The organism is Sorangium sp. So ce1153, from assembly GCF_051521595.1.
Classification (GTDB): Bacteria; Myxococcota_A; Polyangia; order Polyangiales; family Polyangiaceae; genus Sorangium.
Genome location: NZ_CP150361.1, coordinates 6,558,927 through 6,616,435, shown reverse-complemented (window position 1 = coordinate 6,616,435; position 57,509 = coordinate 6,558,927). Strand labels below are relative to the sequence as shown.

Genomic DNA, 57,509 nt, shown 5'->3' with positions numbered 1-57,509 from the left:
GTCGCCGGCTTCTTCGCCGCGACGCTCCACGCCGAGGGCGCCGCGCCGGATCCGCTCGCCCCGCCGAACGCGATCGTCCGCCACGACGCCGCGGACGGCCGCTCGTTCGCGCGGTCTTCCGTGACCGTCCTCGCGCCGGAGCTGCCCTGGGAGGGCGGCGTCGTCGCAGCGCCGTCGGCGCTCCTCGTGCGCGGCGAGATCTGGCTGTACTACGCGGCCGAAGGCGGCATCGGCCTCGCGCGCAGCGCCGACGGCGCCGCCTTCGAGCGCGAGCCGGCGCCGGTGCTCGCGCCGCTCGCCTCCGACGAGGAGGGCTGGGAGCGCGGCGCGATCCCGGGGAGCCCCGGCGTCGTCCGCCTGCCCGACGGCTCGTTCCGGATGTTCTACGCCGTCGCCAGCGACGGCGACGCGTCCTCCGTGGGGGAAGCGCGCAGCGACGACGGCCTGGTCTGGGAGCGCGTCGGCGGCGGCCCCGCGCTCGCGCCGGCGTCGCGGCCCGGCGCGGGCGCGCTCGCCGGCGAGGGCGAGCCCTTCGACAGCGTCGCCGTCCTCGACCCCGCCCCGGTGCTGGCCGTGTCCACCACCGGCCGCGCGAGCCTGCGCGTCTACTACGCCGCCCGCGACAGCGCCGGGCGCTCGGCGATCGGCCTGGCTGCCCGCTGGGGTCACGACGGGCCGCTCCAGCGCGCCGTGGCGCCGGTGTTCGGCGCCTCGTCCGCCCTCGCGCCGCGCGCGCCCTGGGTGGCCGTCTATCCGGGGTTCTCGCTGCTGTTCGTCACGCAGGCGGCCGGGACGCGCGAGGGCCAGGGCTACCCCGCGGTCGCCGCCGGCGTCGCGCCGGCGGACGCCGCGCTCCCGCCGCGCACGCCGTGAGCCGCGGGAGCGCGCCGGGAACACGCCGGGAACGGCCCGCGCAGCTCACCGCGGCGGCGCGCCGCCGAGCGATCCGGCCGGACGTGCGGCCAGCGCTGGCCCGGCGCGGCGCGCCAGGTCGAGGACCACCCGGCGCTCGATCCAGAGCAGCAGCGGGCAGAAGGCGAGCGCGAAGGCGATGGCGAGCGCGGCGACGCCGTCCATGCCGTCGAGCTGCCCGTCCGGGAGCTCGCGGAGCATCCGGGCAGACAGGAAGGCGGCGAGCGCGGAGGAGAGGTGCTGCACCGCCGACTGGATCGACGCGAAGCGCGCCCGCTCCGCGGGGAGCGGCACCTTCGAGGCGAGGGTGCTGTACGAGATGTTGCAGATCGTCGTGCTCGTCATGAAGCCGACGAAGACGCCGATCACCGGCAGCCCCGGCACGTACGCGTGGAACCCGGCGTAGAGGACGCCCACGAGCAGCGCCGCGCCGGCCAGGCTCGTGCGGAACGCGCCGAGCCGATCGAGCAGCGGACCCGCCGTGCGCATCACCACGAAGCTGAGCGCGCCGCCCGCGAGGTAGAGCAGGCCGAGCCGGTCGCGCGGGTAGCCGAGGTTGTGCTGCACGTAGGCCGAGATGTTCGGGATGATCAGGAACGACGCCATCATCACGGCCGCCGTCGCCAGGTACGAGAGCACCACCAGCGGGCGGCTGACCAGGGCGCGGAGCTCGCGCAGGGCGCTCCCCGGCGCCGCCGCGCCGCCGAGGTGGCCGCGCATCGAGGGCAAGAGCGCGATCCCGAGCCCCGCGACGAGGACCCCGAGCCCCGCGACGGCGAAGAAGGGCACGTGGAACCCGCCGCGGCGCGCGAGCTCGAGCCCGGCGGGCACGCCGAGCACCGCGGCGAACGAGTAGGCCCCCATCACGACGCCCATGGCCTTGCCGCGCCGCTCGGGCGGGATGACGTCGGCGACGATGGACAGGGAGAGCGACGTCGCGGGCCCCGCGAAGGCGCCGGCGATCACGCGCGCCGCGAGCAGGCTCGGCAGCCCGGTCGCGAGGCCGCCCGCCGCGGTGCCGAGCACGAGGCCGAGCATCGCGACGGCGAGCGCGCGGCGCCGGTCGAACCGGTCGAGGAAGAACGCGCCCGCGACGCCCGAGAGCGCCGCCGCGGCGGTGTAGCTGCCGCCGACGAGGCCGAGCTCGGACACCGGGATGCCGAGGGCGCTCGCGAGATCCGGCCCGAGCGGCATGACCATCATGACGTCGAGGAGGTTGACGAACTGGACCGCCGCGACGAGGAGCAGGATCGTCCGCTCGGAGCGAGCGCTAGCCATGGTCGCCTCGCTCCCGGCCCGCGGCGCCGCGCCCGGTCGCCCCGGCGATCTGGCCCTCATCGTGTCCCCTGGCCGCGCTCATGACGCCAGCGCTGGGATCGCGAGCGGATCGCAGCCTGCGTCCAGCGCCGCCACGAACGCCTGCTGGTGCGCCTCGAGGGTGGCCAGATCGTAGAGCGAGGGGTGCCCGTCGAGCGTGAACTGAAGGGTGTCTCCCCAGCTGGAGAAGGCGAAGGAGAGATCTTCCACCGGGCCAGACGCGACGTTGGTCACGGTCGCCGTGAGCTCGGGGCCGAAGTCGAGCGGCGCGTTGAAGGGGATGACGTTGACCTCGGGGCCGAACAGCCGCTTGTAGTTCATGTCGCGCCAGAGGCGCATGTAGTGATAGCGCTGGTGGGCGCGCAGGCCGTCGAACGCGCTCCTCGCGCGCTCCGCGAGCTCCGGAAGGGTGGAGTCCGGATCGACGCGGACCCTGACGGGGATCATGTTCATGGCCATGCAGGGGACCCTGAGGGCCGCGGTGCCCATCCGCTGCATCACCGGGATGCCGAGGAGCACGTCGCGCTCGCCGGTCAGGCGCGCGTGGAAGGCCGCCACCATGCCGAAGAGCAGGTTGGGCCAGCTCACCTTGAGCTCGGTCGCCCTCTTCCTGAGCTTCGCGCCGAGCCGCGCGGGCAGCTCCATGCTCGCGCGGTTCCCCCGCAAGAGACCCAGCTCCTCGAAGAGCACCGGCGGCAGATCGAGCCCGCCGTAGACGCGCACGAGCGCCTCCCGATCCCGGGCTTCCTGCGCGGAGCCCTGGTAGGCGAGATCCTCGTCGATCACCGGGGCGAAGCTCGCGAAGGCCGGCGGCAGGGCGCGGCCGTCGCGCAGCGCGCGGTAGCGCTCGGCGACACGGCTCTTGCAGAGCTGGAAGCCGTAGCCGTCGAGGGTGATGTGGTGCGCGCGGAAGACCCAGAGGTGATGATCGGGGGCCAGCCGGTAGATGGTCTGATCACAGAGCCGCCCGTCCTCCAGCGAGAACGCCTGATCGAGCTGCTGCAGGATCTGTCTGTCGGCCGCGCGCTGCGGGTCGTCCGCGCCGGTGAGATCGCGCAGCGCGATGAAGGGCTCTGCTGCCTCCCCGAGGCGCTGGCGCGGCTCGCCGTCCTGCTCGAAGAACCGGATGCGCAGGGCCTCCGCCTCGCGCTGCATGGCGAGGATCGCCTGCCTGAGCCGATCGAGGTCGAGCGGCCCGCGCAGCGCGATCCGCTCCGCCGTGTTGTTGACGGTGCTCTGCGGCTCTCGCGTGTGCTCGAGCCACATGGCCGCTTGCGCTTGGGTGAGGGGTCGACTGGCGCTCATGGATTCAGGACCTCAGGACGCGGCTTCCACGAAGCACGCTTGGCTCGTCGTTGTTGTCTGTCGCTCGCCGCTCGCCGCTCGCCGCTCGCCGCAACACTGGGCCTCGCGGGCGCAGCGCAGCGAGCGCGGCGCGACGGCCGCGCCGCCGGGCTGCCTGACGCCGGTCGACCCGGGGGCCGGCACCGGCGCGCTCGCACCGTGCGCTGAGCCGGCGCCGGCTTCATATGAAAATGAAAACTGATTTCAATTAGCTAAAGGATCGGGTAGAACCCGTCAAGCGGATTCGCTCGGAGCGTCGCGCCGGCCGGTCTCCCGGAGATCTGCGCGCACCTGCTGCGCGCGTCTCTTTCGCGCGCACAAGGCCTCCCGGATCACCGGATTCCCCGAGAGCTCACGTGCGAGGAGATCTACTTGACAGCCTGGACATTGGCGTGCTAGAGCCCCGATTCGAAATTGAAAGTAGTTTTCATTATCGTTTCTGACGTCCAGGGCAGAGGCGGTGGCAGAAAGAGGGCCAGGGATGAACGACCTGACGCTGAAACAGGAGGCTTCGCCCGGCGGCCGGTGCGGGCACTGCGGTGTTGCCGGCCACGCGGAGAGCGAGGCGCTTCGCTGCGACTGCGGCAGCATGCTCGCGCGTCACGTGGCCGGCGGCATCGAGCTGAAGTGCCGGCGGTGCAAGCGTGTCGTCATCGTTCCGCTCTCGCCGGCAGGGGACGACGACGGATGAGGCAAGGGTCGAGCGCTGACATGAACGCTCGCGGCAGCGTGCCTGTGCGAGCGCCTCGCTCGGCCTCGCGGAGCAGACATGGATCGACCCGGAGGCGAGCCGCCCTGGGGTGCGCGGCTGCGCAGGCCTGTCCGGCGCGCCGGCTCATGACGTGTCGGCGGGCTGGACTGGAGATGCGATGAACCGCGGGCGGCGTCCCCGTCGCGCGGGGCTGGTCTGGATACTGGCCCTCCTGCCCTGCGGCGCGCGTCCGGCCTTCGCGCAGGAGGCGCGGGCGAGCCGCGAGGCGCCCGTCGCGCCGACTGTCGAGCAGCGCGAGGAGCGCGGGACGAAAGAGGCCGAGTCGGGGCAGGGGGCGCGCGCGCCGGGGGGCGGCGCCGCGATCGAGGTGCGCGCGCCCGAGCTCGTCGAGCGCGCCGAGGCCGTCTATCCGGAAGCCGCGCGCGCGGCCGGCATGGAGGGGAGCGTCGTCCTGACGCTGACGATCGACGCCGAGGGGCGCGTCACCCAGGCGGACGTCGCGACACCCGCCGGCCACGGCTTCGACGAGGCCGCGCAGGAGGCCGCGCTGCGCTTCCGCTTCACGCCGGCCCGGCGGGGGGACCGGAGCGTCGCGGCGCGGATCCTCTACCGCCACGACTTCCGGCTGCCCGAGGCGCCCGCGGCGGCGACGCCCGCGGCGGCGACCCCCGCTGCCGAGGCGCCCGCGGCGGCGACGCCGGCCACCGCGGCCGTCGCCGGGCGGGTCCTCTGGTCGGGCCCTGGTGGCGAGCCCGTGGCAGGGGTCGAGATCGCGGTGGCGTCCCCGGACGGCGGCTCGCGCCGGGTCGCCCGCACCGACGAGCAGGGGCGCTTCCGCGTCGAGGCGCTCTCGCCCGGCCCGTACGACGTCGCCGCCGCGCCCGCGTTCGCGCGGCAGCTCACGGTGCGGGTGGCGGCGGCCTCGGGGCGAGAGGCCGAGACGACGCTGCGCCTCGTGCCCCTCGCCGCCCCGCCGTCGCTCGAGGTCAGCGTCCGCGGCGCCTCCGAGGCCGAGCGGCTCCGCCGATCCGCGGAGGCCGTGAAGGTCGTCGAGACCGCCGCGGCGCGGCGGCAGTCCGCGGATCTCGGCGAGGTGCTCGCCCGCTCCGAGGGCGTGGGCGTGCGCCGCGGGGGCGGGCTCGGCTCCGCCACGCGCTTCTCGCTCAACGGCCTCACCGGCGAGCAGATCCGCTTCTTCCTCGACGGCGTGCCGCTCGCGCTCTCGGGCTACTCGTCCGGGATCGCCGCCGTCCCGGTCAACCTCGTCGAGCGGGTCGAGATCTACCGCGGCGTCGTGCCCGTGCGCTTCGGCGCGGACGCGCTCGGCGGCGCCGTGAACCTGGTGAGCGATCGGGACACCCGCGGCACGCGCGCCTCGGCGTCGTACCAGGTCGGCTCCTTCGGCACGTACCGGCTGACCCTGGGCGCGCGCCACGCGCACGAGCCCAGCGGGCTCTTCGCGCGCGCGAGCGGCTTCGTCGACCACGCGCGGAACGACTACCCGATGCAGGACGTCGAGGTGCTGGACGACAGCGGGCGCGTGAAGCGCGACGAGGTCCGCCGGTTCCACGACCGCTACCGCGCGGCCGGCGGCTCGGTCGAGGCGGGGTGGCTCCGGCGGCCCTGGGCAGAGCGGCTCCTCCTGCGGGCCTTCTACGCCGCGCACGACAGGGACGTGCAGCACAACCTGTTCATGACGGTGCCTTATGGCGAGGTCACCTATGGCAGGCAGTCCGGCGGCGGCCACGTGCGGTACGAGCAGCCGCTCCACGGCAGGAGGCTCCGGCTCGACGCCGTGGCGGGCTACGCGCTCGCGCGCACCGCCTTCCGCGACATGGCGACCTGCCGCTACGACTGGCGAGGGCGCTGCGTCGCGACGCTCCCGCAGCCGGGGGAGATGGGCGATGCGGCCGATCAGGCCGTCCTCCAGCACACCGCGTACGCCAGCGTGAACCTGGCCTTCCGCGTCGCGCCCGAGCACCTCGTGCGCCTCGGGGTGTCGCCCACGTACGCGAGCCGCACCGGGAGGAACCGCGCGATCCGCGACGGGTACGATCCGCTCACCGCGCAGCGGGGGCTGCTCGGCGGCGTGGCCGGCGTCGAGTACGAGGCGAGGCTGCTCGACGGCCGGCTCGCGAACATCGCCTTGCTCAAGGGCTACGCGCAGGTGATCGGGACGAAGGAGGTGCTCCCGAGCGGGGCCCTCCGCGATCTCGATCTGACGCGCCACCGGCTCGGGATCGGCGACAGCCTGCGGCTCCGCTTCACGGAGGCGCTCTACGCGAAGGCCTCGTACGAGCTGGCCACGCGGCTGCCGAGCGCGGAGGAGCTGTTCGGCGACGGCGGCGTCATCACCGACAGCCTGCACCTCCGGCCGGAGGTGAGCCACAACGTCAACGCCGGCGTCACGCTGGAGCGCGCGGAGACCGGCTTCGGTCACGTTCGCTTCGACGTGAACGGCTTCGGTCGCCTCGTCGAGGACCTCATCCGGCTGGGCGGGCAGGCCAGCTACGCCAAGTACGAGAACTTCCCTTCGGCCCGGTCCCTGGGCCTCGAGTCGTCGGTCGGGTGGACGTCGCCGGGCGACTGGCTGGCGCTCGACGGTCAGCTCACGTGGCAGGACTTCCGGAACACGACGAGCGCCGGGCCGCTCTCCCGCTTCGAGGGCGACCGCATGCTCAACCAGCCGTTCCTGTTCGCCGACGCCGCCGCGCGCCTGCAGTGGCCTGAGCCCTTCCACCGGCGCGACGCGCTGACGCTGACCTGGAGCACGCGTTACGTCGGCGAGTTCTTCCTCGGCTGGGAGAGCGCCGGAGACGCCAAGCACACCGTCGAGCCGCAGCTGCTGCACGCGCTCGCGCTCGCCTACGCGGTGCAGAGCGGCGGACGCTCGGTGAGCGGCAGCCTCGAGTTCCACAACCTCACCGACCAAAAAGCTTTTGATTTCTATGGAGTACAGCGCCCGGGACGAGCGGCCTACGCCAAGCTCGTCCTCGAGCTGTGACCACGTATCCGATCGAAAGGAGATGAATCGATGTCGCGTTCTCTTCGCCCCATGAAGGCGTTCTTGTTCACCCTCGTCGTCCCCTGCCTGGTCGCCTGCGGCGACAGCGGGAGCGGCGGCGAAGGCGGTAGCGCCGGCGAAGGCGGCGCCGGGGGCGGGGTGAGCGCGTCCGGTGACCTGTTCGCGCTCACCACGCAGGTGTTCGGCGTCGAGGCGGCCGACACGCTGAGCTACATCCTGCTGACCGACACGCTCGAGAGCGACGCGCCGCTGTCGCTGGACAGCGGTATCGAGATCCTCGGGCGCGGCATCGGCGCGGCGCCCGACGGGGCCGGCGCGCTGTTCGTGGCGAGCGACGCCGGGCCGACCGTGACCCGTTATGACCTCGGCGCCAACGGCGGCCTGAAGAAGGGCGCCACGGTCAGCTTCCAGGGCCAGGGGCTCGCGAAGCTCGACGAGTACGGCGGGCAGTTCCAGTTCGTGTCGGAGACCAAGGCGTACTTCTTCGACGGGTACACCGCCCAGGTCGTGATCTGGAATCCGAAGGACATGACGGTCACCGGCGCCATCGAGCTCGACGACCTCGTGATCCCCGACGCCACGCTCACCTTCACCGCGGCGCCCCTGCGCGTGGGCGACGCGGTGATCTCCTTCGCCGGGTGGAGGAACGGGCCCGAGGTGCCGAGCCAGGCCGGCATCGTCGTCGTGGACACCGCGACGGACAAGGCGACCGTCGTCACCGACGATCGCTGCGGCTACGTGCGCGACGGCGCCGAGGGGCCCGACGGCAAGATCTACATGGCCACCGAGGCGTACGGCGCCGCGGTGCACCGGCTCAACGCGGAGAGCGCGGCGGCGCCCTGCATGCTGCGCTTCGACCTCGAGGCCGGCGCGTTCGACCCCGACTTCCACGTCGAGCTCGGCTCGCTGTTCGACGGCGGCGCCGCCGGCTCGCTCATCCGCGGCTCGGGCGGCGAGGCGTACCTGCGCGTGCTCGACGAGGACGCCTTCGAGATCAAGGAGGACACCCACCCGCGGGTGCTCGCGAGCGCCGCGGCGTGGCGGTGGGCCAGCGTCACCCTGGGCGACGAGCCGGCGGCCACGGTGCTCGACGACGAGCCCACGAGCGGCAGCGTCGTGAGCGTGTCGCTCGGCGGCAAGAGCTTCGTGCTCCAGTTCCAGGGCCAGGACACGACCACCTTCCGCGAGCTCGGCGGCAATGGCCCCGGCGAGGTGAGCCTTACCGCGCCAGGCGTCGTGTTCTCGGCCGCGAAGCTGCGATGATGCTGGCGCCCGATCGGGAAGGTGCGATGAGGGACGACCCCGCGCGAGAGCCCCGCTCCGCGCCGGGACGCCGCCCGCGGCAGCGGTACGGCGCCGCGATGAAGGTCGTGCGGCGCGCGCACATGTACCTCGGCCTGCTCGTGTTCCCCTGGATCCTGCTGTTCGGGATCAGCGGCGTGCTGTTCAACCATCCGCAGATCGGGCGCGACTTCGAGCGGCGGGAGATCTCCGCCGAGCAGATCGCGGCGCTCACCGCGTTCAGGCCCTGGGATCCCGACGCCCTGGCGCGCCAGGTCGTCGAGCAGCTCAACGCCGGATCGCCCGCGCGCTACACGCTCGACGAGGGGACGCCCGGCTCGTTCTCTGGCTGGCCCGAGCTCACCGGATCGACCCGTGACGGGGGGCGCACCATGCTGCTCATCAGCCTGGACGACGGCGACGCGACGCTCTCGACGTTCCCGCCCGGCCCCGGGAAGCCGCCTGATCCTCCCTTCGCTGGCGCGAAGATCGATCTGCCCGAGCACAGGATGGCGGCGGTGGAAGAGCAGGTGAAGGAGCTCCTGCCCGGGCTGGGTGTCGAGGGCGCGGGCCCGCTGCGCGCCCACCCGGAGGTCAGCCCCGAGCTGCGCTTCCGCGTGCGCGACGCGGACGCCCGCGCGTGGAACGTCACGTACGACCTCGGGTCAGGCCGCCTCGACGGGCGGCCCGACGACGCGCCCGCGCAGCTGCGCTTCGTGGAGCTGCTCGGGAACCTGCACAAGACCCACCATTTCCCTGTTCACGGCGGGATGACCTGGGTCTGGGCGCTGTTCGCGGACATCACCGGCATCACCCTGGTCCTCTGGGCGCTCAGCGGCCTCGCGATGTGGTGGCAGATGAAGCCCTCGCGGGTCATCGGCGCCGTGGCGATCGCGGTCGCCGTCGCCGTGGCCGCGGTGGTGATGAGCGGCACGGCGTCGGACATCCTGTTCGGCAAGGTCGAGAAGGGCGGCGCCTGAGCGCGAGGCCCGGCGGCCGCCGCGGTCGCCGGGCCCCGCCTGCGGGCCGGATCAGGCCCCGAGCGTGGCGCCGCCGTCGACGCAGAGGTCGTGCATCGTGATGTGCCGCGCCTGATCCGAGAGCAGGAACAGCACCGCCGCGGCGACGTCCTCGGTGGCGGCGATCCGGTTCAGCGGGATCCCCAGCTTGAACGCCTCGAGGTTGCCGGCGATGACCGCGCGCGCCCCGCGCTCGTCCGCCCACAGCGAGCGCTGCATCGGCGTGTCCGTCGAGCCCGGGGACACCACGTTGCACCGGACGTTGTGCTTCGCGAGCTCCAGGCCGAGGCACTTCGTGAACATGGTCGTCGCCGCCTTCGAGGCGGCGTAAGCGGCCATGTGGACCCGGGGCGTCCGCGCCGCGTTGGACCCGACCGTCACGATCGCCCCTGAAGAGCGCGCCGTCATCCGCCGCGCCACGGCCCGGCTCACGTTGAACACCCCCCGCGTGTTCACCGCGAAGGTCCGCTCCCAGTCCTCGTCGCTCAGCGAGAGGGCCGGGCCCACGCGCAGCACGCCGGCCACGTTGACGAGGAACTCGAGGGGACCGAGCTCCCGCTCTATCCAGTCCACGGCATGCTCGACGGCCCCGGCGTCGGCCACGTCCACCGGGAACGCCGCCGCGCGGTGGCCGCTCGCCCTCAGATCCGCGACCACCGTGCCCAGGCGCTCCCCGTTCGCGTCGAGCGCGGCCACCGCCGCGCCGCGCGCCGCGAGCGCGCGCGCGACCGCCTCACCGATCCCCTGGGCCGCGCCCGTGACGAGCGCGACCCTGTCCTTGAACTCCATCGCTTGTTCCTCTCAGGTGTTGTCGCTGAGGAATCCCCTCGTTTTGCAGCACTTTTCAGCGGAGAAATTGAACAGGGAGGCGGGGAGACGGGGAGTGGTTTGAAAATTTCCCCTCTCGTCTCCCCGCCTCCCCGCCTCCCTGTTCAATTTCTCCGAGATTTCGAGGGGATGCCTCAGGTGTTCTCGAGCTCGTCCATGAATCGATGTCGCTCCTCGTGATACACCTCCTCGGAGCGGCTGGCCCTCCAGTAGGGGACGGCGTACATCGCGTCGCGTCCGAGTCCGCGCTCGCTGCGCAGGTGATCGCGGATCGCGCGCACAGAGGCGGACTCGCCGGCCACCCAGGCGAAGACCCGGCCCAGGGGCCATATCAGGGTGCGGACGGCCTCCTCCAGCTCGGGGCTGGGCGCGTGCTTGCCGCCGAGGAGCAGCCACGTCAGCGCGACCTGCGGCGGGCGCTCGAGCCGCTGCACGTCCGCCTCGTCGGGGACCGCCACGACGGCGTGGCCGCGCGCCGTGGCGGGCAGGGCCTCGAGCAGCGCGCCGATGGCCGGCAGCGCCGCGAGATCGCCGGCCAGGAGGTACCAGTCGGCGGGCCCGAGCATCGGATCGGGGCCGCTCGGCCCGGCGACGCCGATCCGGCCGCCCGGCGCGGCGCGGCGGGCCCAGCGCGACGCGGGGCCGTCGTCCCCGTGCAGCACGAAGTCCACGTCGAGCTCTCCGGCCCGCGCGTCGTACCGCCGCACCGAGTACGTCCGCGTGATCGGCCGCCGCGGCGCCGGCGGCCAGATCGGGCCGTCCGGGCCGAGCGCGGGCAGCTCCGGCGACCCCTGGTCTTCGCGCGGCAGGAACACCTTGATGTGCGCGCCAGAAGCGCCCGCAGGGAACCCGGCGAGCGCCTCGCCGCCCAGCGTGATCCGCCGCAGATGAGGGGAGATCTGGGTCGCGCGCAGCACCTCGAGGAGGCGCGGGGGCGTGCGCGCCGCCGCCGCGGGCGGGGGAGTCGCGGTCTCGCTCATGAAAGGGCTCCTCGTCGCCGCTGACGCGGCGATCAGCCGGCCGCCTCCTGGACGAGCGCCTCGGCGCTGTGCCGCGGCGCTGGCCTTGTCTCGCGCGGCAGCCGCGTGGCCAGGAGCTCCCACCACTCTGCGAGCGTCCGCAGCTCGGCGAGCTCGACGAACGTGATCTCGATCCCCGCGCCGCGCCACCGCTCGACGAGCGTCATGAGGCGGATCGAGTCGAGCCCCAGGTCGAGGACGTGATCGCGATCGGAGATCGCCGACGCGGGCTGCTCCAGGATCTCGGCCACGTCGCCGCGCAGGCGCTCGAGGCCTGGCGCCCGGTCGAGCGTCCACGCAAATGACGACGGAGGCGACGGCGGCGGCGCGTCGCGGAGCGGGAGGCTCGCCTCGCCGCGCGGGGCGAGCGCGGCCGCCACCGCGCGGGTCGGCAGGGGGACGCCGCACCGCTGCGCCACGTAGGAGATCGCCATCTCGTGCTGCTCCCGGGAGAAGTCGGCGGTCGCGTCGGTCACGAAGAACGGCTGGATGTCGTTCATGAACGCCTCACACGCGGTCAGCAGGCACCCGATGTGCGCGTAAACCCCGCACACGATCAGCTGATCACGGCCCCACCGGCGCATGAGATCCAGCAGCTCGGTGCGCTGGAAGGCGCTGTATCGCCACTTGGTGAGGACCGTATCGGCGTCTCCCGGGGCGAGCTCGGTCGCGATCCCGTGCTTGTCCGGCTGCTGCGTCAGCCCGGGTCCCCAGAGGTCCAGCAGGAGGCCGCGCTGCGCGTCCGTCTGCTCGGCGGGCTGCTTCGTGTAGACGACCGGGATCCCGCTCGCCGCGCACCGCTCCCGGAGCAGCCGGGTGTTGGCCAGGAGCTCGACCACCGGCGACGCCTGGACGTCGTAGTAGCCGAGGAAGTACTGCTGCATATCGTGGATCAGGAGGACCGCGCGCCTCGGATCCGGACGCCACGACACCCGGCTCTGCGGGGTCTCGTCGGCGCGTGGCATGGAATAGGCCTGGATTCTGGGGATTCCCATGATGCTTCCTCTCTCACGTGATCGAAACGAACGTTCCCTGTCGACGGGCCAGACAGCGGAGCTCGCCGCGCCGCCTCCGCCCGCGCCGCTCCTTCAGCCCCGCGCGCCCTGCGCGAGCCGGCCGGCGATCCACTGGCGGAGCGCCTTCTTGTCCACCTTGCCGACGCTCGTCGTGGGCAGCGCGTCGAGCCACTCGATGCGATCGGGCACCTTGTACTGGGCGACGCCGCGCTCGCGCAGGAAGGCGTTGATCTCCCGCGCCGCCGGCGGCTGCCCGCGGGGCACGAGGAACGCGCACGACCGCTCGCCGAGCCGCTCGTCCGGCATGGCGACGAGCGCCGCGTCGCGCACCGCCGGGTGGGCGAGGACGTGGTTCTCGACCTCCTCGGCGGCGATCTTCTCGCCGCCGCGGTTGATCTGGTCCTTGGCGCGCCCCTCGACGATCAGGTCGCCGGCCGGCGTCCGCCGCACGAGATCTCCCGTGCGGTAGAAGCCGTCGCGCGTGAACGCCTTCGCGTTGTGCGCGTCGGCCCGGTAATAGCCGCGGATCGTGTAAGGCCCGCGCGTGAGCAGGTGACCGACCTGCCCGGGCTCGACGTCGCGATCCTCGTCGTCCACGACCCGGATCTCGTCGAGGGGGGAGATGGGCCGGCCCTGCGTCTCGAGCACGGTGTCGTCCGGGTCGTCGAGGCGGGTGTAGTTGACCAGCCCTTCCGCCATCCCGAACACCTGCTGAAGCGCGCAGCCCAGCGCGGGTCGCACCCGGCGCGCGACCTCGGCGGAGAGCTTGGCGCCGCCCACCTGGAGCACCTTCAGGCTCGACAGATCGTGCCGTGTCGCCCGCGCCGACTCCAGCCACACCGAGGCGAGCGGCGGCACGAGCGAGGTGATCGTGACCTTCTCCCGCTCGATCAAGGGAAACGCCTCGTCCGGGCTGGGACGGCGGCTGAGCACCACGCGGCCGCCGGCGCACAGCGCGCCCAGGCTCCCGGGGGAGCTGAGCGTGAAGTTGTGCGCGACGGGGAGGACGGCCAGGTACACGCTGCCGGCGTCGAGCGCGCAGATCTCCGCGCTGGCACGCACGCTGTACAGATAATCGTCGTGCGTCCGCGGGATCAGCTTGGGCACCCCGGTGCTCCCGCCCGAGAGCTGGAAGAAGGCGACGTCTCCGGGGTCGGGCCTCGGGAGCTCGACGGGCTCGTCGTGAAGGCTCGACAGCGCGGTGAACTCGCCTGGCTCGCCGGCCACGAGCACGTGCTTCACCGTCCCTGCCTCGCGCCGGACCTGCCTCGCCAGCTCCCGGTAATCGAACCCGCCGTCCCTGTCCGCGACGACGTAGGCGACCGCCTCCGTGTGCTCGCAGAAATACGTGATCTCGGCGCGGCGGTGCGCGGGCAGGGCGAGCACGGGGAGCGCGCCGAGCCGGAACAGCGCGAAGCACACCTCGAAGAACTCCGCGATGTTCGGGAGCTGGACCACCACGCGGTCCCTCGGCCGGATCCCGAGGCGCAAGAGGCCCGCGGCGAGGCGATCGGCGCGCCGATCGAGCTCGAGGTAGCTCAGCCGGCGATCGCCGCCGACGAGCGCGGTGCGGCGCGGGTGCTGCGCGGCCCGCTCGCGCAGCAGGTCGCCGAAGGTCTCGCCGCGCCAGAAGCCGGCGCGGCGGTAGCGATCGGCCACCTCGGACGGCCACGGAGTCCAGCCGTCCAGCGCCGGTCGGCCCTCCTCCGCGGCCATCACGAGAGCTCCGGCGCCTGGTCGAGGCCGAGCGCGTTCAGCATGGTCCCGAGCTTGGCGGAGGTCTCGGCGAGCTCGCGGTCGCCGTCGGAGCCGAGGACGATCCCGGCCCCGGCGTAGAGGCGGAGCGACCGGCCGGCGATGTCGGCGCAGCGGATCGCGACCGCCCACTCGCCGTCTCCGGAGGCGTCGCACCAGCCCACGAGCCCCGTGAAGAACCCGCGATCGAACGGCTCGATCGCCCCGATCGCCGCGCGGGCGGACTCGGTGGGGTATCCGCACACGGCGGGGGTCGGGTGCAGCGCGGTGGCGAGCTTCATCGAGGAGATCGAGAGATCGCGCAGCTCCCCCGTGATCCGGCTCGACAGGTGCCAGAGGGTCGCTGTCTGCGTGAGGGAAGGCTCCTCGGGGACGCTCAGGCGCCGGCAGAACGGCCGGAGCGCGGCGGCGACGGCCTCGACGACGATCGCGTGCTCGTGCCGGTCCTTCTCGGAAGCGAGCAGGGCGACCGCCCGCCGCCGGTCCTCTTCGGGGTCCGGGCTGCGCACCGCGGAGCCGGCGAGGGGATTGGCGATGATCCTGAGTCCGGAGCGGGAGAGGAGCAGCTCCGGACTGGCGCCGATCAGGGTGCGCTGCCGCCAGAGCGGGGCGCTGCGCTCCGGGCCGTACACCCCCGGGGCAGGATCGGAGAGGTTGGCGGCGAAGGTGTAGCCGCTCCGGTTCTGCTGCGAGAGGCGCTGCAGCACGAGGCGGAGATCGACCGGCTCTCGCAGCGTCATCTCCAGCATCCTGGAGAGCACCACCTTGCGCAGCGCCTCGGATCGCATCAGGCCCACGGCCAGCTCGACGCCGCGCACGTAATCGCGGGGCTCGGGGAACATGCGCAGCTCCTGGATGGCCGCCGGCGGCTCCCGCCGGAGCGCTTCCGCCGCGGCGTTGAGCGGGCCGGCGCTCTGGATCGTCCTCGGCACGATGAGGTGCGCGGGCGACGTGCTGTTGAAGGGCACAGCGCCGACGACGATGGGGAGTCCATGGCCGTGCCTCCCCTGCGCCGCGAGCAGCCTGGTGACGCGGTCCGCCAGGCGATCGCCGCCGTCGGCGCCGTTCGGCTCGAGGATGACGTCGTGCACGCCCTGCGCGAGGAGCGTGCGCGTCGGCGACGAGAAGAAGAACGCCGATTCGGGGGTGTATTGCCTGAGGAGCTGCCCGGCGTTCACCACGGGCAGCGCGAGAGAGTCCGGCATCGAAATGGAATTCATCGACTACTCCTTGCAAGCTGTGGAATCGGGTGGCGCTCGCGGCGCGGCGCTCGGGCCAGAGCGCCGCTCGGCCGCCGCGCGACAGCGGGGGTCGCCCGGAGCTAGCGCCGGATCGCGCCGCGCGCGCCGCGACCCGCGCTCCCGGCCTCAGCGCGCCGCCGCGCGCCTCGCGGGCGCGGCCGCGAGGGCTGCGCTGCGGCGCACAGGCGCCCCGCCGCCGACCAGCACGCGCGCTCCGCCAGCGAGGGCGTCGAGGCACGGAGTCGGCTCGAACGTCGAAATGGGCACGTCGTCACATCCAGCTCCGATGGGCTTCGAGAGCCGCGTGGGCTCGGTTCATCGGGCTCTGGACGTGAAGTCGCGGGCCGCTGTGTCCTGATTTCTGATAAAGAAAATCAGTTTCAACTAACCTATTGCACGTTCGCATGGATACGTCAAGGAATTCCAGGCGCAGGCTCCGGGAGCGGCTGCACCGGGGCGCTGCGGCGGGCCGGCGGCGGCTGGTGGCGACGTCCGCAGCGACGGGCCACAAACGGGCGTATGCAGCTCAGCGAAACGCTCGCCGGCGCCACCCTCGACGACCTCATCGCGCTGCTGCGCGGCAAGCGGTTCGTGGCGCTGACGGGCGCGGGGTGCAGCACCGAGTCCGGCATCCCGGACTACCGCGGTCCCGAGACGCGGCGCCGCGCGCGCAACCCGATCCAGGGGCGGGAGTTCTCGCGCTCGGCCGAGATCCGGCAGCGCTACTGGGCGCGCGCGGTGATCGGCTGGGAGCGGTTCTCCCGGGCCCAGCCCAACCCGGCGCACCGCGCCCTCGCGCGGCTGGAGCACGGCGGGCTGATCGAGGGCCTGATCACCCAGAACGTCGACGGGCTCCACCAGGCCGCCGGCAGCCGCCGCGTCATCGAGCTGCACGGGACGCTCGCCGAGGTCGCCTGCCTCGAGTGCGGCGCGATGGAGCCGCGCGCCGCCCTGCAGGAGCGGCTCCTCGCGCAGAACCCTGGCTGGCTGCGCCTCGCGGCCGACGTCGCGCCCGACGGCGACGCCGACCTGCCCGCGGAGCACGTGGCCGGCTTCCGGGCGCCTCCCTGCCTGCGCTGCGACGGGCCGCTCAAGCCGCGCGTCGTCTTCTTCGGCGAGAACGTGGCGCGGCCGATCGTCGACGCGGCGTTCGCGATGGTCGACGCGGCGGAGGCGCTCCTCGTCGTGGGCTCGTCGCTGGCGGTCTTCTCGGGCTACCGCTTCGTGCTGCGCGCCGCGCAGCGGGGCATCCCGATCGCGATGGTGAACCTCGGGTCCGCGCGGGGCGAGGAGCTCGGCGCCGTGAAGGTCGACGCCCGGGCGGGCGACGTGCTGCCGCGCCTCGCCGACGCGCTGGCGCGCTGACCGGCGCGCCCTGGCGCGGGCAGGGACGCCGCGCTGACGGGGCGCGGCGCGCGGCCGCCCGCGCCGGAGATCAGCCGCGGCGGTACATGACGTCGCTGCGGAGCACATACTTGCGCCCGCGCGTCACCGCGGCGCCGCGGTGGAGCCGCCGGTGCTCGAAGACGAGCGCCATCCCGCGCTGCGGGGTGATGCTGCGGCCGCCCCAGAAGTCGGTCGTGCCGCCCTCGAAGTCGTCGTTCAGGTAGATCATCGCGGTGAACAGGCTCCGCTCGCCGTCCGGTCGCACGAACGACCCGTCGCCGTGCCAGTTGAAGTACTCGCCCTCGGCGTACCGGTAGTAGCGGAAGCGCTCGTTCAGCCCGACGGCGCGGTGGAGGCCCCAGAACGGCGGCGTCCACGGCGCGAGCCGCTCCCAGAGCTGCGTGGCGAGGGTCGGGTCGTCGAGGATGACGCGGCCGTTGTTGCGGACCTCGAGGTTCACCACCTCGGTGCCGCCGATGGGCGCCTGCTCGAAGCCCTGCGACTCGGCGAGGCGGATGAACCCGGCGCACTCGTCGGGGGACAGCAGGTTCGTCACCGTGAAGACGCGGAGGTCGTCGGCGTGGTCGGTTCGCTGGGCGAGTCGTTCGGCGTGCGTCGTCGTGCTCATGCGTGGACCATGCGTCCGGGCGGACCGGATCCGGAAGGGCCGGGGCCGGGCAGGACCGGGCAGGACCGGGCAGCGCGGGTGGACAGGAGGGCGCTGCATCGCCGAACATCGAGCGCTCGCAGCGATGGCACAGGTCCCCAGGGCGGGCCGCGGCGCGGGGCCCGCGGTCCACTTCAACCACACGCTCCTCCAGCGGGCGCGGCTCGAGCTCGACCTCACGCAGGAGCAGGTCGCCGCGTCGATCGGCGTCGATGTGCGGACCTACCGGCGCTACGAGTCGGGCGCGGTCAACGATCCGCGGCTCGGCTTCTCGGTCCGGAGCCCGTCCCGGCGGCGCATCCTCGAGCGGCTCAGCGCCGAGCTCGGGATCGCCGAGGCGGAGCTGCTCGCCGGCGAGGCCGGGGGCGCGCCGGCGGAGGAGCCCGCGGCAGCACAAGTAGAAGCCGCGGCGCCGCAGGCAGGCGCCCCCGCGTGGCGCCCGCTGCACGCGCACACGCTCCAGCGCGCGCGGCACTTCGTCGGGCGCGGCGACGTCCTCGAGCGGCTCGCCGCGTGGGCCGACGCCTCGCCGCCGGAGCCGCGGGTCGTCGCGCTCCTCGGCGTGGGCGGGGCGGGCAAGACCGCGATCGCCGAGCGCTTCCTCCAGGGGCTCGGCGACGCGCCGCGGCCGGGCGGCGTGCTCGTCTGGAGCTTCTACGACGACCCGAGGACCGAGGCGTTCCTGGACCAGGCGGCGGCCTACTTCGCGCAGGGCGAGGGCGCCGCGCCGAGCGCGCCCGCGGCGCCCGGCGAGCAGCTCGCGCGGCTCCGGGGAGCGCTGGGGCAGGGGCCGCCGCACCTGCTCGTGCTCGACGGGCTCGAGGCGGTGCAGGCCGAGGGGGGCGCCGGGCGCGCGCACGGCGAGCTCCACGACGCGCTCCTCCGGCGGCTGCTCTGCGCGATCGCGGCCGGGCTCGGCGGCGCGCGGGCGCTCGTCACGTCGCGCTTCGAGCTCGCGGATCTCGCGGCCTGGGCCGACGGCGGGCTCGCCGCGATCCGGCCGGCGTCGCTCTCGCCGGACGACGCCGCGTCGCTGATGCGGCGCTGGGGCATCCGCAGCGGCGACGGGGCGCTGCGCGCGCTGTTCGAGCGGACGGGCGGCCACGCGCTCTCGGTCGCCGTCGTCGGCTCCTACGTGGGCGCGTTCCTCGGCGGCGACGCGGGGCGGCTCGACGCGGCGCAGCTCGCCGAGGCCGAGCGCGACGACGTCCTCGCCCGCCGCCTGAGCTCCGTGCTGTCGGCCTACGCGCGCGCGCTGCCCCCGGGCGAGCGGGACCTGCTCGCGCGCCTGTCGGTGTTCCCCGGCGGCGCGGGTGAGCCGGCGCTGCTCCAGCTGATCCGGGCCGGCGGCGAGATCGCGGGCGCGATGGCGGGGTGGGGGGCGGCGGAGCTCGCGCGCGGCCTCGCGCGGCTCGAGCGGCTGGGGCTCGTGTTCCCGGCGCGGCAGGGCGAGCTCTGTTATTCGACGCACCCCTTCGTGCGGCAGCACTTCAAGGCGCTGCTCGCCGTGCCGCCGGATCGCGTGCACGCCGCGGGGAGCGCCGCGCCGCCGCCGCGCCTGGACGAGGCGCCGCGCCGGCCGCCGCGCGAGCGCGGCGCGCTCGACGCGCACGAGGCCGTGATCCTGGAGCTGCTCGGCGCCGGGCGCGCGGCCGAGGCGCTCGACATCTACGAGCTCGGCCTCGGGGGCTTCGCGCACCTCGGGCTCAGGCTCGGCGACATGGCCCGCGGCGCCCGCATCCTGCGCGCGTTCGCCGGCGGCGACGATCCTCGCGGCGTGCCGGCCTCGCTGCCCGCGCGCGTGCGCGCGTCGCTCGCGTACGAGGCCGGGCTCTACGCGGGCGCGCTCGGCGACCTCGCGTTCGCCTGCGCCTGCCACGAGGCGCACAACGAGGCAGCCGAGGCGCTCGCCGACCCGGCGCCGCTCGCGACCGGCCTGCGCACGCTGGCGTACACGCAGCGGCTGCGCGGCGACCTGACCGCGGCGCGGCGCCTGGTCGAGCGCTCGTCGGAGATCGCCGAGCGCGCGGCGGACCGCGCCCACGCGGTGCGCGCGCAGGCGCTGCTCGGCGCGGTGCTGCACGACCTCGGCGAGGTCGACGCGGCGGGCGAGCGCTTCGCGCGGCTCCGGGCGATGGGCGACGCGCCGATCGCGCGCCGGGGGCTCTGGGCGTCGGAGCACGACCTCGCGCTCGGGCGCCGCGCAGAGGCGCGCGAGGCGACGGAGCGGAACATCGCGGCGTGCCGGCGGCGCGGCTGGGAGGGGCACGTGGCGCACGGCCACACGCTGCTCGGCCTCGCGCTGCTGGGGGGCGAGGAGAGCGACGAGAGCGAGGAGCGCGACGGCGGCCGCGGCGACGGCCGCGACGTCGCGGCGGCCGAGGCGCACCTCGCCGAGGCGCGCCGCTGGGCCTCCGCGACGGGCGAGGTGGAGGTCGCGCTGCGGTGCCACGAGCTCGCGGCGCGGATCGCGCTCGCGGCCGGGCGGCTCGACGAGGGCGAGCGCCAGGCGGGCGAGGGGATGCACGTCGCCGGGACGTGCGGGTTCGGCCCGTTCCGCGCGCGGCTCGCGGTGGTCGCGGCGCGGTGCGCGCTGGGGCGCGGCGCGGGAGGTGCAGCCGCGGCGGCGGCGCTCGCCGACGCCGCGGTGGCGTGGGCCGGCGAGGACGCGTGGGCCAAGGCAGACGCGCTTCACTGGGCGGGCGTCGCCGCCGCGCGGGCAGGGGACGCGCCGCGCGGCCGGGAGCTGCTCGCCGGGGCCGCGGCGCTGCGGGCGCGCCTGCGCCATCCCGGGGCGGGGGCGTCCCGGGCGGCGCTCTCGCGGCTCGGGTGATGGACGGGCGCGCGGCGCGCCCCGCCGGGGAGCGGCGGGTGTGGTCCCCCGCTGCTCGCCATCGGCCCCGTGGAGAAGATGCCCTGTCATGGCGTCGCGCCGCCGGCCCTCGGTAACGTGACGATGGTGCCCGCAGCGCTCGCGATCGGTCGCGTCGCTGCGCAGTCCTCCTCATCTCACGGAGCAGCCATGTCCAGTCGACCTCTTCCCCTGACGACATCTCTCGCGATCGCGCTCTCCCTTGCGCTGGGAGCATCCGGTTCCGCCATCGCCGCGCCGGTGATCATCGACGGAGATCCCGTCGCTCCGCTCCCCGCCGAGGGAGGCACCGGGCTGTGCGCCGTGCACGGCCTGTCGACCGACCCGGCGGGCGACTTCTACGATGCGACGGGCGAAGACGCGAGCTTCATCGAGAAGATGAACACGTTCTTCGATGCGGGGCAGCGCGATCTCGTGAGCTTCGTGGCGAGCACACCGCTCGATTTCTCGAACAACAACAATGCCGGCAACGAGTGGAGCTTCGGCGATTTCCGCGACGCTGTCTCCGGCTGTCCGACAGGGGGGTGCGACTTCCGCGAGAGCGATCCCACCGTGTCGTTCGGCGTGCGCCTGCGCGGTTACCTGGCCGTGCCGCCCGAGCACGTCGATCAGCCGCTCCACTTCGGCATCTACGCCGACGACGCCGTCGCCCTGGTGCTCTATGATGCGGAGCAGGCCGCCTATCCGGTGCTGGTGCAATCCCCCGTGCTCGGCAGGCCCACCTGGCGCATGACGAACACCGTCACGTTCTCCCGGGAGGGGCTGTATCCTGTCGAGCTCCTCTATGCCGGGATCGCCGAGCACTCGGCGCTCGAGGTCTCTGTCCTCACTGGTGAATTCACGGATTTCCAGCTGGGCGCCTCCGACCCAGGCAGCGTTAGCCTCGCGGAGTCCGGCTTCACGCTCCTCGCGCCAGCGTCGTTTCATCAGACCCTGCTGGGCGGCGCCAGCGCGTCGGAGGGGGACGCCTGCGCGCAGTGTGGCCGCGAGTACGTCGACCTGGCTGGAAACAACGGCTGCGATCCGGGCTCGTACTGCAACAGCGCCGCGCTGTGCGCGCCGTGCGCCATTGACGCCTTCTGCGGGCCTTCCTGCAGTCCGTGCAGCGGCCGCACGCCGCGCTGCGCCGTGGTGGAGGGGACGCCGGCGTGCGTGGCGTGCGCGGGCGACGCGGACTGCGATGATGGAGAGGTCTGCGACCCTGAGGCGCACGCCTGCGTCGCGGACTCGCCTGAGCCTGGCCCCGACGCGGGCGTCGGCGGGGGCGACGGGGGCGACGGCGGAGGCGCGGCGTCCGGGCCGGGCTCTGACGATGGCGATGATGGCTGCGGGTGCAGGGTCGGTGGTCACGGGCGGGTCGGCGGGCTTGCCATCACGCTGGCGGGGCTGGGCATGGCGCTGGCTCGCCGGCGCATGCGAGCGCTCAGGCGGCCGAGCGCCTCGACGGAGCGTGCATCGCGCTGAGCTCCGGCGGCGCGGCCTCGCCCCCCGTCAAGCGGCCGCGGTCTCGCGCCGCGGCAGTCGCCGCAGGATGTCCGTCGTCTCGGCGCTGTGCTTGAGGCCGGCGAGGCGCTTCTCGATGTCGCGCTTCAGCACGGCCGCCATCGCCGGCTCCAGCACCGGGGCGAGGACGCGCGGGCGTGCCGTGAAGTTGTAGCGGAAGGTGACGCGGGTCCGCCGCGGCGACAGCGCCTTGAAGAGCCACGCGCCCGAGAACTGGCGGAAGATCCGCGGCCCGTCGACCATGGTGATGGCCACCTGCTCCGGCGGGTTCAGGGTGATGTAACGGGCCTCCATGGACAGTCCGTTCTTCGCCCGTACCCACACCCGCACGCCGACGGCCGGCTCGGTCGCGCCGTCGCGGTAGCGCATCTCGCGGAGGAACGGGTCCCACTCGAGCCGGAGACCGTAGTCCTGGGACAGCGCGAAGAGCTCGTCGGGAGCGGCGTCGATCTCGGCGGTGCTCTGGATCGTGGGCATGGCGCTCAGGATAGGGCCGTGAGCGGCGCGATGGCGAGGGCGCGCCGCGCTGCGGGCTCGTGCGCTCGCGTGCTCCGCGTCGAGCGGGCTGCTCCGGGGACGGGCGGGGGATTTGCGCGCCCATCGCTCGGGCTCACACCGCCGGCGAGGGGAGCGGCGGTTCGTTGACGGCCCTCGAGGACCCATGTAGTTCGCCCTTCATGGTCCACCGATCGACTATCGTGCTCGCTCTCATGGCGTCTGGGGCGCTCGCGCTGAGCGGCTGCAACCGTGGCTATCAGACGGCAGCGGAGCTCGAGACCGCGGAGCGCGGGCCGACCCACTGTGCCCGCTCCTGTTACGACCTCGGGATGCGGATGTCCGCCTTCGTGCTGGTGGACCGCGGCGTGGCGGGCTGCGTGTGCGAGCCGGTTCAGGCGCCGGCCGGCGCTTACCCCGCGGCGCCGCCGGCTGTCGCGGCGCCGCCGGCTGTCGCGCCGCCGCCGGCTGTCGCGCCGCCGCCGGCTGTCGCGGCGCCGCCGACCGCCGTGCCGCCGCCGGCCGCCGCGCCGCCGCCGGCCGGAACGGCGCCGGCTCCGCAGCCCCAGAGCCGCGCCTCGGCCGGGGCCGCGGCGGGCTACGCCGTGATCCAGGCCCATCGGCAGCAGCAGGAGGAGCAGCAGGCGCTGCGGGCCACGCAGTCGAAGTGAGCTGGCCGGGGGCCGGCTTGCGTGACGACCTGCCGGTCGGAGGAGGTCCACGGGCGCCGTTAGCTCTTGGAGGAGCTCGCGTGGCATACTCGGCAGGACGATGAACGAGCCGGCGCGCAAGATCATCTGGACGTACGCCGAGTACCTCGAGCAGGAGCGGGCGAGCCCGACGAAGCACGAGTTCCTGAACGGCGAGATCTTCGCGATGGCCGGGGGAACGCCGGAGCACGCGCGCCTGTGCATGAGCGTCGGCGCCGAGCTCCGGGCGCAGCTTCGCGGGCGACCCTGCGCGGTGTACTCCGCCGACATGCGCGTCCGGGTGCAGGCGACTGGGCTCTCCACGTACCCGGATGTCAGCGTGGTTTGCGGGAAGCTCGAGCGCGATCTCGAGGACAGGGACGCAGCGCTCAACCCGAGCGTCCTTGTCGAGGTCCTCTCCGACAGCTCGGAGGCCTACGACCGAGGGCAGAAATTCGCCCACTATCGGCACATCCCGTCGCTCCGCGAGTACATCGTCGTCTCGCAGCATGAGCCGCGGATCGAGGTATTTCACCGCAACGAGGATGACTCGTGGACGCTCCGGGAGGCCCGCGCCGGACAGGGAGCGCACCTGCAGGCGATCGGGCGCACCCTGTCGGTGGACGAGGTGTACCGGGATCCGCTCACCCAGGTTCAGTAGGGGGCGGACGAGCGACTCGGTGAGGCGTGATGGGCTCGTGACTGTGAGCGTGCCTTCGCTGTCCTGGCGCGCCGATCTGTGAGACCTCTACACAGTCATGCCTTGGCGGTACACTTCGTACCAGACGAAGGGGCAGTGCTCCTTGAGGTACTTCTCGCTGATGTCCTTCCGGCGATACTCGTCGAAGTATTCCAGTCGCCGCGCCCGGCAGTCCGGGTCGTCGAGGCCAAGGCGCTCGATCGTCGTCTGGGCCTGGTCCTTGAACGGCTGCGGAAGCGCTGGATTCGGAGAGATCGCGCCCGTCAGCAGATTGAGGTGGAACGTCTCCGACTGGATTTGGAAGGGATCAAGGAGGTCGTCGAAGATCCCCTTCCTGCTGTTGAGCTTGCTGCACGCCAGCCGGAGGTTGCGCCAGCGATAAGCGTGCTCGACGGCGCTCGACTTCGCGATGAAGTGGTCCGCGGTTCGCGAGCCGGTGATAGGGTCGATGTAGATGGAGACGTAGGCGCAGATGCCACCGTAGCGCTTGTGCAAGTCGCCGAGACATTCGCGCCAGAAGGGCCGCAGCTCGATAGGCCTGCCATCCCTGGCCCTCGCGGGCCCCTGCAGGGGGTGCCCGTTCTCCTTGAGCCACCGCCGCCCGGGTCTGTAGACCTTCTCGTTGAATCCCTTCGGTGCACGCCGCTGCTGGACCGGGATCACGAAACCCACCCGCGCTTCTCGGCGACGAACCGCCACCGCACCCAGAACGGGTCGAGCTCCCCGAGCACCCCACGGAGCCTCTCGTGAATGGCTCGCCCCTGCTTCTTGCTCAGCTTCGGCGCCTCCATCGCCTTCGCGGCTTGCTCGATCGCGTCCTCGGCCTCTCTGGACCGGGGCTGCTTCAGTCCGAAGCGCTGCATGAGCCATGTATTCGCATCGCCCAGCCGCTCGAGCGGTTCCTCGACGACGCGCACCACGTTGCCCTTGTCGCGAGTCTCCTGCTCGAATTCAAGCAGCGTATCCTGATCTTTGTCGAAGCGCGTCTCCACCGAGGCGAGCACCAGGGGCGCGTGGGTCGTCACGACGAGCTGAACGTCGGCCTCGATGCCCAGATCCGCTGTCACCGAGAGCAGCGCGGGCAAGATGGCCCGCTGCCATCGCGGGTGGAGGTGTGCCTCCACCTCGTCGATGAGCACCGTCACGCGATCGAGCGGCGCGAGGCCGGCGACTGGGGCAGCTTGCTGGACCTCCGAGACGGCCCATACCAGCGCGTAAGCGAGCCCGAGGACGCGTTTGACCGCGGCCGAGGCATGGACGGCGAAGACATTGGTCTCGTAGCCTAGATCGAGCGTGGGGTAGGTCCGCGCGTCGCGGAGCGAGAAGCGCTTCGGTAAGCCGAACCTGATAGGGGCCTCCGGCGGCGAGAACGTCTTCAGCACGTCCTGCAACCGTTCGAACGCGCCCTGCCGCTCGGAGCGCCAGCTCACGGCGTCTTCGAGCAGCCCCCGGCACAGGGGCGTGATCTTATCGCGCGCTTGAAGACCATACCAGAGCTCCTGGGGCGAGAAGTGGTAGCCCTTGGCGAGTCCCTGCTCGGTCTTGTCTGCGGGCTTCGCGTTGCGGATCGGATCCCACACGGAGAAGCTCCCGTCGGCGCGCGCATAGAGGATGAGCCCCGGCGCGAGCGCGCGGGCACCCCTCTTCTTCCACCGCTCCTTCGCCGGATCGTAAGAGCCCTGGAGGGTCTTGCTTCCTGCCTGGGCCAGGATGGATGCGCCCGGCGCGCCTCGACCGTTCCGCGCGCGTACCGGCGGCCTCGCTTGCAGCTTCGGATCCGTCCATGCACCAGTGAGGGCCCACCAGAGCACCTCGAGCACGAACGTCTTGCCCAGGCTGTTGTCTCCGATCAGCAGATTCAGGCGTGGCTTGAGCGGAACATCGAAGCGTGGAGAGGGCCCGACGCCTGTGGTGATGATCCTGGAGATGAACGCCTTACGATTTGTCGGCGTCTCTGGCGTCGGAGGTGCTTCGTCCTCTTCTTCGGGTTCCGGATGCTCGCCGTACTCGATCTGGAACCGCCGCGCTCGCGCGTCCTCCCGATCCGCTTCGCTGTCATAGCGCCTCGCGAGGTTATCCAGCATGGCGGCCGTCCGCGGATAATTGGCCTCGAACTGCCGTGCCGCGTCGCGGTACCGCTCGGCGATGTCCCGTTCCTGAACGCCGCCTTCTCCGAGCGCCCGACCCGTAAGGCCGCGTCGGTTCCGCTTGGCCAAGGCGAGATGACCATCGAGCTCCGGATGAAGGCCCGTCTCGAGCAGCTTCCTAGCTGCCACGCAGGGCCACAAGCCGTCGCTGCCTCGCGGTGCGCGGGCCAGCACCTTGGCGACCTCGGTCGTGCCCACGTGGCCGCGACCATCCTCCCTTGTCTTGCGCAGCACCTCCGCGGCCCAGGCTTCCAGCTTCACCTCGCGCTCGGCTTCCGGTAGCCCTTCGCCGGGGTAGCCCTTCCATGCCTCCAGGAGAGCATAAGCGGTCTGCGCCGCCCGAATACGCCCCTCGTCCTTCTCGACTGGCGGCTCTTCGCCCTCGCGACGGTAGAGCATGGTAATGAGTTTGACAAACGAATCAGGGCTTTCAGTCAAACCCAAGGACACGTAGCGCGCTGGCCTCGATCGCTGCGACAGGATCGGCAGATAAAACAGCTCGAGCGGCGCGAGATCGTCGATCGGATCCGTGCCCTCCGGAGGATCGTGATCGATCCTCTCGAAGAGATCCTCGATGAGGTGCGGTACCCGCGGGTTCGACGGCGCGTTCGCTCGCTCCCTGTACTTTTTGAGCACATAGAATGCCAGCGCACCCGTAGTGCTGCGCGGACGGATCGCTACGGTCTCGATGGCATCGTCCTCTCGCCCCGCGGCGACGAGGTGCTCTACTGCGTACTGAAGATCTCCCGGCGATAGCTCCCCGAAGATGCGTGGCACCGCTCGCCAGTAGGCTGCGCTCAGCGGCTCGCCGAGTTGCTCCATCTTGTCCCACAGTCCGCGATAAACAATCCTCCGTCCATCTTCGGCGTGAGCTGCGATGCGAGCAGCGTCTTCCGTCCTGCCGGACTCGACAAACCGCTTCAAGAGCGCCTCGAGCCACTCCAAGCCAAGATCCTTTGCACGGGTTGCACCGTAGCCGGTAACGAGTGGAGCGAGCGGCTCTCCTGCTGCACCCGCCAGGATTCGAGCGTCCAGCTCTTCGACGAAGCTCGTCCTGGCAAGCGCGCAACCTAGGCTCAGCGTCCCGTCTTCGACAGCTGCCACCGCTCGCATGAGCCTGGCCAGAGCCTCCCATCGGTCGGAGCTTTGCTCCCAGATTTGCGTGATGGCTTTGTTGCGCTCCTCCGCAATGCGTCGCTCTCCCTCCTCCAGGTACTCCATCATGAGCCCAGGAAGGTCTGGAAAGCGGCTGAAGAGCCAGGCGTGGCGCTGGACGAGATCCTCGGGTTGGAACGCATCATAGAGCTGTTTGAGCTGCTGGTGTCGAGCGTGCTCTGTATCCTCGGGCGCGAGTTTGGTCAGCGTGTGGCGTAACGCATCCCGCAGCCGGCCTTCCGTATCCAAGATACGTGGCTGCTGTCTTGCGAGCGCGCCGACGACGAGCTCCTCGACGTCTTTTAGACCTCCGACGACTGCTTCGAGCACACCTACCCAGCGTTGCGGGTCGGTCCCGGCGTCGTTCTCGAGATCCTGGAGCACCGCGCGGATCTGGGCAGCCATGTCGGTTCGGTTGATCTTGGCTGGCGCGTCGTTCGGCATCCATTCCTCGTGCACCCGAGGCCGATGGCCTGGAGGCAGGAGGGCGCCGGGACGGATGTTGCGCAGCATCTCCAGGGCCAGCTTGCGGCCGGTCACAGGGTTTTTCTGCCAGACCTCGCGGACCAACGCGATCCGCTCCTCGACGGTGGTGCTGGACGATGGCAGTGCAGAGCGCAGCAGGGCGTCAAGGCTCCGCAACGGACGATTCGCCAGGCGGCCACCCGGATCCATCGCGTCCAAGCGGCTGAGAACCAGGACGACCCGGCGGCGGACTCCCGGCTCAGGGTGCCATCCCAAGAGCTCCAGCGCCCAGAGCAAGCCGGTGTGCGGCGCGCCACCGAACAAGCTATTTTCCTCCCGGAGCAGGTGCGCGACGCCCGTCTCTCCTACATCGAGGCTGGCCTCCACGGCGTCGAGAAACCCCTTCGGTGCTGCCTCAGCCAAGGTAGGCAGGAACTTGGAGACCGAAGCCCAGGCGATCCATCCCCTGTCGGCCCGCAAGAGCGCTCGAATGAGGCGTTCGGCCCGCTCGCTCCCCCGGTAGCCGATGCGCTTCTCGGCGAAGAGAGGATCCTGCAGCGAGAGCACCAGGACCGACCGGGCCAGCCCCTCGCGCAGGGCATCCGAGTACGGGAGCGCCTTTCCCTTCACCTCTGCCATGAAGCGCTCTTCCTTGGGCAGCTCGTACGCCGGGTCCGGCGCGCCGAGGACTTCCATCACCACCTCGTCGAAGCTGTTCAGATGGCTGTCCGTCAGCCCTCGAGCCAGGAGGTCCCATGCACCGTTGAGCGACGTCCAGCGATACGAGCCGCGGGCGATGTGCTCCACGTCGCGCGTGATCACCCCCTGCGCCTGCAGGTCCGTGCAGAGCTGCTCCGCGGCCGCCGGGTCGCCGCCGAGACGGCGGAGCACCTCGCGATCCCCCTCCACCGTCGGGACCCAGGCGCCGGCGAGGAGCAGCGACATGATCTCCGCGCGCGGGCTGGCCTTCGCCCAGGAGGGAAGTTCGACGTCGATGTACCCGCAGCGCCGCTGGAGCATCTCGAGATCGCCGCCCGCTTCTCTGACGAGACGCGTCGCCTCCGCTTCGTTCCAGCCCGCCGCACGGAGCGTCCCGATAAGCGCGGGCCACGGCTGCTCCTCCAGCGTCAGCGTCGAGCCGGGCCGCTCCGGCGCGTCCAGGCCGCCCGTGAGAAGGACGCGTACCTTGGCAGCGGCAGCCTCGCCCGCGTCTGGCTTGTCGAAGGCCGGCACTACGATGAGCGGCTCGGCCGCCTGCACCCGGATCGCCCATCGCCACGCCTCTTCAGTCTCCACCACGAGCGCGCGCGACAGCCGTGCCTCCGCGCCCGGCGCACGTTCCAGCGTCGCTGCTGCGAAGAGCAGCGCCTCCTCGCGCGTACGGCCGCGGAGCAGCAGCGGCCGCCCCGCCGGCTCGCTCAGCGCGGCGAGCAGCTCATCGCTCAGCATCAGCCTGCGATCTCCCGCCAGCACCAGCGCGTGGGGGAGGGGAGGGCTCGTGCGCTGTCGCCAGGCCTCTAGGAAGCCCTCCACGTCCTTGCCGTCGTACGCCGGGAGCCCCTCCCGGCTCGCGAACCAGCGCGCTACGGCGGGAGCCTGCTCGATCCAGGTCGCGAGGTCATCCGCGTCGATGACGCGGACATCCCTCCAGATCCCCTCTGCCCGCTTCTCGTTCGCCCAGTCTGCCTTTCCCTTCTTGAAGGGGCGCGCCGTCACGGCCACATAGGTCGCGAGCGCGGGCCGCACGCCCTCCGGCGGTTTCCGGGAGCGCTTCTCGTAGTCCTCGTCCAGCTTGGCGCGGACCTTCCCCTCGACCGACAGCTCCCAGACCGAGAGCCCCGCAGGGCAGAACCCCGTGCCCTCGCGGGACTTCACGATGCCGTCCCAACCCTCGTAGCGCGTCCCGCTGTCGGCACGCATGGCGATCCCGTCGAGGGGACTAGTCGCGAGCAGCAGCCGCCGCACGAGCCTCGGCAGGACCGCCGGAGCATCGTAGCGCCCGGCCCACTCCTGGAGCTCCTTGCTGGAGATCTCCCACGGCTTGACCATGCCCAGCGCATACCACGCCGGGGAGCAGGGCACGCCCTCCCATCACGCCGGCGCCGCGCGGCCTGGCGCGCCCGCTCGGCCGCTCGGAGCGCCAAGCGCGCCTGCCGTCCCCGCCGCCGGCTCGTCCCCTCGGCACTGCCCGGGGTTACCGGGTACCGACGAGACGCTCCGTGCCCGGCGGCGCCTCGCATCAGACCCTGCGGGCGACATGCTGCAGCGGGTCAGCATGGCCGGGCTCCCGCCTCATGCGGGGCTGCTGCCTGGCCCTCCGTTCGCCCACATAGGCGATTCTTCATCCCAGCTTCGTGCCGGGTGACACCACGTGTGTCCGATCCTGTGCACCAGGGCCTGCCGAGTGACACTACGTGTGCCCCGTCGTTCACAGATCTGCCTGCCGAGTGACACTACGTGTGCCCCGCCGTTTACAGATCTGCCTGCGAAATGACACTACGTGACCACAGCCATACCCGCCCCGGGCTCCGCCGTCAGGGCGCACCTCCCCTCCGCGGCCCCACCCCCGTCGCGTCGGCATCGTGCGCTCCCCCGAGCACACATCCGGCGGCGCTGTGACCCACTGTCGCGCTCGCCTGGATCTACGTTCCCACGATGGCCAAAGCCAAGACCAACAAAGAACACACCGGGAAGGCGCCCAAGGCGACTCCCACGGCAACAACGACCTACCACGCCTGCTACAAGCGCTTTGCCCCGCTGGCCGCAGATCTTCCGGACCGCGACGTCGAGGTCTGTCGGGCGGACGTGCGGATCGCCTTCGCCAACGTGAAGCGGGGCGTCCAGGGCGCCTGCGCGGATCCGGCGCGCATCCGGAGGGCGCTGCCCGAGCTGCCGCTCGATGACGTGCTCGCGCTGCCGGACCTCGGCCGGGCGCTGATCTTCGCGGCCACGCGCGTCACGGCGAAGCCGGCGAGCTCCGGCGAGATCGACGCGAAGCTGAAGGTCGTGACCGAGCTGCGCGAGCCGATGCTCACGCTCGCCGAGACCCTGGCGAAGCGCGGGCTCCTGCCCAGGGACGTGGTGGCCGAGATCCGGGCCGGCACCGGCAAATACGATCTGGCCAGCGACGGGATGGCGCTGGCCCACCTGTACGAGGAGCACGCGGACGCGCTCCGCGGAAAGCACCCGTTCACGCAGGAGGAGTTCGAACAGCTGCGGGCGGCGAGCGAGTGGCTGCTCGACACCCTCACCCCCGATGGCGCGCGCCGGCCCGTCTCCAGGCAGCGCAGCGAGGCCGAGAACCTGCGCGACCGGCTCTGGACCCTCCTGGTGCGTCGGTACGCGGATCTCCGCAAGATCGGATATTACTTCCACGGCGACGCGTTCGAGGACGTGACCCCGAAGCTCCAGTCGCGCCTCTCGAGCTCCGCCGCCGCGGACGAGGCCGAAGAGGTCGAGACCGATGAGGTCGAAGCCAAGGAGGGCGGCGCCGACGACGCGGGCGCGGCCGCCAGCGGCGGCGACGTCGAGCAGGCCGGCAATCCGCTGTCACCGTAGGCGGCGCGCGCCCGACCGCATCGCACCGCGCGCCCGGCCGCGCCGCGCGCCGGCGGACGCGCGGCGCGGCGCGAAACACAAACGGGTCCGGAGAACCCCCCGCAATTGAAGGGGTATGAGCGCACCCCTCTCTTCGCCCGCCGGCACCTCCCGCGATCGTACCTGGAACGCCCTTCATACAGCCGCAGTGGAAACGCTCCCCCGCGCGTTTCGGCTCATGGGCGTGGCCGAGCCCGACATCGACGACCTCCTCCAGGAGGTCCTCCTCACGGCGTACCGGACCCTGGATCGCTTCGACCCCAGCTGGCATGCGCCCCAGACCGAGGCGGCCGTCGCCGTCGATCCTGCGCGCGGTGACGGCCGCAACCAGCACCGCAGCGCCGAGGCGCGGTGGGTGTTCGGGATCGCGTGGCGGAAGGTCAGTCACTACCTGGACCGCGCCCATCGCCGCCGCGAGCTGGTGCACGGCATGCTGCCCGCGTCTTGCTCCGAGGCCGTCGATCCCGCGCCGCTCAGCGAGGAGCGCGCCGTGGAGCGAGAGCGGCTGGAGCTCGTGATCGACCTGCTCTGGACGCTGGCCCCGGAGCGGCGGCTCGTCCTGGTCCTGCGCGAGGCGTACGAGGTGCCGCTCGTCGAGATCGCGCGTGATCTAGGCATCAACTACAACACCGCCAGCAGCCGGCTGCGCCTCGCCCGCGCGGACTACCGCGCTGCCGTCAAGCGGCTGCGCCCGGAGCAGCGAGACGCACTGCGCGCCTGCTGGCTCGGGTTTCCGCTGGCTTCCGCGTTCCTGGTGCGCGAGGACGCCGGAGCGATCGCGCCCGCGCCGCCTGATGCCGCCCCGCCTGCGCCGCCTGCTCCCGCGCCGCCTGCTCCCGCGCTGCCTGCTCCCGCGCTGCCTGAAGCCGCGCCGCCTGCGCGCGCTCGATTCCTGCCTGCGCTCGCGCCGCCCGCTGCTGCGCCAGCGGGGCTCGCGGGCTCGCACCCCTGGCTGGGGGAGGTGGAACGCGCGCTCGGATGGACCGCGGCAGGCGCTGGCGGCACCCTGGTCCTGCTGCTTCTGTTCGCGCCGCCGCGACCGCTGTGGGCTGACCGCTTCGGCGCGCTGGTGACCGAGCTGCCCCGGGCGCGCAGCGCCCGCGCCGTGGAGATGAGGCCGCGGGAGACGCCGGCGCTGCAGCCCATCGCGCCGACGCCCGACGTGACCTCCCGGCGCGACCTCGCGCCCCTTCCAACGCGCGATGTCACGCTGCGTCCGGCGCCATCGGCGAGCGCGCGGGAAGACTCGTTCGCCGAGGAATACCGGGTGCTCGACGCGGTGCAGGCGAGGATCTCCGCCGGCGATCCCGCCGGGGCGCTCCGGCAGCTCGCCCTGCATGAGCAGCGGTTCCCGAGCGGCCACCTGACGTCCGTGCGCGAGCGGCTCCGGGAGCTCGCGCAGATGCGCCTGGCAGGTCCAGCGGAGGGCGCGGCGACGGAAGAGCCGTCGCGATGAGCCTGCCCCACGACAGACGGATGCAGCACGCGCGGCCCACGCCCAGCACCTCGGGCCCTCTCCGCCATGTCCGGCGAGCGGCCTGCGCCGGTGCCGCCCTCCTGGGGGCCGCGTATCTGCTCCGCGCCGCGGAAGCTCACGCCGGGCCAGCGCTGCGTCCGAGCGCAGCGCGCCTCGAGTACGTGCGCGGGCATGGCGCCGAACACTGCCCTGACGCATCGTTCCTGCGCGCGGAGGTGGCGCGGGTCGCTGGCGAAGACCCCTTCCGGGACGATGCACCGATCCTGATCTCGGTCAGGATCGAGCGCCATGAGGCCGAGCTCGTGGCCTCCCTGGCGTTGCGCGACAGCCAGGGGGCGACCCGGTGGGCCGACGGGTTCAGCACCATCAGTGCCTGCGAGGTGCTCGTCGCCGGCGTGGGCCTCGCCATCGCGGCGCGGCTCCTGGGCATGCCGGAGCGGGTGCCACAGGAGCCTCCGCCATCGGAGCCTCCGCAGGGGCTGCCTGAGCCTTCGCCGCCGGAGCCTCCGCAGGGGCCGCCCGGGCCTCGACCGCCGGAGCCCTCGCAGGGGCTGTCTGGACCTCCGCCGTCTCCACGGGCCCCGCAGGATCGGCCGGGGCCATTGCCGCCCACCCACGCGGCGCGCGCGGCGCCAGGGCCGTCCGAACGCGTCGCGACGGAGCCGCCAATCTCTTCGGGTGAGCAGGTGATGGCAGATCCTTCGGGGCCGTTGCGGTTCGAGGCGGGGCTCGGCGCGACCGTCGGACTGGGGATCACGCCGGGGATCGCGGCCGGGACGACCCTGGCCCTCGGCGTGCGCTGGTCCGACTGGTCGGTCGCCGTGGAGGGGCGGGGGCTCGTCTCGCTGGCGAAGGAGGTCGAGGGGACGCCCCTGGAGATGACGGCCTTCACGGCAGCCACAGTCACCTGCCTTCGCGGCCGCCACCTGTTCGCCTGTGGGCTCGCGACGCTCGGCGCTGTCCGGTTCATCCCGGAGGAGCCGTGGAACATGCGTGTACGCCGCAAGACCCTGGTCGGGGTAGGGGCACGGCTGGGCAGCGCGTGGCGGCTCTCGGACAGGTGGTCTGTGCACGGCCACGCCGAGGCGATCTGGATCGTGGAAGACGTGTTGCTCAGGCGGCAGGTGGACCATGCCGCGACGTCAGCGCCGCTTTACTGGAAGTCTCCGCCGCTCGGAGCAGCTCTCGGGCTGGGTGTCACGGCCAGCTTCTGAGCGGACATGCGAAACGGGACCCAACGCCGCGAGACCGTCGCGAGGATTGGTGAGAAATTTATGTGTGGATTCGGAATGGTGAGCTTGGCGGCGACTGCTGCCATCACGGATGATGGTCGTTGTCTGCGTGGAGCGGCATGCGGTAGCTTGCCCCTCATGCGGATTTACCCCTTGTTGATGGTAGGGCTGCTCCTGTTACCGGGCTGCAACGAAGAAGACCCGACCATCTACGGGCCTTGTCAGCCCAGTGAATACGGCTCTCCAGCGTGCCCGTACCCCGAGGGTGGCGACGGCGGGGATGGGGGTGAAGGCGGGGATGGGGGTGGAGGCGGTGCCGGTGGTGCCGGCGGCGGCGATGAAACTGCCTGCGCCGGCGACTGCATTCCACCGGCGCCGCTCGGCTGGTTCGGTCCGGCGCTCCTCTGGTACGGCCCGCCGGACCAGGCGCCGGACTGCCCGACCGAGGCGTCGAACGTCGGCTACGAGGGGTTTGCCGACCTGGCGCCGGCGCCGTTCGCCTGCGCGGCCTGCCTGTGCGATCCGCCGGATGCAGCTTCCGCGTCGTGTCAGCTCCCGCTGGGCTGGTCAGCCCACGCGGCAACGTGTGCCGTCACTACCCCCGACACCGTCGAGACCGCCTTTACGGCGCCCGACGGTTGGGACGGCGCCTGCACCGCCGCGAACGCGATCCCCGCGGGCCAGGACTGCGGCGGGCAGCCGTGCGTGCAGTGGCTTTCCGTCGAAGCGCCGACCGTGCTGGTGACCGCCGCCTGCACGCCGAGGGTGGACGAGCCGCCGCCGCCGGCTCGCCTCGATCCGTGGCAGACCCGGGCGCTCGCCTGCCTGCCAGGCGCCTACACGGAGTGCCCGGGGAACGGGAGCACCTGCATGCCGTCGCCCGATCAACCCGGGGTTCCGCCGCCCGGCGGCTTCCTGAAATGCATCTTCCACGAGGGCGACGTCACCTGCGACAGCCCTTATCTGGACAGGCACGTCTTCTATGGCGGGGCCGAGGACACGCGCGGCTGCTCTCCGTGCGGCTGCGGGGAGCCGGAGGGCGCGTCGTGCACGGTCATGGCCTCGGTCTACAGCGACGGCGCGTGCGCGGAGCAGGTCGCATCGAACCTCGTCAGCTCCAGGGCGCCGTTCTGCGGGGTCACGCCGCCTGGCGTCGCCCTCGGCAGCAAGTCGGCGGAGGTCGTGGCCGTGGACCCCGGCGCCTGCGCCCCGAGCGGCGGCAAGGCGATTGGAGAGATCCTGCCGGCCGAGCCCTCGACGTTCTGCTGTCTGGCGTAGCGCTCGCGGGGAGCGAAAAGAGCAAGGCACCAGAAAGCCGGGGCTCTCGGCGGGCCTGCGCTGCGTCGCTCGCTCGGGGGGAGGAGCCCAGTGCGGCGGACGGTCGACCAGCGACCACACGAGGTTTGCCGGGACCCGGCGGGCGACAGCCGGCCGTCCGCTTGCCCAGTGCACCGCTCCCCTGCGCGCCGTCGCGGTACACGGCTTGCTCTGTTCGTGGCGCGGGGGACGCGGCCGTCTCATGGCGGGATCGCCCGACCCGGGGGGCAACGCGATGGACAACGCAGCCAGGGACATCTTCGTCATCAGCGATCTGCACATCGGCGACGGCGGCGCGCGCGACAACTTCGACACGGGCAAGAAGACGCCGCAGCTGCGGGCATTTCTCGACCACGTGGGCAGCGAGGGAGGCGAGCTCTTCGTCCTCGGCGACCTCTTCGAGCTCTGGCAGATGAACCTCAGCCTCCTGCTCGTGAAGCGGCGGGAGCTCCTCGACCAGCTCGCCGCGCTGCGGCTCATCTACGTGCCCGGCAACCACGACGTCGACCTCCGGCACTTCATCGGCACGGACCTCCTCAATCACCCCTTCTTCTCCTGTATGCGCGCGCCGTTCGTCCGGGAGCTCGGGGGCAAGCGGTTCCGCTTCTGCCACGGGCACGAGAGCGATCCCTTCAACGCCGGGGACGACCCCGGCTTCGGCCGCATGCTCGCCATCTTCGCCGGCATCTTCGAGGACCAGAACGGCTCTCCCCTTCTCACGAGCGGCGAGAGCGTGGAGGACGTCCTCGAGCAGTTCGGCGAGTCGATGTTGACGATCTGGAAACGCTCCCTGGCGACGGTGAACCAGCGCGTGGGGAGGGGCGATGCGCTCCCCGGCTCGGCGCTGACGCCCGCGCAGAACCCGAATCGGCTCGGCGAGCACGTCATCGGGGTCCGGGCAGAGCTCGAGCGGGACGCTCACGACGTGGCGGTGCTCGGGCACACGCACAAGCCAGGTCGTATCGGTGACTGGTACTTCAACAGCGGCTCCTGGGCCGGCCCCGCCAACTCCTTCCTTCGCATCTCGCCGGACGGACATGTCCGCTATCTCGAGTGGAAGGACGGGCGCGCCATCGAGCGCGAGATGCCCGTCGTGCTCCCGGGCGCGGAGCCCGGCCGCGCCCCTCCGAAGGCGGAGAACCCGATCGCCGCCGCCGTCGCCGCCGCGAGGACGCTCTTTCCGAAGCCGACGCGGCCGGAGCGCTCCCGGTGGGTCCTCATCGCGCAAGGCGCGCTCGCGATCGCCGTGGGCGCCGGCACGCTGACGATCTCCGTCGGTCACGGCTCGTCCGCGGGGTGGCGGCTGCTCGTCTCGGCCTTCGGCGCGTACGCGCTGCTCGATGGCGCCCTGTCGCTGTACGGCGCGCCGCGCGAGCCGCCCGTCAGGCGCCTCCTCTCGCTCGTGCGCGGCGTGGCGAGCCTCCTGCTCGGCCTCGTCGTGCTCCGGCGCGGCTACGTGGTCGAGATCTTCGTGATCCTCGTCGGCCTCTGGGCGTTCATCTCCGGCGCGCTGCGCGTCGCGGCGTCGTTCGTGCTCAAGGGCATGGTGGAGTCGAGGTGGCTCCTCGTCGTGGGCACCGGCTCGATGCTCGCCAGCCTCGTCCTGCTCTCGTTGCCCGCGTCGGCCACGCTGCTCAAGTTCGTGCTGGCCGGCTATCTCTGCTACTACGGCGCGGGGGAGCTGCTGGCCGGCATCTTCGGGCAACGACTGCCGAGGATGCCAAGGATGCCAGGGACGGCGGGGGCCCGCGCCCCCGCCTGAGGCTGCTCGCGGCCGCTGCACACGCCGCTGCGCGGGCCCACAAACACGCCCTGGCCGCGCGCCGTTGATCTACGCTCCCGCCCGCCCCGGCAGTCCAGCGGCGACCGCGCGGGGAGCCGCCCTCGTGGCGCGTCCGGACGCCGGCCGTTCTCGCGGCGGGCCTCGTCGCCCTCGCAGGCCTCCCGGCCTCCCCCGCGCCCCGCAAGGTCGAGGGCCCCCCCACCCGGAGCTCCAGCCATGACGATGCCCCTCCCGACCACCCCCTCCCGCGCCCCGCTCGCCGCCCTCGCCGGGCTCGCCGCCCTCGCCGCGGGCGCCGCCTGCGCTGCACCGCACCCCCCACCGCCGGCCGAGCCGCCCAGGGCAGCGCCACCAGCCCCCGCTGCCTCCCAGGCCGCGCCCCCGGCGCCGCGCTTCGATCAGATCCCGCGGCTCGACTTCAACCGCATCGCGGTGGAGCTCGACCTGCCGCTCTTCTGGATCGCCGACCGCAACAGCTCGGGCGCCGTCGACCCCGACGAGGTCGCCGCGCTGTGGCACCACACGACGGCCCCCGCCTGGGTCGCCTCCGGCGCGTTCACGCCGGCGTTCACCTCGGCCTACGCCGCGATGGTCAAGATCAAGGCCGAGGGGCACCCGCGCGCCGGCCTCGACGAGGCCGAGAAGCGCCGCCGCGACGCCGTCCTCGCGGAGCTCGCGGCCGGCCGCCCGTCGCTCCTCCGGGCCGACCTCCGCGGCGCGTCGGCCGAGGACCGCGCCATCGTCGGCCACCTGCTCAAGGTCGCCGAGCTCATCGAGCAGATCCACGCGAAGCAGCTCGGCTCCGCCGGCATGGCCGACAAGATCCCGGCCGACGATCCGGCCAGCCGGGCGCTCTTCTGGCGCAACCAGGGGCCGTGGTGCGAGCAGCCCCGGACCCAGAGCGATCCGAGCTGCAGCGCGGTGCCGGGCAGCCCGCCCCGCATCACCGGCGCCTACCCGGCGCGCCTCCAGCAGGACAAGAAGTTCTGCGCCGCGCTCGAGGCGCGCCCGGACCAGCAGGCGCTCCTGTCGCCCTTCACGGCGGTGGTCGAGCAGGGCAGCGCGCTCCGCGCCGTGCCGTACAGCGAGGCGTACAGGCCCGAGATGGAGGCGGTGAGCCGGGAGCTCAAGGCGGCGGCGGAGGCGATCCAGAGCCCCGGCGAGGCGGCCTTCAAGGCGTACCTGCTCGCGGCGGCGCAGGCGTTCCTCGACAACCGCTGGGAGGTCGCGGACGAGCCCTGGGCGAAGATGAACGCCGAGAACTCGGCGTGGTACCTGCGCGTCGGGCCGGACGAGACCTACTGGGAGCCGTGCAGCCGCAAGGCGGGCTTCCACGTGAGCTTCGCGCGCATCAACCAGGAGTCGCTCACCTGGCAGCGGAAGCTCGACCCCGTGAAGGCGGACATGGAGGCGGCGTTCGCGGCGCTCGCGGGCGCGCCGTACAAGGCGCGCAAGGTCGCGTTCCACCTGCCCGACTTCATCGACGTCGTCGTGAACGCCGGCGACTCGCGCGCGGCGACCGGCGGCACCGCGGGGCAGAGCCTGCCGAACTGGGGGCCGGTCGCGACCGAGGGGCGCGGCCGCACCGTGGCCATGGTGAACCTCCTCCAGGACGACGACACCCGCGCCGCCATGCGGGAGGTGACGGCGTCGCTCCTCTGCAAGGCGACGCTGGAGAGCGTCTCGCTCGAGCGCCCGGTCGCGACGCTGAGCACCGTGCTGCACGAGGCGGCCCACAACCTCGGCCCGACGCACAACCACAAGGTGCGGGGCAAGACCGAGAGCGAGATCTACGGCGGCGGGCTCGCCTCGATGCTCGAGGAGCTCAAGGCGCAGACCGGCGCGCTCTTCTTCAGCGGCTGGCTCGCGCAGCGCGGCGTCCTCGATCCGGCGCTCGCCCGCATGTCCGAGGCGCGGGACGTGATCTGGGCGTTCGGGCAGATCGGGCAGGGCATGTACACCGCCGGCGGCGAGCCGCGGCCCTACGCTCACCTCGCCGCGATCCAGCTCGGCAGCCTGCTCGACGCGGGCGCGCTCGGCTACCACCGCGGCGAGGTGGCGGCGAACGGCACGGACAAGGGGTGCTTCTCGATCCAGGCGGACAAGATGCCCGCCGCGGCGGAGGCGCTCGCGAGGACGGTGCTCGGCATCAAGGCGCGCGGCGACAAGGCAGGCGCGCTGCGCCTCCGCGACACCTACGTCGAGAAGGAGGGGGCCTGGAAGGCGCTCCGCGGGGTGATCGAGGAGCGCATGCAGCGCATGCCGCTCGGCAGCGTGATCTACGCGATCGAGCTGTAAACAGGACCATTCGCCGGTGCCTCGCCAGGGGCGCTGGATGTCCACTCCCCGCCCGATGGCGGGGAGGCGCGCACCACGGTGGCCGGCAGGTCGCGCGTACGCCGGTGGGGGCGACGCGCCCGCCATCGCCGCTCACGCTGCGTGGAGGAGTCGACGTGCGTCCGTGACGAGGCGCCGGATCGCATCGCGCTCCGGCAGCTGGTCGAGATGGCCGTGGACGATGGCGTTTCGGAGCTCGATCGCATCTCGGAGCGGCACGAATTCCTCCTGGTCGACGTGCCCCTGGGAGACGAGGTGCTCGACCAGCGCCGCTGGTGTGTCGTCGTACTGGAGCGCGCCTACGGCGACCAGTTGCCGCCGCGCGGCTGCCTCGAACGCCGATGCCGCAAGGAGCATCGCTGCCGTCAGCTGGTCTTGATCGAGCAACGCCTCGGCGTTCACGAGCTCCGCTTCGATTCGCTCCGGATCCGAGGGCGGGGGCATCTCGCGATCGACGAGCACGATCTTGAAGTGCCATCCGGGGAGCGCGCGTACCTGTCTGGCGACCTCTTCCCACCGGCGAGCCTGAGGGGTGCCGCGGACACCTGACAGCGCTACTTCGATGACGTGATGCTCACCGTCGCGCTCCGCCAGGATGTCAGCTCGGAAGCGCCGCCCGCCTTCGAGCACGAAGGGCAGCTCAGCCTGTTTTCGGACCTGGAACCCCTTGCTCGCGTACTCGTCCGCGAGCTTCTGCACGGCTCGGTCGTGCGATTCACGTGCGTTCATTTCGGTAACTCCACGTGGTTCGGGGCTTCGTCGACCATGCAAACGTAGACGAAGGGTTGCCTCGCGGCCACCCAGTCCGCGAGACGCTCGACGAGCACCGCCGGCGGATCGACGAGCTCCGTCTGGCCGAGCTCTGTCTTGCGTGCGATCCACTCGCCAACGCTGCGATCGTCGTAGTAGGCGATCCCGCTGAGCGCGTCGCTGATGGGCTTGATGATGTTGTCGACGTCCAGCGTCGTCGACCCGAAGTAGAAGTAGACGAGGATGCCTCGACATTCGCCATAGATCTCGTCCTCCTCCTTGATCGCCGTGCGTGCGGCTTGCCTCACGCGCTCCTGCCACGGAGCCCAATCCTTGTTGTTCGCCGACACCGGGATCCCCTTCACCACGAATTCCAGACGGATCACGGCGCCTCTCCTCTCCCCTGGCACTTCCTACTACGGTGCGAGCGCTGTGTCCGTCCCGTGGATCTCCGAGCCGCTCTGTGACCACACGTACCGCGATGCTCGCCTGTAGGATCGATCAGTGCACCCCGAGGCACCCGTGATCTTGGCGCAGAAGCACGAGACGGCCTCGCCCAGGACCGGGCGGCGCCGCCGGCTCCGCGCCCTCGGCCTGCTCGCGCTCGTCGGCCTCCCCGCGCTCGGCCTCGGCGAGCTCGGGGCGCACGTCTACTTCAGCCGGCGCGCCCCGGGCTTCGACGCCTGGCGCGAGGTGAAGGCGCCCCTCGCGGCGATGAAGCAGCCCGGAGACCTCGTGATCGTCGCGCCCGCCTGGGCCGACCCGGCCGCGCGCCGCGCGCTCGGCGACGCGCTGATGCCCCTGCGCGACGCCGCCAGGCCCGACGAGAGCCGCTACGCCGCCGCCGTCGAGATCAGCGTCCTCGGCGAGCGCGCCGGGGAGCTCGCGGGCTTCCGCGAGGAGGAGCGGCAGGAGCACGGCGGCTTCGTGCTGCGGCGCCTCGTGAACCCGTCGCCGGCGCGCGTCGTCTACGACTTCGTCGACCACATCGCGCCGTCGTCGGCCGACGTGCGCGTCACGGATCCGCCGGCCGCGTGCCGCTGGAACCCGCGCGCGCGGGTGGCGGCCGGGGGCCTCGGCGGTCACCCGACGTTCCCCGCCGAGCGCTTCGAGTGCCCCGGCGGCCCCTTCTTCAACGTCGGCGTCACGGTGATCGCGGACGAGGAGTTCCGGCCGCGCCGGTGCATCTGGTCGCACCCGCCGCGGGACGGCGCCATCGTCACGCGCTTCCGCGACGTCCCGCTCGGCTCGGTGATCCGCGGGCACGCGGGGATGTACTGGATCATCGAGCGCGAGCGGCAGGGGGCGCCGGTCACGCTGTCCGTGCGCGTGGACGGCGAGGCCGTGGGGGAGGCGACGCACGTCGACGGCGACGGGTGGGCGGCGTTCGAGTTCCCGCTCGGGGCGCACGCGGGCGCCGCGAGGGCCGAGGTCGAGTTCGCGGTGACGTCGGCGGATTACACGCACCGCCACTACTGCTTCGAGGCAGACACCCGATGAGGCAAGCGGCCCGGCCCGCCCCGCTCGCGCTCGCCGACGGCGCGATCGCGCTCGCGTTCGCGGCGACGTACGTCTCCCTCCTGCTCGCGACCGCGGGCGACCTCGGCTACGCGCGCGACGAGGGGTTCTACTTCTTCGCCGCGAGCCGTTACGGCGCGTGGTTCCAGGCGCTCCTCGAGGCGCCGCGCGCCGCGCTCGCCCCCGGGGTCATCGACGCCGCCTGGTCGGTGAACCACGAGCACCCGGGCCTCATCAAGTCGCTCTTCGCGCTCTCCAACCTCGTCCTGCAGAAGCGGCTCGGCCTCTTCGCCATGGAGGGCACGAGCTACCGCTTCCCCGCGATGGTCCTGTCGGGCGCGGGGGTCGCGCTCGTGTACCTCTGGGGCACGCAGGCGCGCGACCGGATCGCGGGCGCGTCGGCGGCCGCGCTCTTCGCGATGATGCCGCGCTACTTCTACCACGCGCACCTCGCGTGCTTCGACGCGCCGATCGTGACCGTCTGGGCCGTGTGCGCCTACGCCTACTGGCGCTCGCTGCGGGACGGCGGCGCGCTGTGGCCGGTGCTCACCGGCGTCGCCTTCGGCCTCGCGCTCGACACGAAGCACAACTCCTGGTTCTTGCCGATCGTCTGCGTCGCGCACGCGATCGCCGTGGAGCTCACGGAGCGGATCGTCGCGCCCGCCGCGGCGGCGGAGGGCCCGCCGCGGGAGGCCGCCGCCGCAGCGCCGGCGCCGCCGCGAGGGGGCCGGCGGGCGCTCGCGGCGCTCGCGGCGATGGCGACGATCGGCCCGCTCGTCTTCTACGCGCTCTGGCCGTGGATCTGGCGCGACACGCTCCCGCGCCTCCGCGAGTACGCGTCGTTCCACCTGAACCACGAGTACTACAACATGGAGTTCCTCGGCCGGAACTACTGGACGCCGCCGATGCCGAGGGCCTACGCGCCGGTGATGACCGCGGCGACGGTGCCCGTCGTGACGCTCTGCCTCTTCGCCGCGGGGCTCTGCGCCAGCGCGCGCGCGCGGCTGCTCTATCCGCTCGCGCGCGCGGCGGCGCGGCTCGCCCCGGCCGGCGGGGGGCGCGCGCTCGCCGCGGCGCGCGCGCTGGCCGCGCGGCTCCGCCCGCCCGCGCGCGACCCCGGCGGCACGGCGCTGCTCTGGTTCCTCGCCATCGCCGCCGTGTACGGCGCCTGGCTCTCGCCGAGCACGCCGATCTTCGGCGGCACGAAGCACTGGATGACGGCCTACCCGTTCGTCGCCCTGTTCGCCGGCGCGGCGTTCTCCGCCGCGGTGAGGCGCGCTCGCCTCGCGCTCCGCGCGCTGGCGCGCCCCCGGCGCGGCGCCGGCGCGCGAGCCGACCTCGCCGCACCCGCGGGCGGCGCGCGTGGTTCCGCGCTCGCGCGCGCCGCCCGCGGGCCGCTGGTGCCGGCGCTGCTCGGCGCGGCGGTGATCGCGGCGCCGGTCGCCGAGACGCTGCACGCGCACCCGTGGGCGCTGTCGAGCTACACGCCGCTGGTCGGCGGCGCGCCCGGGGCGGCGACCCTCGGGCTGAACCGCTCCTTCTGGGGGTACACGACGGGCGCGGTCGTGGCGTACCTCAACGAGCACGTCCCGCCCCGCGGGACGGTGTACATCCACGACACCGCCGGACAGGCCTGGGACATGCTGCTGCGCGACGGGCGCCTGCGAAAGGACATCCGCGGCGTCGGCGCGGTCGCGGGCGCGGATTTCGCCCTCTACCACCACGAGAAGCACATGCTCGGGCAGGCGTACCAGGCGTGGGTCGCGTTCGGGACCACGAGCCCGGATCACATCGCCGGGCTCGACGGGGTGCCGGTGCTCCTGGTCTACCGCAACACGATGCGCTGAGCGTCCTGCGGGACGCGCGCGGTCAGCGCTTCTTCGCCGCCGCCTTCTTGGCGGGGGCCTTGGCGGCCTTCTTGGCCGGCGCCGCCGCCGCCTTCTTGGCGGGGGCCTTGGCGGCCTTCTTGGCCGGAGCCGGCGCCGCTTTCCCGGCCGCCGCCTTCTCCGCGGGGGCGGCTGCCTTCCTGGGCGCGGCGGCCGCCTTCTTGGACGGCTCCTTCTTCGCGCCCCGGACCGTCACCGCCGCCCTGGGCTTGCTCGCCGCCGGCCGCTCCGCCGCCAGCTCGGCTGGCCTGCGCGACTTCGCCGGCGCGGCGGGCTTCCTGGCGGGCGCGTCGTCCTCGTCTTCATCGAGGTCCTCGTCCTCGTCGAGGTCGTCGTCCTCGTCCTCATCCTCGTCGAGGTCGTCGTCCTCGTCGAGGTCGTCCTCGTCCTCGTCGAGATCGTCCCCGTCGAGGTCGTCGTCGTCCTCGTCGAGATCGTCGTCCTCGTCGAGATCGTCGTCCTCGTCCGCCGCCACCGGCTCCGGGGCGGGCTCGCGGCGTCGCGACGCCGGGGCGTCAGCGCGCAGCGGCGCGGCGGCCGGCTTGCTCGCCGCGTCGAGCTCGTCCAGCGGCTCGCCGAGCAGCGCGGCGATCTCGCGCGTGAACTCCGTCATGTGGCTGTCGACCTCGAGCGCATCCTGCTCGGACAGCGGGGTGAGCTTCAGCCGGAGGAGGCGGTCGCCCGCGAGCTCCCACGACGCGGCGCAGCCGCCCTCGCGCAGCATCCTGGACGCGATCGCGTCGATCCGCTGGCGCAGGCCGGCGCGCGCTCCGGCCTCGATCCGGCGCTGCAGCTCGAAGCGGCGCTCCATCATCGGGAGCGCCACCACCTTCGCCTCGACCAGGTCGGAGAGCTCGTCGGCCACGGCCTCCTCGAGCTCGAGCCGCGCGTCGGGGTCGCTGCTCTCGACCGAGAACGTCGCCTCGCGGAGCTCGGCGTCGTAGGCCGTCAGCTTGCCACCGGCGGTCTCGGCCGCGCGCGCCAGCGCGTCGCGCAGCACCTGCGCCGGCGCGCGCTTGCCGACCGTCGAGGCGACGTACCCGAGCATGTCCAGCCGCACCTGCACCGGGCCGTCGTCCTCGAGGGCGAGCTCGGGGCGCGGCCCGAGCAGCGCGTCGCGCATCACCCGGAAGACGTCGCGCTTGATGACGTTGTCCTCCGTGAAGATGTCCTCGACGTGCTCGGACTCCATCAGCGTGCTCGTGAGGCTCGCGACGAGCTCCTCGACCTGATCGTCGAGCTCGTCGCTGCCGAACGTGCTCGTCACCTCTCCGTCGACGATGGCGTACGGCTCCAGCCGGGGCGCGATGGCCGTGATGACCGCGGCCATCCGGTCCTCGAGCTCGCGCGCCAGCGCGGTCGCGCCGCCCCTGGCCACGAGGATGTGCCCGTGCGCCTTCAGCGCATCAACGATGCTCGTGGAAAGTCGGCGGGAGAGATTGCGCTCGTTCACGAGGCGCGCAGCTTACACGGTTTGCGCGGGCTGGCGATACGAGACCGCGGGTCGGACGTGCTCAGGGGTCGTTCTCGATCACCTTGATCAGCACGCCGCCGATCCGCGCCGGGATCGCCGCGCGCGCCGCCTCGGCCCCTCCAGACCGGACGCTGACGCGCACGATGAACCCGACCCCGTCCTCTCGCTCGACCCCGATGCCGACACACCACGGCTCGCCGCTGATCTTGGCCTTGAGCTCGTCCTTGGCCCGCCGTGCCGATCCCACGTCGCTCATCTCGTTCACCTCTCTCCTGGGTTCGCGCGCGAGGCCAGAGCCTCGCGCGCTCACTCGCTGTATCCGACCGCCAAGACCTGCCACGTCGCGGGCGCGTCGGCGACATCGACGATGCTCGCCTCGAAAGACCCGCTCGCCAGCGGCGCGAGATCCCCGGCGCCCACCGGGATCTGGCTCACGCCGACGATCTTGCCGTCGGCGCCGTAGAGCGAGACGATCGCGAGCACCGACCGCGCCGTGAAGGTCGACTCGTTCGTGATCCTGCCCGACACCCGGTACGGGCTCTGCCCGCGCGTCGGCGTGAACTTCGTGTCGGCGATGCTGAGCTTGGCGAGCTTGCCTGAGAAGGAAGGGGTCGCGGCGGCGACCTCGGCCCTGAACGCGGCCAGCGCCGCGGGCCTCTGCGTCGTGAACAAGCACGGGACCTTCTCGCCCGGGGGCAAAAAGCGCACCCGGGTTGCGCAGTCGCCGCTCTCGAGGGCGACGTCGCGAGCGTCGTAGAGCGTCACCCGCGCGCTCGGGGCGCCGATCGGGATCGCCCCGACGTTGTGGATCTCGCCGATGAAATGGTGGAGCTTCCCGGCGCGCGACGGAAAGGCCCGCAGGTCGCGGATCTCCGCGCGGAGCACGCCCTGGTCAGCGGATGCGTCGGGCGCATCGACGGGGCCGTCGAGCGCCGGCGCCGAGGGGCGCGACGCCGGCCGCGCGGCGAGCTCGCGGGCCGCGACGCCTGTGGAGACGTAGATGGCCACCGCGCCTGCCAGGATGCAGAGCAGGAACACCGCGCCGCAGCCGATCCCGAGGAAGAGCGCGACGTTCGACCGCTTCGGCGGCGGCCTGAGCGGCGCGGCGCCGAGGTACCCCGGGGCTGCCCCGAACGGCGGCGGAGGGGGGCCGTAACCGGGAGGGCCGTAGCCGCCAGGAGGTCCGTGGCCGCCGGGAGGGCCGTGGCCGCCGGGAGGGCCGTGGCCGCCGGGAGGGCCGTAGCCGCCCGGCGGCGCGCCGTGACCGCCGGGCGGGCCGTAGCCCCCGGGCGGGGGGCCGCCCGGGGGATGGCCGCCAGGGGGGTGGTTCGCCGCGCCGAGCGGTGCGCCCTGCTGGTCCATGACGGCCGCAGTATGCCGGAAAAGAGGCCCGCCCGATCAACCCCGCGGCGCCCCGCGGCTCACAGGTGCTTGCGCGCGATCTCCGCCCACGTGCCCGTCGGCTCGAGCTCGAGGTACCGGCGCCAGCACGGGCGCGCCTGCGTCGGATCGCCGACCTGCTCGTACGCCATCGCCAGGTTGTAATAGGCGTCCGCGAAGCGCGGATCGCTCGCGATCGCGCCGCGGAAGTAGCGGATGGCCTCGGCCGCGCGGCCGCGCTCGAGCATCACGTAGCCGAGGTTGTACTGCGCCTCCGGCTGGGCCGCGTCGAGCTCGAGCGCCTTCATGTAGAGCACCTCGGCCTGCTCCTCGGCGTTGCGCCGGAAGCAGATGTTGCCGAGGTTCGTGTAGGCGATCGCCAGCCACGGGTCGATCTCGAGCGCGCGCCGGTAGAGCGCCTCGGCCTCGTCCATGGTCGTCGGATCCTCGTCGAGCTGGCTGGCCTGCATGTAGAGCTCGTACGCGGTGCGCGCGCGCTCCCTGCCCACCTTCGGGCGGAGCACGCGCACGACGTCGTCGCGCAGGTCCTTCACCTCGAAGTCGAGCACCATCTGCCCGGTGAGCGGCTCGAACGCGCCCGAGGCGCTTCGGACCACGACGGCCTTGCCGTCGAAGGCGACGCGGAGCTCGGCGAGGGGGCGCGTCACCTTGGGGAGCGCGGCGCGGATGTTGTCGATCGCCCGCGCGACCTCGCGCAGGCGCACCTTGCGGGCGATGAGGTCGCGCGCGGCGCGCAGGGCGATCAGATCCGAGAAGGTGTACGCGCGCCGCCCGCGCCGGCGGCCGCTCGGCGACGCGATGCCGGCGCGATCGAGCGAGCGCAGCCGCCCGGGCGAGATGCCGAGCAGCCGCGCGACCTCGGTGCCGGTGAACATGTCCGTCACCGGCTCGCGCGCCCCCGGCGCGGGGGGCGGCGCGTCGGGCTCGCCGGCCCGCGGCGAGGGCGGGGGCTCCGACACCCGCCCTCCACCAGGGCCGAACACGACGTGGATCACCTTGTCGGAATCGCCGGAGGCGGAACGGTCCTTCTTGCTCATCGCAGCGTCGCCAGCTCCGCGTGCTCCGCGTCAGACATCGGCGGAGGCAGAGCGCGTCGTGTGGAGCGTACCTCGCCTCGAGCCGGATGGCTCCCGTTCTCCACGTGGGCACGCGCGTCAAGAGGGCAGGGCGCGCGATCGGCGCGGCCGTGATCTCGCCCGCGTCGCGGGGAGGACGCGGGCGCAAAAAATCGCGGAGGTTGCGCGCCGGCGAGCGGTCTTCGGAGGGGATTTCGCATGGCGATCACGCGCGCGTGGGGCGCGCCGTCTTCGTCGTCGTCGTGGTCAGCAGGACGCGCGCCGTGACGTCCACGGTCAGCGCGAACGAGGTCTTCGCCGCGCGCGGCGCGAGCCCGCAGCGGATCTCGGCGTGCATCGGCCCGAGCGGGCCCCCGGCGCGCGCGGTGGCCTCGCGCTGCGCGACGCGGAGCGCCCGCAGCCTGAGGTGGGGGTCGAGCGCGAGCGCCCGGTCGAGCGCCTGATCGAGCGGCGCGTCCGGCGGCAGCGCCACGAGCAGGCTGGTCGACCCGTAGTACACGAGCCCGCCCTCCTCGCTGCGCGTGCTCCCCTCGCTCAGCACGTCGGCGTGATCGAACAGCGCGTGGAGGCGCCCCGTCGAGCAGGTCACGAGCTCGACGCGCCGTCGATGGAAGAGCGGCGGGCTCTGGACCTTCGCCAGACCGGGACCGGGTAGACGCTCGCTGCGCTGCATTGCGATCGCGATCGTGGCACCGCCGCGCCACGCGTTCCCAGAAGCGCGCGGAGATCCGCACAAAGTTGCGGTGACACCCGCTTCTGTGCCGGACGCAGGCTCCGCGCGTCGGCGACGAATTTGGCCCCGCGCGGCGCGGCTTGCCACGATGCGCGTCGCGCGGAAGGGCGCGAAGGAGCGACGAGCGAGCATGAGCTACACGGGGTCGGAGCGCCGCAGGCACCGGGTCTTCATCACCCGCAACACGGAGTATCACGTCCGCGACGAGATCTGCGTCGCCGTCCGCGACCGGGCCGCGAGGAAGTTCAGGCCGGCCCACCTCGCGCTGCACCTGAAGCTCCAGGGCGCGGTCCGGATCAACCCGAACGGCGTCGTGATCCCGGAGCCGCAGCACGCGCGCGTCGGCTCCCCCATCTATTTCACCCAGGTGGACCCCGACGGGCTGGAGCGGCAGATCGTGACGAGCCGCGTGGAGCGCATCGAGCGGCCCGAGAAGACCACCGTGCTCGAGTACCCCGCGTGAGGTCGCGGGGCGCGCCCGCGGGGTGAGAGGGCGCGGCGCGTGCGCAGGGTGAGGGGGCGCGGCGAGGGCGCACGGGCTCCGCGGCGCGGGTCGCGAGCGCCGCGCCGCGCGCCACGATCGATCAGCCGATCGAGCAGAAGCCTTCGTAGTCGATGTAGCTCGTGATGGTCGGCGACTCGCCGCAGGCCGGGCAGCTCTTGTCGCGGCGCAGCTTGAGCTCGCCGAACTTCATGCGCAGCGAGTCGTAGGTGAGGAGCCGGCCGATGAGGGGCGTCCCCTGGCCGAGGATCAGCTTCACCGCCTCGGTCGCCTGGACGATGCCGACGATGCCGGGGAGGATCCCGAGCACGCCTGCCTCCTGGCAGCTCGGCGCGAGGTGCGCGGGCGGCGGCTCGGGGTAGAGGCACCGGTAGCAGGGCCCGACGCCCGGCACGAACGTCGTCACCTGGCCCTCGAAGCGGAAGATCGAGCCGTGGATGACCGGCTTCTTCTTGAAGACCGAGGCGTCGTTCACGAGGTAGCGCGTCGGGAAGTTGTCGCACCCGTCGATGACGATGTCGAACTGGTCGAAGATGCGGTCGACGTTGCCGCTGTCGAGCCGCTCCTGGAACTTCACGACCTTCACGTCGGGGTTCAGGTCGCGGATCGCCACCTCGGCGCTGTCGACCTTGGGCATGCCCACGCGCGAGGTCGCGTGGAGGATCTGCCGCTGGAGGTTCGAGTTGTCGACGACGTCGGCGTCGACGAGGCCGAGCGTCCCCACGCCGGCGGCGGCCAGGTACAGGGCCGCCGGGCTGCCGAGGCCGCCGGCGCCGAGCAGGAGGACCCTGGAGGCGAGCAGCTTGGCCTGGCCGGCCTCGCCGACCTCCGGCAGGAGCAGGTGGCGGGAGTACCGGTCGCGCTGCGCGTCCGTGAGGTTGGGGGGCAGCTCGACCGGGAAGCTCATGTCCTTCCAGCGGGAGAAGCCAGGATTCACGCTCTCCACGTTGGTGTAGCCGAGCTCCTGGAGCGTCTTCGCGGCGAGCGCCGAGCGCGTGCCGCCGGCGCAATAGGCGACGACGTGCGCCGACTTGTCCGGGAGCTTCTGCTCCACTTGCATCTCCAGAAAGCCCCTGGGAATCGAGATCGCGCCCGGGATGAAGCCGGCGCGGTACTCCTCCTTCTCGCGCACATCCAGGAGCACCATCGGGACCTTGTCGTCGAGGCGGCGCTTGAGCTCGGCGATCGAGAGCTCGCGGATGGATTTGCGGACGTCGGAGATGAGGTCGCTATAGGTCGTAGGCATCGTGGCTCCTCAAGAGACTGGGAGACTTAGGTGCGCGGCGCTACGTGTCAACGACGGACGACAGCCGCGGGTCGCTGGCGGGCGTCGCTAGCGGCTCCCGGGCAGGAGATCGGGCCTTGACCGGAGGGAGGCGAGCGGCTCCTCCTTCTGCGCTCCCCCTTCGCACTGGATGCGCGCCACCCGGCCGGTGGGCGGCACGTCGACGATCGTCGCCGGCTCGTTCTCCGACGTGCAGAGGGCGAGCACCCGGGTGCCCGGGGCGAGGCGCCCGCTGCGGAGCTGCTTGCGCGACACCTTGACCTCCGCGTCGTCGGCGAGCCGCTGGACGATGATGTCGGCGCCCCGGACCTCGCTCACCACGCCGAGCTCCAGCGTGGGCTGCTTCTCCCGGAGCGGGCCCCACACGCGCTCGCCCTTCAGCTGGTCGTTCGGCGGCAGCCAGTCGGCGGTCGGCTCGGGCGCGAGGCGCGGGAGCGGCGCCCACCCGATCGCGAGGTCGAGGGCGGTCGCGAGCGCGGCCGAGCCGGGGTCGACCGCGGTCACCAGGGCGCGCTGCTTGGCCTGGCCGATGATCCACACGGGCGTCGACGGCGGGAGGCTCTGCTTCGCCTCGCCCTCGACGTCGGCGGCGGGCGCGAGCGCGACCGTGCCGTGCGACCAGCGCTTCTCTGGCTTCTTCATCGGCTTCATCTGGACCCGCACCGCCTCGACCCAGGCGGCGAGGGCGGCGCGCTTCCGGGCGAGCGCCTCGGGCAGCGCGCTGCTGCCCGGCAGCTCTTCGGCGCCGGGCGCGAGCGCCTCCCAGCGCAGGAGCGCGATGGTCGCGTCGAGCTCCTTCAGCGCGGCCGCCGCGCCCTGCGTGCCGACCGCCTTGCCGGCGACCTCGGTGAGCCTCGGTGTCGCGGCGGCGCGGACGCGCCCGAGCAGCGCGCGCCCCTGGTCCTCCGAGGCGTCGCCGCGCTTGACGGCGGCGTCGAGCTTCTCGACCGCGCTCGCCCAGCGCCCTGCCGCGACGTCGGGCTCGACCTGCCCGTAGAGGGCCTCGGCGACCGTGGCGTCGAGCTCCGCGGCGAGGCGCTCCGAGGCCGCGTCGCCGAGGGCGTTCCGCGTCGGCGCCGCCGCGAGGAAGGCGCGCGCCTCCGCGAACTTGCCGGCGGTGGTCGCCGCGTCGACCTTCCCGCTCGCGCACGCGACGGCCTCCGACGCCACGAGCCGCCGGGCCTCCTGGGTGAACGCCTCGCTCTTCAGCTCGTCGATCCGCGCCGACAGCTTGCCGAACGCGGCCTCGCACTCCCGCTGCTCGAGCAGCTCGGCGGTCTCGGTGGCCCACAGCTTCGCCTCGCGCCGGTCGAGCTTCTCGCGCAGCTCGCCGATCTCGTAGCGGTGCGAGTCGACGCCCAGGCCGCTCGCCCTGTCGAGCAGCGCGCGGGCCTCGGCGTACCGCTTGTCGGACAGCGCGCGGCTCGCCTCGTCGATGCGCCTCCGGCTCTCCTGGATGCGCGCCATCTCCGCCGTGACCTCCGGCCGCGGCCCGGGCCGCGCGGCGGGCTCGGCGGCGCAGCTGGCCGCGGCCGGGAGCGCGGCGAGGGCGAGGACGATCCAGACAGGACGACGGAGCAGCAGCGCCAGGGAACGCGAACGCATAGGGACAGGACTGTTCCACCGCAGCCGGAGGATCGCCAATCCGGCCTCGCTACGGCCGTTCCTTGACCCTGATGTCCCCACGCTCTACGTGGGATCCCCGTGAGCGACGACGATACGCGCGGGACGGGTGCCCCCAGGGCAAAGGCCGAGGACGAGAGCGGCGGGCGCGTGTTCAGCGCGCCGAAGATCACGATCAACCGCGTCTACACGCGGCAGGGGGACGGCGGGCTGACCCGGCTCGTCGGCGGGCAGCTGGTCCCGAAGGACGACGCGCGGCTCGAGACGTACGGCACGGTCGACGAGCTCAACGCGCTGGTCGGGGCCGCGCGGCAGACGCTGATCGAGCTCTCGCCGGGGGCGCCTGCCGGGAGCGCCGAGCGCCTGAGCGACCTCGGGCGCACGCTGCTCCGCGTGCAGCACGAGCTCTTCAACCTCGGCTCGATCCTCGCGACGCTCCCGGAGGACGTCCACCCGAAGCAGCCTCGCGTGACGAAGGCGGAGATCGAGCTGCTCGAGGCCGAGATGGACCGCTGCCAGGCCGATCTGGCGCCGCTGCGCTCGTTCGTGCTCCCCGGCGGCTCGCGGCTCAACACGGATCTCCACGTGGCGCGGACGGTCTGCCGCCGGGCCGAGCGCTGCTGCGTGCGCCTCGCCCAGTCGGGCCACGCCGATCCGCAAGCGGTCGGCTACCTGAACCGCCTGAGCGACGCGCTCTTCGTGTGGAGCCGCTGGGCGTCCGCGCTCCTCGGGACGCCGGAGATCCTCTGGGAGCCCGACGCCTCGGCGAGCGGCGGAAGGACGCCGCCCGCCTGATCCGGGCCGCCCTCGCCGGGCAGGGCCCGGAGGACGAGCGCCCACGCGATCGCGACGTAGGCGTAGCCGAGCAGCGCGTCGATCAGCCAGTGGTGGTCGAGGTAGATCGCCGCGAACAGCATGAGCGCGGCGTAGGCGAGCTGGACGGCGACGGACGGCGCGCGCGCGTTGCGGAGCGTCGCGAGCAGCCCGTAGAGCGGGTACGTCACGTGCAGCGACGGCAGCGCGCCGTAGACGGTGGCGCCGCGGCTGTACAGGTCGCGGAAGTAGGTGATCCCGAGCATCGCGTCGACGCGCAGCAGCGCGGCGGGGGAGCTCTGGGCCGCCGGATCGATCGCGCACCCGTGGGCCTGCACGTACCAGGGGGGCGCGGCGGGCAGCAGGCGGTAGGTGATGAAGCCGAGGAGGTGCGTCGTGAGCGCGAGCCAGGCGAACCGGCGCGCCGCGATCGCGTCGCTCCGGTAGAGGTGGAGCCAGTGCGCCACCATCACGAGCACGTAGCCGCCGTAAGGGATGGCGCAGAGGAGGTCGAGCGCGGGGCGCCGCAGCCGCGCGAGCAGCTCGCCCGGCGTGAGCCGCTCGCCGCCGATCTCCACGCCGAAGAGCGCGAGCTCCGCCGCGCGCAGCTCGCAGCCGAGGACGTCGCCCGGCGCGGCGAGCCCGCCGCCGAGCTGCTTCATGGCGTCGTACACGAGGAACAGGAGCAGGAAGGGCAGCGCGTTCAGGAAGAAGCGCCGCGAGCGCTGGCTCGCGTAGACGCTCGCCGCGACGAGGGCGGCCACCGCGGCGTGATCCCAGCGCGCGGCGCCGCGCGTGGCGAGGAGCGCGAGGTAGGCGAGCCACGGCAGCGCGGGCAGCCACCACAGGCGGCCCCACAGGGCGCGCGCGTGGCGGATCCGCATCACAGCGGCGCGCTCGTCGCCTTGCCGCCGCCGAGCAGGCGGCGGCGCTCTCCCTCGTCGGGGCCGCGTGTCGTCGCCCGCGTCCCGGGCAGATCCGCCGCGTCGGCCGCGGCGAGGGCGGCGCGCGTCCGCTGCACGAGGCGCAGCCCCGCGGCGAGCCCGACGCCCGCGACGAGGGCCAGGCACGCGAGCGTGATCGGGAAGGGGAGCGCGCCCGTGAGCCGCGCGGCCGGCACGGCCGGGCCGAAGACCAGCGCCGCGACGAGGTAGGCGAGCCGCTCGTGGCGGCGCATCAGCCCGTTCGGCAGCGAGATCCGGTAGACGTCGGCCTTGGCGCGCGCGTAGCTGACGAGCGACGAGGCGGCCATGGCGGCGAGCGGGATCGCGAGCGCGGCGGCGTGCCCGCGGTAGAAGACGGCGAGGCCGATGAGCGGCGCGGCGTCGGACAGGCGGTCGAGGCACGAGTCGAGCACCGCGCCGGCGCGCGACGCCCTGCCGCCCTCGCGCGCCACCATGCCGTCGAGCGCGTCGAGGATCGCGCTGGCCACGAGCAGCGCGGCGCCGGCCCGGAAGCGGCCGGTCGCGATGAGCGGCGCGCACGCGAGCGACAGCGCGAGCGAGAGGTAGGTGAGGGCGTCCGGCGAGACGCCGAGGCGCACGAGCGCGCGGGCGGGGGCGTGGAACGACCAGTAGAAGGCCTCGACGACCGGGCCGGGGAGCAGCGCGCTCCCCGGGGAGTCGCCGAGCCGCGGCATCGTCGGCCGGCCGTGGCGCGCGACGCGCAGGGCGTAGGCGCCGAGCACGGCTGTGCAGATTAGGATCGCAAGGGCGCAGGGGAGAGCGGCCACGGCGAGGGAGATTGCAGGGTTCGAGCCGCGACAGCGGCGAGGGGCAGGCGGCACCGCCGCGGGCGGTCAGGCTGGGCCGGCTAGCGGCAGCTGACGCGCGAGAGGCGGATGCCCCGATCCTTCTCCGCGTAGGCGATCCCGAGCTCCTGCCCTGTCCAGGCCAGCGCCGGGTACCGCGCGGGCACGTCGCCGCTCACCTCGAGCTCGACGCCCGTCGGCGTGAGATCCCGGCGCAGCAGCGTCACGAAGACCGCCGGGTACCGCTCGCGGAACTGGTAGTACGCGACGGCCAGGCTGCTGCCGGTCCACGCGAGCGCCGGCCAGTTCGCGCTGCCTTCGCCCCGCGAGACCTCGACCTCGCGGGATACCTCGTTCTGCGCGGAGATCCGGAGCGCGAGGATCCGCTCCGCGCCGCCGCGGGTGTCCTCCCAGGCGACGAAGGCGTCGCCTCCGCCGAGCGCGACGCGCGTCAGCTTCGCGGCGACGCCCTGGTGCGCGATCGGCTCGAGCGGCGCGCTCCCCTGGCTCGTCCTGGCGAAGCGGATCGTGTCGCCCTGGGCCCAGGCCAGCGCGGTCTTGTCGCCGTCGGTCGCCACCGACGGAAACTGCGCCTCGTCCAGCGGCGTCGGGCTGCCGAGCGCGCCGCGGTCGAGCGACCCGAGCAGCGATCCGCCGGCGTCCATCCACGCGAGGAGCACCCCGTCCCGGCCCGCCGCGGCGATGGGCCACGACTCGGCCGCGCCGCTCTTGACCAGATCGAAGGCGTCGCCCTCGGCGACGCCCGCCAGCGTGGCGCGGCGGCCGCGCACGACGCTCCCCGCGCCGTCCCGATCCTGCCAGAGGACGAGCAGGCCCTCCCCGTCGCGGTGGACGCTCGGGTGGCTGGAGACCCCCGGACCCCCCTCGATCACCTCATCCCGGAGCTTGTTGCCGTCCGCGTCGAGCACGGCGAGGTGGATGTCGCCCTCGTCGGCCCCGCGATCCTGCCAGGCGACGGCGAAGCCCGCTCCGGTCCAGGCGATCGAGGGCGTGGCCCCGTCGCCGCTGCTCACTTCCAGCCCCTGCGCCGCCAGGGTGCAGGCGGTGGCCTGGCTCCCGCTCTCGCCGCCGGTGGCTCCGCTGCCGCCGGTGGCCCCGCCGCCGGTGGCTCCGCCGCCGCCGGTGGCTCCGCCGCCGCCCCCGCCAGAGCCGCAGCCCCACGTGGCGGCGATGATCGCCGCGCCGATCGCGCCAGGAATCGAGTGCTTCATGGTTCCCCCGTTGCGTTGTGTTGAGAGGCCCTCGGCGCGGCGCGCGCCGGGCGGCGGCCGCGCCGAGGGCGTCGTCTGCGGGTCCGGCGCGGCGGCTCCTCCGTCTCCGGGACGTCGGAAAACGGCTGCCGTGCGGGACGACCGCTGCTCCTCCGTTCGATGTCCGGGGGTCCGGCCGGTCGCGGCAGGGCCGCGCGTTTCGCGCAGATCGCGCGGCGCTCAGGGCGCGAAGCCTCGTTCGTTCAGCGCCGGGCGGCGCCGGCGCCTCGCGCGCCTGCCGCGCCATCCGGGCGCCGGCCCTACCTGCGTCGCCCTGACTGAAACGCGCGCGCCGCGCGCCGATCCGACGCTGTTACTCGGCGTCTTCCTGCGGCCGCAGCGCCTCGGCGACCGCCGCGAGCACGTCCTGCGCGGCATCGAGCTTGCGCCGGGGCACCGCCTTCAGGGCCTGTCGCACGGCCGCCTCCACCGTCCCGGTGCGGAGGCTGTCGAGCTCTCGCCCGCGCGCGGTGAGGCCCAGGAGCGCGCGGCGACCGTCGTTCGGATCGACCCGGCGCTCGATGATGCCGCGCTCCTGCAGCCGCTTGAGCACGCCCGTCAAGGTGCTCGGGTGCAGCTGCATGATCTCGGCGAGCTGCCCGGCGGAGATCCCGGGGTAGCGGCCGACGATACGGATGACGAGCCGCTGCGGACCCGTCACGCCCATCTTCGCCTCCATGCGCTTCGAGGTCGACTGGAGGCCGTGATCGACGGCCCAGAGGAGCTTCATGAAGTCGAGCACCTCGCCCAGCCGCGAGGTCTTCTCGGAAGGGGGGGAGGCTTGAGACGAGCGCATCGTCGACGCTTGCTAGCTCGCCCGGGCGCGGGCGGCTAGTGCTTGGCCGCACGGGGAAAGGCGAGCGCCAGGTCGGCGAAGCAGACGTGGCGCGCAGCGCGCGGTTACGGGCAGACGGGACAGGGCGGGGAGGGGCAGTCGGGGGGAGGGGCAGTCGGGGGGAGGGGCAGGAGAGAGAGGGAGGCGAAGGCACACCGGGGAGGGGAAGGGCCGCGCGGCGGCGGCAGGGCAGACGCGGAGGCGGCGCGCGGCGTCGAGCAGCGCACATGACGGCCGCTGTCTCCGCGCTTTGCCGTAGCGCTGGCGGACCGTTTCGGAGCAAGATCGGCGCTGATGAGCTGGGCACGGCGAGCCGCTCTGTGGACCGGGCTCGGCGCGCTGATCTGTGGCACCGGCGCGGTCGTCGGCCAGGCGCCGTCGGTGCGCGCGTCCTTCTCGGCGGCGTACCGCGCCTTCCGCGATCCCGGCCTGCTCGAGCGCGCGCCGGCGGGCTCTCCGGTGGCCGCCGCGTGCCTTCCGCCCGTCGGCGACGCGCCGCCCGCGCTCACGGCCCTGGTCGTGCGCGAGTTCCAGCCCGCGACGGACGAGGATCTCGAGGACCCCGAAGGGGCGACGCTCGCCACCCTGGCGATGCCGGACCTCGACGTCCCCCTCACGCGGCGCACGATGCGGTTCGTCCGCTTCTTCGCGCAGTCGGACGAGGGCCGGGCCGTGTTCCAGCGGCGCTTCCGGCGCGCCGGCGCGTACCGCGAGATCGTCGAGCGGTCGCTCCGCGAGGCGGGCCTGCCGGAGGATCTCCTCTGGGTCGCGGCGGTGGAGAGCGGCTTCGATCCGCGGGCGGTCTCGCCGGCCGGCGCGGCCGGGCTCTGGCAGTTCATGCCGAGGACGGGCGAGGCCTACGGCCTGGAGCAGTCCGAGTGGATCGACGCGCGCATGAGCCTCGCGCGCGCCACGGACGCCGCGACAGTGCACCTGCGCGACCTCTACGAGCGCTTCGGCCGGTGGGATCTCGCGCTCGCGGCGTACAACCTCGGCCACGAGGGCGTCCTCCGGGCGCTGTCGCGGGTGGCGGAGACCCGCGATCTCGAGGCCCGCGGGCCGATCGGGCTCGCCGAGCTCGCGCAGGCCGGCGTCATCCCCCGGGAGACGGCGGACTACGTGCCGCAGATCGTTGCGTTCGCGATCGTCGCGGCGAACCGCGCCCGCTTCGGGCTGGATCTGCCCGACGTCGCGCCGCTCCCGCCGCTCGATCTCGGCGAGGTCGCGGTGCCGCCGGGGACGCGGCTCCGCACCATCGCGCGCGCCGCGGGCATCTCGACGGCGGTGCTGCGCGAGCACAA

At 73.0% G+C, this 57,509-nt stretch carries 44 protein-coding genes and 1 pseudogene (2 of these 45 cut by a window edge); 21 read left to right on the top strand and 24 right to left on the bottom strand.

The features are described from left to right. Positions 1–873, top strand: the 3' portion of a protein-coding gene (locus WME85_RS23740) for a hypothetical protein (RefSeq protein ID WP_437841185.1). 294 nt of this gene lie to the left of the window's left edge; only the last 873 of its 1,167 coding nucleotides appear in the window; its start codon lies off the left edge, out of view; the stop codon is at positions 871–873. Between the two features lie 45 nt (positions 874–918). On the opposite strand, the gene WME85_RS23735 is transcribed toward WME85_RS23740, so the two are convergent. Together WME85_RS23735 and WME85_RS23730 are read right to left on the bottom strand one after the other, a co-directional pair. Beyond that, on the bottom strand, positions 919–2,190 hold the full coding sequence (locus WME85_RS23735; RefSeq protein ID WP_437841183.1) for an MFS transporter: 1,272 nt from the start codon (positions 2,188–2,190) through the stop codon (positions 919–921). A 78-nt stretch (positions 2,191–2,268) separates the two neighbouring features. After that, a complete protein-coding gene (locus tag WME85_RS23730) occupies positions 2,269–3,534 on the bottom strand; it encodes a condensation domain-containing protein (protein WP_437841181.1) in 1,266 nt (421 codons plus the stop codon). Positions 3,535–4,054: 520 nt separating this feature from the next. On the opposite strand from WME85_RS23730, the gene WME85_RS23725 reads away from it, so the two are divergent. The 4 genes from WME85_RS23725 (at position 4,055) to WME85_RS23710 (ending at position 9,571) form a co-directional block, all read left to right on the top strand. Then, a complete protein-coding gene (locus WME85_RS23725) occupies positions 4,055–4,264 on the top strand; it encodes a hypothetical protein (protein ID WP_437841179.1) in 210 nt (69 codons plus the stop codon). A gap of 178 nt (positions 4,265–4,442) precedes the next feature. Beyond that, positions 4,443–7,289 (top strand): TonB-dependent siderophore myxochelin receptor MxcH, encoded by a 2,847-nt coding sequence (gene mxcH / locus WME85_RS23720; protein WP_437841177.1) that lies wholly within the window; start codon positions 4,443–4,445, stop codon positions 7,287–7,289. 30 nt (positions 7,290–7,319) lie between these two features. Continuing rightward, positions 7,320–8,573 (top strand): hypothetical protein, encoded by a 1,254-nt coding sequence (locus WME85_RS23715; RefSeq protein ID WP_437841176.1) that lies wholly within the window; start codon positions 7,320–7,322, stop codon positions 8,571–8,573. Positions 8,574–8,599: 26 nt separating this feature from the next. Continuing rightward, the gene (locus tag WME85_RS23710; RefSeq protein WP_437841174.1) at positions 8,600–9,571 is read left to right on the top strand and encodes a PepSY domain-containing protein; all 972 of its coding nucleotides are present in this window, start codon (positions 8,600–8,602) and stop codon (positions 9,569–9,571) included. Positions 9,572–9,622: 51 nt separating this feature from the next. Here the strand turns inward: WME85_RS23710 and WME85_RS23705 are convergent, their stop codons facing one another. The 5 genes from WME85_RS23705 to dhbC all read right to left on the bottom strand — a co-directional run bounded on the left by WME85_RS23705 (position 9,623) and on the right by dhbC (position 15,448). Beyond that, a complete protein-coding gene (locus WME85_RS23705; protein WP_437841173.1) occupies positions 9,623–10,399 on the bottom strand; it encodes a 2,3-dihydro-2,3-dihydroxybenzoate dehydrogenase in 777 nt (258 codons plus the stop codon). A gap of 173 nt (positions 10,400–10,572) precedes the next feature. After that, positions 10,573–11,418 carry a siderophore-interacting protein gene (locus tag WME85_RS23700; protein WP_437841171.1) on the bottom strand — a complete coding sequence of 282 codons (846 nt, stop codon included), beginning with the start codon at positions 11,416–11,418 and terminating at the stop codon, positions 10,573–10,575. Positions 11,419–11,450: 32 nt separating this feature from the next. Next, positions 11,451–12,452, bottom strand: coding sequence for an isochorismatase family protein (locus WME85_RS23695; RefSeq protein WP_437841169.1), 1,002 nt, complete (start codon positions 12,450–12,452; stop codon positions 11,451–11,453). A 93-nt stretch (positions 12,453–12,545) separates the two neighbouring features. Next, positions 12,546–14,189, bottom strand: coding sequence for a (2,3-dihydroxybenzoyl)adenylate synthase (locus WME85_RS23690; protein WP_437841167.1), 1,644 nt, complete (start codon positions 14,187–14,189; stop codon positions 12,546–12,548). Next, entirely contained in the window at positions 14,189–15,448 is a 1,260-nt protein-coding gene (dhbC, locus tag WME85_RS23685; RefSeq protein WP_437841165.1) for an isochorismate synthase DhbC, read from the bottom strand. Before dhbC ends, WME85_RS23690 begins: the two co-directional genes overlap by 1 nt. 540 nt (positions 15,449–15,988) lie before the next feature. Between dhbC and WME85_RS23680 the strand changes: the two genes are divergently transcribed. After that, the gene (locus WME85_RS23680; RefSeq protein WP_437841163.1) at positions 15,989–16,834 is read left to right on the top strand and encodes an NAD-dependent protein deacetylase; all 846 of its coding nucleotides are present in this window, start codon (positions 15,989–15,991) and stop codon (positions 16,832–16,834) included. A 70-nt stretch (positions 16,835–16,904) separates the two neighbouring features. Here WME85_RS23680 and WME85_RS23675 read toward each other — a convergent pair whose 3' ends face one another. Next, positions 16,905–17,483, bottom strand: a complete 579-nt coding sequence (locus WME85_RS23675; RefSeq protein WP_437841162.1) for a 2OG-Fe(II) oxygenase — start codon at positions 17,481–17,483, stop codon at positions 16,905–16,907. Positions 17,484–17,607: 124 nt separating this feature from the next. Between WME85_RS23675 and WME85_RS23670 the strand changes: the two genes are divergently transcribed. Both WME85_RS23670 and traA read left to right on the top strand, forming a co-directional pair. Next, the gene (locus WME85_RS23670; protein ID WP_437841160.1) at positions 17,608–20,355 is read left to right on the top strand and encodes a helix-turn-helix domain-containing protein; all 2,748 of its coding nucleotides are present in this window, start codon (positions 17,608–17,610) and stop codon (positions 20,353–20,355) included. Positions 20,356–20,544: 189 nt separating this feature from the next. Continuing rightward, positions 20,545–21,858: an outer membrane exchange protein TraA family protein gene (gene traA / locus WME85_RS23665; RefSeq protein WP_437841158.1), complete on the top strand. Its 1,314-nt coding sequence runs from the start codon at positions 20,545–20,547 to the stop codon at positions 21,856–21,858. A gap of 27 nt (positions 21,859–21,885) precedes the next feature. Here traA and WME85_RS23660 read toward each other — a convergent pair whose 3' ends face one another. Next, positions 21,886–22,374: a type II toxin-antitoxin system RatA family toxin gene (locus WME85_RS23660; RefSeq protein ID WP_437841156.1), complete on the bottom strand. Its 489-nt coding sequence runs from the start codon at positions 22,372–22,374 to the stop codon at positions 21,886–21,888. A gap of 233 nt (positions 22,375–22,607) precedes the next feature. Between WME85_RS23660 and WME85_RS23655 the strand changes: the two genes are divergently transcribed. Then, positions 22,608–23,063: a hypothetical protein gene (locus WME85_RS23655; RefSeq protein WP_437841154.1), complete on the top strand. Its 456-nt coding sequence runs from the start codon at positions 22,608–22,610 to the stop codon at positions 23,061–23,063. Between the two features lie 100 nt (positions 23,064–23,163). Further along, positions 23,164–23,742: a Uma2 family endonuclease gene (locus WME85_RS23650; protein WP_437841152.1), complete on the top strand. Its 579-nt coding sequence runs from the start codon at positions 23,164–23,166 to the stop codon at positions 23,740–23,742. An 87-nt stretch (positions 23,743–23,829) separates the two neighbouring features. Here the strand turns inward: WME85_RS23650 and WME85_RS23645 are convergent, their stop codons facing one another. Further along, the gene (locus WME85_RS23645; protein WP_437841150.1) at positions 23,830–24,453 is read right to left on the bottom strand and encodes a hypothetical protein; all 624 of its coding nucleotides are present in this window, start codon (positions 24,451–24,453) and stop codon (positions 23,830–23,832) included. Then, positions 24,441–29,597 (bottom strand): AAA family ATPase, encoded by a 5,157-nt coding sequence (locus tag WME85_RS23640; protein WP_437841148.1) that lies wholly within the window; start codon positions 29,595–29,597, stop codon positions 24,441–24,443. Before WME85_RS23640 ends, WME85_RS23645 begins: the two co-directional genes overlap by 13 nt. A 606-nt stretch (positions 29,598–30,203) precedes the next feature. Between WME85_RS23640 and WME85_RS23635 the strand changes: the two genes are divergently transcribed. The 6 genes from WME85_RS23635 to WME85_RS23610 all read left to right on the top strand — a co-directional run bounded on the left by WME85_RS23635 (position 30,204) and on the right by WME85_RS23610 (position 39,252). Further along, a complete protein-coding gene (locus WME85_RS23635) occupies positions 30,204–31,106 on the top strand; it encodes a hypothetical protein (protein ID WP_437841146.1) in 903 nt (300 codons plus the stop codon). A 223-nt stretch (positions 31,107–31,329) separates the two neighbouring features. Next, positions 31,330–32,601, top strand: a complete 1,272-nt coding sequence (locus WME85_RS23630; RefSeq protein WP_437841144.1) for an RNA polymerase sigma factor — start codon at positions 31,330–31,332, stop codon at positions 32,599–32,601. A 710-nt stretch (positions 32,602–33,311) separates the two neighbouring features. Continuing rightward, positions 33,312–33,836: a hypothetical protein gene (locus WME85_RS23625; protein WP_437841142.1), complete on the top strand. Its 525-nt coding sequence runs from the start codon at positions 33,312–33,314 to the stop codon at positions 33,834–33,836. A 156-nt stretch (positions 33,837–33,992) separates the two neighbouring features. Continuing rightward, entirely contained in the window at positions 33,993–35,132 is a 1,140-nt protein-coding gene (locus WME85_RS23620) for a hypothetical protein (RefSeq protein ID WP_437841140.1), read from the top strand. 241 nt (positions 35,133–35,373) lie between these two features. Beyond that, a complete protein-coding gene (locus WME85_RS23615; RefSeq protein WP_437841138.1) occupies positions 35,374–36,933 on the top strand; it encodes a DUF308 domain-containing protein in 1,560 nt (519 codons plus the stop codon). A gap of 237 nt (positions 36,934–37,170) precedes the next feature. Then, a complete protein-coding gene (locus WME85_RS23610) occupies positions 37,171–39,252 on the top strand; it encodes a hypothetical protein (RefSeq protein ID WP_437841136.1) in 2,082 nt (693 codons plus the stop codon). Between the two features lie 132 nt (positions 39,253–39,384). Here WME85_RS23610 and WME85_RS23605 read toward each other — a convergent pair whose 3' ends face one another. Beyond that, a complete protein-coding gene (locus WME85_RS23605) occupies positions 39,385–40,020 on the bottom strand; it encodes a hypothetical protein (protein WP_437841134.1) in 636 nt (211 codons plus the stop codon). After that, entirely contained in the window at positions 40,017–40,427 is a 411-nt protein-coding gene (locus tag WME85_RS23600; RefSeq protein ID WP_437841132.1) for a RusA family crossover junction endodeoxyribonuclease, read from the bottom strand. Before WME85_RS23600 ends, WME85_RS23605 begins: the two co-directional genes overlap by 4 nt. 118 nt (positions 40,428–40,545) lie before the next feature. On the opposite strand from WME85_RS23600, the gene WME85_RS23595 reads away from it, so the two are divergent. Together WME85_RS23595 and WME85_RS23590 are read left to right on the top strand one after the other, a co-directional pair. Continuing rightward, positions 40,546–41,541, top strand: coding sequence for a hypothetical protein (locus tag WME85_RS23595; RefSeq protein WP_437841130.1), 996 nt, complete (start codon positions 40,546–40,548; stop codon positions 41,539–41,541). Continuing rightward, positions 41,538–43,406, top strand: a complete 1,869-nt coding sequence (locus WME85_RS23590; RefSeq protein ID WP_437841128.1) for an ArnT family glycosyltransferase — start codon at positions 41,538–41,540, stop codon at positions 43,404–43,406. Before WME85_RS23595 ends, WME85_RS23590 begins: the two co-directional genes overlap by 4 nt. 22 nt (positions 43,407–43,428) lie before the next feature. On the opposite strand, the gene WME85_RS23585 is transcribed toward WME85_RS23590, so the two are convergent. From WME85_RS23585 to WME85_RS23565, 5 genes are all read right to left on the bottom strand, one after another. Beyond that, positions 43,429–44,898, bottom strand: a complete 1,470-nt coding sequence (locus WME85_RS23585; protein WP_437841127.1) for a hypothetical protein — start codon at positions 44,896–44,898, stop codon at positions 43,429–43,431. Between the two features lie 61 nt (positions 44,899–44,959). Next, positions 44,960–45,175, bottom strand: coding sequence for a hypothetical protein (locus WME85_RS23580; protein WP_437841125.1), 216 nt, complete (start codon positions 45,173–45,175; stop codon positions 44,960–44,962). A 50-nt stretch (positions 45,176–45,225) separates the two neighbouring features. Next, on the bottom strand, positions 45,226–46,281 hold the full coding sequence (locus tag WME85_RS23575; RefSeq protein WP_437841124.1) for a hypothetical protein: 1,056 nt from the start codon (positions 46,279–46,281) through the stop codon (positions 45,226–45,228). 59 nt (positions 46,282–46,340) lie between these two features. Next, entirely contained in the window at positions 46,341–47,357 is a 1,017-nt protein-coding gene (locus WME85_RS23570; protein ID WP_437841122.1) for a tetratricopeptide repeat protein, read from the bottom strand. Positions 47,358–47,601: 244 nt separating this feature from the next. Beyond that, on the bottom strand, positions 47,602–48,069 hold the full coding sequence (locus WME85_RS23565; protein ID WP_437841120.1) for a hypothetical protein: 468 nt from the start codon (positions 48,067–48,069) through the stop codon (positions 47,602–47,604). Positions 48,070–48,259: 190 nt separating this feature from the next. On the opposite strand from WME85_RS23565, the gene WME85_RS23560 reads away from it, so the two are divergent. Then, positions 48,260–48,592 (top strand): hypothetical protein, encoded by a 333-nt coding sequence (locus tag WME85_RS23560; protein ID WP_437311682.1) that lies wholly within the window; start codon positions 48,260–48,262, stop codon positions 48,590–48,592. 121 nt (positions 48,593–48,713) lie between these two features. Here the strand turns inward: WME85_RS23560 and moeB are convergent, their stop codons facing one another. Both moeB and WME85_RS23550 read right to left on the bottom strand, forming a co-directional pair. Next, entirely contained in the window at positions 48,714–49,877 is a 1,164-nt protein-coding gene (gene moeB, locus WME85_RS23555; protein WP_437841119.1) for a molybdopterin-synthase adenylyltransferase MoeB, read from the bottom strand. An 87-nt stretch (positions 49,878–49,964) separates the two neighbouring features. Beyond that, on the bottom strand, positions 49,965–51,521 hold the full coding sequence (locus WME85_RS23550) for a hypothetical protein (RefSeq protein ID WP_437841117.1): 1,557 nt from the start codon (positions 51,519–51,521) through the stop codon (positions 49,965–49,967). A 99-nt stretch (positions 51,522–51,620) separates the two neighbouring features. Between WME85_RS23550 and WME85_RS23545 the strand changes: the two genes are divergently transcribed. Next, positions 51,621–52,334, top strand: a complete 714-nt coding sequence (locus tag WME85_RS23545) for a cob(I)yrinic acid a,c-diamide adenosyltransferase (RefSeq protein WP_437841116.1) — start codon at positions 51,621–51,623, stop codon at positions 52,332–52,334. 47 nt (positions 52,335–52,381) lie between these two features. Here the strand turns inward: WME85_RS23545 and WME85_RS23540 are convergent. The 4 genes and pseudogenes from WME85_RS23540 to WME85_RS23525 form a co-directional block, all read right to left on the bottom strand. Continuing rightward, positions 52,382–53,014: pseudogene (locus tag WME85_RS23540) on the bottom strand (phosphatase PAP2 family protein); the annotation flags it as partial. 221 nt (positions 53,015–53,235) lie between these two features. Next, a complete protein-coding gene (locus WME85_RS23535; protein ID WP_437841114.1) occupies positions 53,236–54,039 on the bottom strand; it encodes a CDP-alcohol phosphatidyltransferase family protein in 804 nt (267 codons plus the stop codon). Positions 54,040–54,164: 125 nt separating this feature from the next. Further along, positions 54,165–55,334, bottom strand: coding sequence for a hypothetical protein (locus WME85_RS23530; RefSeq protein WP_437841112.1), 1,170 nt, complete (start codon positions 55,332–55,334; stop codon positions 54,165–54,167). Between the two features lie 352 nt (positions 55,335–55,686). Then, a complete protein-coding gene (locus WME85_RS23525; protein ID WP_437841111.1) occupies positions 55,687–56,169 on the bottom strand; it encodes a MarR family winged helix-turn-helix transcriptional regulator in 483 nt (160 codons plus the stop codon). Between the two features lie 333 nt (positions 56,170–56,502). On the opposite strand from WME85_RS23525, the gene WME85_RS23520 reads away from it, so the two are divergent. Beyond that, a protein-coding gene (locus WME85_RS23520; protein ID WP_437841109.1) for a transglycosylase SLT domain-containing protein crosses the window boundary here: on the top strand, positions 56,503–57,509 show its 5' end (the start). It continues 1,774 nt past the right edge of the window; only the first 1,007 of its 2,781 coding nucleotides appear in the window; it begins with the start codon at positions 56,503–56,505; its stop codon lies off the right edge, out of view.

What these genes read in the sequence shown, in the direction of transcription:
- dhbC (WP_437841165.1), bottom strand. Translation starts at nt 15,448, where the DNA reads ATGAATTCCATTTCGATGCCGGACTCTCTCGCGCTGCCCGTGGTGAAC.
- WME85_RS23640 (WP_437841148.1), bottom strand. Translation starts at nt 29,597, where the DNA reads ATGGTCAAGCCGTGGGAGATCTCCAGCAAGGAGCTCCAGGAGTGGGCC.
- WME85_RS23705 (WP_437841173.1), bottom strand. Translation starts at nt 10,399, where the DNA reads ATGGAGTTCAAGGACAGGGTCGCGCTCGTCACGGGCGCGGCCCAGGGG.
- WME85_RS23670 (WP_437841160.1), top strand. Translation starts at nt 17,608, where the DNA reads ATGGCACAGGTCCCCAGGGCGGGCCGCGGCGCGGGGCCCGCGGTCCAC.
- WME85_RS23605 (WP_437841134.1), bottom strand. Translation starts at nt 40,020, where the DNA reads ATGAACGCACGTGAATCGCACGACCGAGCCGTGCAGAAGCTCGCGGAC.
- WME85_RS23610 (WP_437841136.1), top strand. Translation starts at nt 37,171, where the DNA reads ATGACGATGCCCCTCCCGACCACCCCCTCCCGCGCCCCGCTCGCCGCC.
- WME85_RS23725 (WP_437841179.1), top strand. Translation starts at nt 4,055, where the DNA reads ATGAACGACCTGACGCTGAAACAGGAGGCTTCGCCCGGCGGCCGGTGC.
- WME85_RS23635 (WP_437841146.1), top strand. Translation starts at nt 30,204, where the DNA reads ATGGCCAAAGCCAAGACCAACAAAGAACACACCGGGAAGGCGCCCAAG.
- WME85_RS23690 (WP_437841167.1), bottom strand. Translation starts at nt 14,189, where the DNA reads ATGGCCGCGGAGGAGGGCCGACCGGCGCTGGACGGCTGGACTCCGTGG.
- WME85_RS23590 (WP_437841128.1), top strand. Translation starts at nt 41,538, where the DNA reads ATGAGGCAAGCGGCCCGGCCCGCCCCGCTCGCGCTCGCCGACGGCGCG.
- WME85_RS23730 (WP_437841181.1), bottom strand. Translation starts at nt 3,534, where the DNA reads ATGAGCGCCAGTCGACCCCTCACCCAAGCGCAAGCGGCCATGTGGCTC.
- WME85_RS23575 (WP_437841124.1), bottom strand. Translation starts at nt 46,281, where the DNA reads ATGGACCAGCAGGGCGCACCGCTCGGCGCGGCGAACCACCCCCCTGGC.
- WME85_RS23715 (WP_437841176.1), top strand. Translation starts at nt 7,320, where the DNA reads ATGTCGCGTTCTCTTCGCCCCATGAAGGCGTTCTTGTTCACCCTCGTC.
- WME85_RS23660 (WP_437841156.1), bottom strand. Translation starts at nt 22,374, where the DNA reads ATGCCCACGATCCAGAGCACCGCCGAGATCGACGCCGCTCCCGACGAG.
- WME85_RS23560 (WP_437311682.1), top strand. Translation starts at nt 48,260, where the DNA reads ATGAGCTACACGGGGTCGGAGCGCCGCAGGCACCGGGTCTTCATCACC.
- WME85_RS23570 (WP_437841122.1), bottom strand. Translation starts at nt 47,357, where the DNA reads ATGAGCAAGAAGGACCGTTCCGCCTCCGGCGATTCCGACAAGGTGATC.
- WME85_RS23625 (WP_437841142.1), top strand. Translation starts at nt 33,312, where the DNA reads ATGGCAGATCCTTCGGGGCCGTTGCGGTTCGAGGCGGGGCTCGGCGCG.
- WME85_RS23620 (WP_437841140.1), top strand. Translation starts at nt 33,993, where the DNA reads ATGCGGATTTACCCCTTGTTGATGGTAGGGCTGCTCCTGTTACCGGGC.
- WME85_RS23680 (WP_437841163.1), top strand. Translation starts at nt 15,989, where the DNA reads ATGCAGCTCAGCGAAACGCTCGCCGGCGCCACCCTCGACGACCTCATC.
- traA (WP_437841158.1), top strand. Translation starts at nt 20,545, where the DNA reads ATGTCCAGTCGACCTCTTCCCCTGACGACATCTCTCGCGATCGCGCTC.
- WME85_RS23710 (WP_437841174.1), top strand. Translation starts at nt 8,600, where the DNA reads ATGAGGGACGACCCCGCGCGAGAGCCCCGCTCCGCGCCGGGACGCCGC.
- WME85_RS23735 (WP_437841183.1), bottom strand. Translation starts at nt 2,190, where the DNA reads ATGGCTAGCGCTCGCTCCGAGCGGACGATCCTGCTCCTCGTCGCGGCG.
- WME85_RS23650 (WP_437841152.1), top strand. Translation starts at nt 23,164, where the DNA reads ATGAACGAGCCGGCGCGCAAGATCATCTGGACGTACGCCGAGTACCTC.
- moeB (WP_437841119.1), bottom strand. Translation starts at nt 49,877, where the DNA reads ATGCCTACGACCTATAGCGACCTCATCTCCGACGTCCGCAAATCCATC.
- WME85_RS23550 (WP_437841117.1), bottom strand. Translation starts at nt 51,521, where the DNA reads ATGCGTTCGCGTTCCCTGGCGCTGCTGCTCCGTCGTCCTGTCTGGATC.
- WME85_RS23580 (WP_437841125.1), bottom strand. Translation starts at nt 45,175, where the DNA reads ATGAGCGACGTGGGATCGGCACGGCGGGCCAAGGACGAGCTCAAGGCC.
- WME85_RS23615 (WP_437841138.1), top strand. Translation starts at nt 35,374, where the DNA reads ATGGCGGGATCGCCCGACCCGGGGGGCAACGCGATGGACAACGCAGCC.
- WME85_RS23565 (WP_437841120.1), bottom strand. Translation starts at nt 48,069, where the DNA reads ATGCAGCGCAGCGAGCGTCTACCCGGTCCCGGTCTGGCGAAGGTCCAG.
- WME85_RS23530 (WP_437841112.1), bottom strand. Translation starts at nt 55,334, where the DNA reads ATGAAGCACTCGATTCCTGGCGCGATCGGCGCGGCGATCATCGCCGCC.
- WME85_RS23525 (WP_437841111.1), bottom strand. Translation starts at nt 56,169, where the DNA reads ATGCGCTCGTCTCAAGCCTCCCCCCCTTCCGAGAAGACCTCGCGGCTG.
- WME85_RS23695 (WP_437841169.1), bottom strand. Translation starts at nt 12,452, where the DNA reads ATGGGAATCCCCAGAATCCAGGCCTATTCCATGCCACGCGCCGACGAG.
- WME85_RS23675 (WP_437841162.1), bottom strand. Translation starts at nt 17,483, where the DNA reads ATGAGCACGACGACGCACGCCGAACGACTCGCCCAGCGAACCGACCAC.
- WME85_RS23655 (WP_437841154.1), top strand. Translation starts at nt 22,608, where the DNA reads ATGGCGTCTGGGGCGCTCGCGCTGAGCGGCTGCAACCGTGGCTATCAG.
- mxcH (WP_437841177.1), top strand. Translation starts at nt 4,443, where the DNA reads ATGAACCGCGGGCGGCGTCCCCGTCGCGCGGGGCTGGTCTGGATACTG.
- WME85_RS23700 (WP_437841171.1), bottom strand. Translation starts at nt 11,418, where the DNA reads ATGAGCGAGACCGCGACTCCCCCGCCCGCGGCGGCGGCGCGCACGCCC.